The sequence below is a fragment of the Neisseria sp. P0007.S010 genome, assembly GCF_051962875.1.
GTDB classification, from domain to species: domain Bacteria; phylum Pseudomonadota; class Gammaproteobacteria; order Burkholderiales; family Neisseriaceae; genus Neisseria; species Neisseria subflava_A.
In genome coordinates this window covers 1-52,948 of record NZ_JBQCUX010000014.1, presented here as the reverse complement: position 1 = coordinate 52,948, position 52,948 = coordinate 1, and the positions used below count along the sequence as shown (strand labels likewise).

At 50.0% G+C, this 52,948-nt stretch carries 49 protein-coding genes and 1 other RNA gene; 16 read left to right on the top strand and 34 right to left on the bottom strand.

Annotated features, from left to right (window positions below):
* Window positions 1-241: 241 nt before the first annotated feature.
* Window positions 242-883: a ribosome biogenesis GTP-binding protein YihA/YsxC gene (gene yihA / locus ACTHR7_RS09840; RefSeq protein WP_440370738.1), complete on the bottom strand. Its 642-nt coding sequence runs from the start codon at window positions 881-883 to the stop codon at window positions 242-244.
* 215 nt (window positions 884-1,098) lie between these two features.
* Between yihA and ACTHR7_RS09835 the strand changes: the two genes are divergently transcribed.
* From ACTHR7_RS09835 to tsaD, 4 genes are all read left to right on the top strand, one after another.
* Window positions 1,099-1,722 carry a c-type cytochrome gene (locus ACTHR7_RS09835; protein WP_003684518.1) on the top strand — a complete coding sequence of 208 codons (624 nt, stop codon included), beginning with the start codon at window positions 1,099-1,101 and terminating at the stop codon, window positions 1,720-1,722.
* A gap of 265 nt (window positions 1,723-1,987) precedes the next feature.
* Window positions 1,988-3,940, top strand: coding sequence for a cytochrome c biogenesis protein ResB (locus ACTHR7_RS09830; protein WP_440370739.1), 1,953 nt, complete (start codon window positions 1,988-1,990; stop codon window positions 3,938-3,940).
* A complete protein-coding gene (gene ccsB / locus ACTHR7_RS09825) occupies window positions 3,933-5,120 on the top strand; it encodes a c-type cytochrome biogenesis protein CcsB (protein WP_107867846.1) in 1,188 nt (395 codons plus the stop codon). Before ACTHR7_RS09830 ends, ccsB begins: the two co-directional genes overlap by 8 nt.
* Window positions 5,121-5,219: 99 nt before the next feature.
* A complete protein-coding gene (gene tsaD, locus ACTHR7_RS09820; RefSeq protein ID WP_107867845.1) occupies window positions 5,220-6,290 on the top strand; it encodes a tRNA (adenosine(37)-N6)-threonylcarbamoyltransferase complex transferase subunit TsaD in 1,071 nt (356 codons plus the stop codon).
* Window positions 6,291-6,410: 120 nt separating this feature from the next.
* On the opposite strand, the gene ACTHR7_RS09815 is transcribed toward tsaD, so the two are convergent.
* Complete coding sequence (locus ACTHR7_RS09815) at window positions 6,411-6,875, bottom strand: Lrp/AsnC family transcriptional regulator (protein WP_107867844.1); 465 nt, start codon at window positions 6,873-6,875, stop codon at window positions 6,411-6,413.
* Between the two features lie 144 nt (window positions 6,876-7,019).
* Between ACTHR7_RS09815 and rarD the strand changes: the two genes are divergently transcribed.
* Entirely contained in the window at window positions 7,020-7,922 is a 903-nt protein-coding gene (gene rarD, locus ACTHR7_RS09810; protein WP_107867843.1) for an EamA family transporter RarD, read from the top strand.
* A gap of 93 nt (window positions 7,923-8,015) precedes the next feature.
* Here the strand turns inward: rarD and murU are convergent, their stop codons facing one another.
* The 27 genes from murU to ACTHR7_RS09675 form a co-directional block, all read right to left on the bottom strand.
* Window positions 8,016-8,711 (bottom strand): N-acetylmuramate alpha-1-phosphate uridylyltransferase MurU, encoded by a 696-nt coding sequence (murU, locus tag ACTHR7_RS09805; RefSeq protein WP_070645347.1) that lies wholly within the window; start codon window positions 8,709-8,711, stop codon window positions 8,016-8,018.
* An 82-nt stretch (window positions 8,712-8,793) separates the two neighbouring features.
* Entirely contained in the window at window positions 8,794-9,297 is a 504-nt protein-coding gene (gene hpaC, locus ACTHR7_RS09800) for a 4-hydroxyphenylacetate 3-monooxygenase, reductase component (protein ID WP_107867842.1), read from the bottom strand.
* Window positions 9,298-9,307: 10 nt separating this feature from the next.
* Window positions 9,308-9,745 carry a homoprotocatechuate degradation operon regulator HpaR gene (gene hpaR, locus ACTHR7_RS09795; RefSeq protein WP_003681518.1) on the bottom strand — a complete coding sequence of 146 codons (438 nt, stop codon included), beginning with the start codon at window positions 9,743-9,745 and terminating at the stop codon, window positions 9,308-9,310.
* A gap of 343 nt (window positions 9,746-10,088) precedes the next feature.
* Complete coding sequence (locus ACTHR7_RS09790; RefSeq protein ID WP_070460484.1) at window positions 10,089-10,595, bottom strand: protein disulfide oxidoreductase; 507 nt, start codon at window positions 10,593-10,595, stop codon at window positions 10,089-10,091.
* A gap of 87 nt (window positions 10,596-10,682) precedes the next feature.
* The gene (gene rpsI / locus ACTHR7_RS09785; protein WP_003681515.1) at window positions 10,683-11,075 is read right to left on the bottom strand and encodes a 30S ribosomal protein S9; all 393 of its coding nucleotides are present in this window, start codon (window positions 11,073-11,075) and stop codon (window positions 10,683-10,685) included.
* Window positions 11,076-11,087: 12 nt separating this feature from the next.
* Window positions 11,088-11,519 carry a 50S ribosomal protein L13 gene (rplM, locus tag ACTHR7_RS09780; RefSeq protein WP_003684605.1) on the bottom strand — a complete coding sequence of 144 codons (432 nt, stop codon included), beginning with the start codon at window positions 11,517-11,519 and terminating at the stop codon, window positions 11,088-11,090.
* A gap of 178 nt (window positions 11,520-11,697) precedes the next feature.
* Window positions 11,698-11,878, bottom strand: a non-coding RNA gene (ssrS, locus tag ACTHR7_RS09775) — 6S RNA.
* 14 nt (window positions 11,879-11,892) lie between these two features.
* On the bottom strand, window positions 11,893-12,189 hold the full coding sequence (locus ACTHR7_RS09770; protein WP_070460483.1) for a cell division protein ZapA: 297 nt from the start codon (window positions 12,187-12,189) through the stop codon (window positions 11,893-11,895).
* An 11-nt stretch (window positions 12,190-12,200) separates the two neighbouring features.
* Window positions 12,201-12,524, bottom strand: a complete 324-nt coding sequence (locus tag ACTHR7_RS09765; RefSeq protein WP_440370737.1) for a hypothetical protein — start codon at window positions 12,522-12,524, stop codon at window positions 12,201-12,203.
* A gap of 74 nt (window positions 12,525-12,598) precedes the next feature.
* The gene (locus ACTHR7_RS09760) at window positions 12,599-13,588 is read right to left on the bottom strand and encodes an NAD(P)H-dependent glycerol-3-phosphate dehydrogenase (RefSeq protein ID WP_440370736.1); all 990 of its coding nucleotides are present in this window, start codon (window positions 13,586-13,588) and stop codon (window positions 12,599-12,601) included.
* 135 nt (window positions 13,589-13,723) lie between these two features.
* The gene (locus ACTHR7_RS09755) at window positions 13,724-15,883 is read right to left on the bottom strand and encodes a polysaccharide biosynthesis tyrosine autokinase (protein WP_440370735.1); all 2,160 of its coding nucleotides are present in this window, start codon (window positions 15,881-15,883) and stop codon (window positions 13,724-13,726) included.
* Between the two features lie 26 nt (window positions 15,884-15,909).
* The gene (locus ACTHR7_RS09750) at window positions 15,910-16,359 is read right to left on the bottom strand and encodes a low molecular weight protein-tyrosine-phosphatase (RefSeq protein ID WP_296185020.1); all 450 of its coding nucleotides are present in this window, start codon (window positions 16,357-16,359) and stop codon (window positions 15,910-15,912) included.
* A gap of 171 nt (window positions 16,360-16,530) precedes the next feature.
* A complete protein-coding gene (locus ACTHR7_RS09745; protein ID WP_440370734.1) occupies window positions 16,531-17,658 on the bottom strand; it encodes a polysaccharide export protein in 1,128 nt (375 codons plus the stop codon).
* Window positions 17,659-17,701: 43 nt separating this feature from the next.
* Window positions 17,702-19,603, bottom strand: coding sequence for a polysaccharide biosynthesis protein (locus ACTHR7_RS09740; RefSeq protein ID WP_440370733.1), 1,902 nt, complete (start codon window positions 19,601-19,603; stop codon window positions 17,702-17,704).
* A gap of 108 nt (window positions 19,604-19,711) precedes the next feature.
* Window positions 19,712-20,887, bottom strand: coding sequence for a DegT/DnrJ/EryC1/StrS family aminotransferase (locus ACTHR7_RS09735; RefSeq protein WP_440370732.1), 1,176 nt, complete (start codon window positions 20,885-20,887; stop codon window positions 19,712-19,714).
* On the bottom strand, window positions 20,880-21,659 hold the full coding sequence (locus tag ACTHR7_RS09730; RefSeq protein ID WP_049322614.1) for a methionyl-tRNA formyltransferase: 780 nt from the start codon (window positions 21,657-21,659) through the stop codon (window positions 20,880-20,882). The genes ACTHR7_RS09735 and ACTHR7_RS09730 overlap by 8 nt, the downstream gene beginning before the upstream one ends.
* A gap of 13 nt (window positions 21,660-21,672) precedes the next feature.
* Complete coding sequence (locus ACTHR7_RS09725) at window positions 21,673-22,365, bottom strand: HAD family hydrolase (RefSeq protein WP_070645333.1); 693 nt, start codon at window positions 22,363-22,365, stop codon at window positions 21,673-21,675.
* Window positions 22,358-23,332, bottom strand: a complete 975-nt coding sequence (locus ACTHR7_RS09720; RefSeq protein ID WP_440370731.1) for an ATP-grasp domain-containing protein — start codon at window positions 23,330-23,332, stop codon at window positions 22,358-22,360. The genes ACTHR7_RS09725 and ACTHR7_RS09720 overlap by 8 nt, the downstream gene beginning before the upstream one ends.
* Window positions 23,319-23,936: a sugar transferase gene (locus tag ACTHR7_RS09715; RefSeq protein WP_049333552.1), complete on the bottom strand. Its 618-nt coding sequence runs from the start codon at window positions 23,934-23,936 to the stop codon at window positions 23,319-23,321. The genes ACTHR7_RS09720 and ACTHR7_RS09715 overlap by 14 nt, the downstream gene beginning before the upstream one ends.
* Window positions 23,929-25,101: a glycosyltransferase gene (locus ACTHR7_RS09710; RefSeq protein WP_440370730.1), complete on the bottom strand. Its 1,173-nt coding sequence runs from the start codon at window positions 25,099-25,101 to the stop codon at window positions 23,929-23,931. The genes ACTHR7_RS09715 and ACTHR7_RS09710 overlap by 8 nt, the downstream gene beginning before the upstream one ends.
* 13 nt (window positions 25,102-25,114) lie before the next feature.
* Window positions 25,115-26,185, bottom strand: a complete 1,071-nt coding sequence (locus tag ACTHR7_RS09705) for a glycosyltransferase family 4 protein (RefSeq protein ID WP_440370729.1) — start codon at window positions 26,183-26,185, stop codon at window positions 25,115-25,117.
* Window positions 26,182-27,492 (bottom strand): O-antigen ligase family protein, encoded by a 1,311-nt coding sequence (locus ACTHR7_RS09700; protein WP_440370728.1) that lies wholly within the window; start codon window positions 27,490-27,492, stop codon window positions 26,182-26,184. Before ACTHR7_RS09700 ends, ACTHR7_RS09705 begins: the two co-directional genes overlap by 4 nt.
* Window positions 27,493-27,534: 42 nt before the next feature.
* On the bottom strand, window positions 27,535-28,962 hold the full coding sequence (locus tag ACTHR7_RS09695) for an oligosaccharide flippase family protein (RefSeq protein WP_440370727.1): 1,428 nt from the start codon (window positions 28,960-28,962) through the stop codon (window positions 27,535-27,537).
* Between the two features lie 173 nt (window positions 28,963-29,135).
* On the bottom strand, window positions 29,136-30,443 hold the full coding sequence (locus ACTHR7_RS09690) for a nucleotide sugar dehydrogenase (protein WP_070460459.1): 1,308 nt from the start codon (window positions 30,441-30,443) through the stop codon (window positions 29,136-29,138).
* Between the two features lie 572 nt (window positions 30,444-31,015).
* Window positions 31,016-32,119: a bifunctional diaminohydroxyphosphoribosylaminopyrimidine deaminase/5-amino-6-(5-phosphoribosylamino)uracil reductase RibD gene (ribD, locus tag ACTHR7_RS09685; RefSeq protein WP_107792217.1), complete on the bottom strand. Its 1,104-nt coding sequence runs from the start codon at window positions 32,117-32,119 to the stop codon at window positions 31,016-31,018.
* 14 nt (window positions 32,120-32,133) lie between these two features.
* Window positions 32,134-32,586, bottom strand: a complete 453-nt coding sequence (nrdR, locus tag ACTHR7_RS09680) for a transcriptional regulator NrdR (RefSeq protein WP_070584707.1) — start codon at window positions 32,584-32,586, stop codon at window positions 32,134-32,136.
* A gap of 198 nt (window positions 32,587-32,784) precedes the next feature.
* The gene (locus ACTHR7_RS09675; RefSeq protein WP_070645319.1) at window positions 32,785-33,627 is read right to left on the bottom strand and encodes a class II glutamine amidotransferase; all 843 of its coding nucleotides are present in this window, start codon (window positions 33,625-33,627) and stop codon (window positions 32,785-32,787) included.
* 283 nt (window positions 33,628-33,910) lie between these two features.
* On the opposite strand from ACTHR7_RS09675, the gene ACTHR7_RS09670 reads away from it, so the two are divergent.
* On the top strand, window positions 33,911-34,651 hold the full coding sequence (locus ACTHR7_RS09670) for a Slam-dependent surface lipoprotein (RefSeq protein ID WP_070460456.1): 741 nt from the start codon (window positions 33,911-33,913) through the stop codon (window positions 34,649-34,651).
* Between the two features lie 106 nt (window positions 34,652-34,757).
* Complete coding sequence (locus ACTHR7_RS09665; RefSeq protein WP_070645316.1) at window positions 34,758-36,197, top strand: surface lipoprotein assembly modifier; 1,440 nt, start codon at window positions 34,758-34,760, stop codon at window positions 36,195-36,197.
* A 166-nt stretch (window positions 36,198-36,363) separates the two neighbouring features.
* Here the strand turns inward: ACTHR7_RS09665 and ACTHR7_RS09660 are convergent, their stop codons facing one another.
* Complete coding sequence (locus ACTHR7_RS09660) at window positions 36,364-37,200, bottom strand: PHP domain-containing protein (protein ID WP_070645314.1); 837 nt, start codon at window positions 37,198-37,200, stop codon at window positions 36,364-36,366.
* A gap of 60 nt (window positions 37,201-37,260) precedes the next feature.
* Window positions 37,261-39,648, bottom strand: coding sequence for a penicillin-binding protein 1A (locus tag ACTHR7_RS09655; protein ID WP_107867829.1), 2,388 nt, complete (start codon window positions 39,646-39,648; stop codon window positions 37,261-37,263).
* Window positions 39,649-39,801: 153 nt separating this feature from the next.
* On the opposite strand from ACTHR7_RS09655, the gene pilM reads away from it, so the two are divergent.
* From pilM to aroB, 7 genes are all read left to right on the top strand, one after another.
* Window positions 39,802-40,893 carry a type IV pilus assembly protein PilM gene (gene pilM / locus ACTHR7_RS09650; protein WP_039862505.1) on the top strand — a complete coding sequence of 364 codons (1,092 nt, stop codon included), beginning with the start codon at window positions 39,802-39,804 and terminating at the stop codon, window positions 40,891-40,893.
* Between the two features lie 4 nt (window positions 40,894-40,897).
* Window positions 40,898-41,521, top strand: coding sequence for a PilN domain-containing protein (locus ACTHR7_RS09645; protein ID WP_107867828.1), 624 nt, complete (start codon window positions 40,898-40,900; stop codon window positions 41,519-41,521).
* Window positions 41,521-42,192, top strand: coding sequence for a type 4a pilus biogenesis protein PilO (locus ACTHR7_RS09640; RefSeq protein WP_107867827.1), 672 nt, complete (start codon window positions 41,521-41,523; stop codon window positions 42,190-42,192). Before ACTHR7_RS09645 ends, ACTHR7_RS09640 begins: the two co-directional genes overlap by 1 nt.
* 15 nt (window positions 42,193-42,207) lie before the next feature.
* A complete protein-coding gene (locus tag ACTHR7_RS09635) occupies window positions 42,208-42,750 on the top strand; it encodes a pilus assembly protein PilP (RefSeq protein ID WP_107867826.1) in 543 nt (180 codons plus the stop codon).
* Window positions 42,751-42,770: 20 nt separating this feature from the next.
* Window positions 42,771-44,903: a type IV pilus secretin PilQ gene (pilQ, locus tag ACTHR7_RS09630; protein WP_440370726.1), complete on the top strand. Its 2,133-nt coding sequence runs from the start codon at window positions 42,771-42,773 to the stop codon at window positions 44,901-44,903.
* 132 nt (window positions 44,904-45,035) lie between these two features.
* Window positions 45,036-45,548, top strand: a complete 513-nt coding sequence (locus tag ACTHR7_RS09625) for a shikimate kinase (RefSeq protein ID WP_293203738.1) — start codon at window positions 45,036-45,038, stop codon at window positions 45,546-45,548.
* Between the two features lie 22 nt (window positions 45,549-45,570).
* Window positions 45,571-46,650, top strand: a complete 1,080-nt coding sequence (gene aroB / locus ACTHR7_RS09620) for a 3-dehydroquinate synthase (protein WP_440370725.1) — start codon at window positions 45,571-45,573, stop codon at window positions 46,648-46,650.
* Between the two features lie 152 nt (window positions 46,651-46,802).
* Here aroB and ACTHR7_RS09615 read toward each other — a convergent pair whose 3' ends face one another.
* From ACTHR7_RS09615 to ACTHR7_RS09605, 3 genes are all read right to left on the bottom strand, one after another.
* Window positions 46,803-48,116 (bottom strand): sensor histidine kinase, encoded by a 1,314-nt coding sequence (locus tag ACTHR7_RS09615; protein WP_440370724.1) that lies wholly within the window; start codon window positions 48,114-48,116, stop codon window positions 46,803-46,805.
* Window positions 48,117-48,145: 29 nt separating this feature from the next.
* A complete protein-coding gene (locus tag ACTHR7_RS09610) occupies window positions 48,146-48,823 on the bottom strand; it encodes a response regulator (RefSeq protein WP_070460434.1) in 678 nt (225 codons plus the stop codon).
* A 145-nt stretch (window positions 48,824-48,968) separates the two neighbouring features.
* Complete coding sequence (locus ACTHR7_RS09605; protein ID WP_039864340.1) at window positions 48,969-49,535, bottom strand: NADPH-dependent FMN reductase; 567 nt, start codon at window positions 49,533-49,535, stop codon at window positions 48,969-48,971.
* A gap of 136 nt (window positions 49,536-49,671) precedes the next feature.
* Here ACTHR7_RS09605 and ACTHR7_RS09600 point away from each other — a divergent pair, with 136 nt between their 5' ends.
* Entirely contained in the window at window positions 49,672-51,099 is a 1,428-nt protein-coding gene (locus tag ACTHR7_RS09600) for an MFS transporter (RefSeq protein WP_440370723.1), read from the top strand.
* 70 nt (window positions 51,100-51,169) lie between these two features.
* Entirely contained in the window at window positions 51,170-52,582 is a 1,413-nt protein-coding gene (dacB, locus tag ACTHR7_RS09595; RefSeq protein WP_293208762.1) for a D-alanyl-D-alanine carboxypeptidase/D-alanyl-D-alanine endopeptidase, read from the top strand.
* Window positions 52,583-52,948: the final 366 nt, after the last annotated feature.

The following is a 52,948-nucleotide window of genomic DNA, read 5'->3' as shown; positions in this document are numbered from 1 at the left end:
TATTGAAAGCCGCCAACAGGCTAAGTGTGCCTGTTGCCGCCTAAAAGGCGGCCCGGATGCCTGATTATCGGGTATCCGGGGAGGATTAAGGGGGGATTTGAGTAGAATCAGTGGATATTTGAAATAAAAACAGCCGAAATCCTGTTTTGGGCTTCGGCTGTTGAGGAAAGGGCTATTTTGCAAAGGTCTCGGAATAAGATTTGCGGTTGGTCAACTCATCTCATTCCACCTTGTTTTACAATCACTCAGGCAATGCTTCGCCTGCAAGATTCTCGATTTCTTCGCGATGCGCGTCAAACCATGAGCCGACCACTTGATTGACTTCGTCCATGCCTTGTTTTTTCAGGCTGGAGAACAGTTGAACGCTGATTTTTTGACGCTCGGTGTAGGGCTTGAGTGATTTTTTTACCGTCGCTAAAGTTTTAATCTGGTCGTTTTTAGACAGCTTGTCTGCTTTTGACAGCAGGATATGCACAGGGCGGCCGGTGATATGGAAAAAGTCCAGCATTTGAATGTCTAAAGCTTTGAGCGGATGGCGCGAGTCCATAATCAAAATCAGGCCGATCAGTTGGCGGCGTTGTTGCAGGTAGTCGCCCAAGAGTTTGACCCAGTGCGCACGGATGGCCTCCGGTACTTGCGCGTAGCCGTAGCCGGGCAAGTCGACCATGAAATTGCCGTTTTCCAGTTCAAAGAAATTGATGTGTTGGGTGCGGCCCGGTGTTTTGGAAACGTAGGCAAGGCGCACATGATTGGTTAAGGTATTGATGGCGCTGGATTTGCCGGCATTGCTTCGGCCGACAAAGGCAATCTCGGCCGGCGTGTCGGGCAGGTCTTTCAGATGGTTGACCGTTGTAAAGAATTTGGCATTTTGAAAAAGGTTCATCAGTATTTCCTTGCATGGAAACAAAACTGCAACATCATAATTTGTATCGGGCATTTATGTTGCAGCAGTTTGGTAATTTGAGTAGTAATTTAATGTAAACTTGGTATAGAATAGCACGTTTATAGAATTATCGGTTTTAATCGGGAAAATTCCCCGGTATTTGAGTATAAAAAAGGCATTGACGCGGTACGCAATGCTGTAATCAGGAGCACTCCATGAAACGATTGACTTTATTGGCCTTGGTATTGGCTGCCGGTGCGGTTTCCGCTGCCCCTAAAGCAGATGCTGAAAAAGGCAAACAGGTAGCGACTACTATCTGTGCGGCGTGTCACGCAGCCGATGGTAACAGCGGTATCGCAACTTATCCTAAACTGGCAGGTCAGGCTGCGGCCTACACCTACGGTCAAACCATGGCCATCAAAGACGGTACCCGTACCCACGGTGCTGCCGGCGTGATGAAACCGATGGTGATGAACTTGTCCGAACAAGACATCCGCGACGCTGCCGCCTACTACGCTAAACAACAAGGCAAACCGGGCGAAGCCAATCCTAAAGAAAACCCAGAGCTGGGCGCGAAAATCTATCGCGGCGGCCTGAGCGCTAAAAAACTGCCGGCATGTATGTCTTGCCACGGTCCTAGCGGCGCAGGTATCCCTGGCGGCGGTACTGAAATCCAAGCCTATCCTCGTCTGGGCGGCCAACACAAGGCTTACGTTGTCGAGCAAATGAAAGCTTACCAATCCGGCCAACGCAAAAACGCCATCATGGCCGATATTGCCAACCGCCTGAGCGAAGAAGAGTTGAACGCAGTAGCCAACTTCATCCAAGGTTTGCACTAATTTCGTTTTGAAACGAGCTTATTGATACAGGCCGTCTGAAAACCCTTCAGACGGCCTTAGCCAATATATGCTGATAAGCCTGATTGGTTTTTTCAAATAGCGACAGTAAGATTTTGACTACAATATGCAGTATTCTTCCTTTCGCATCATAACGTCCATCGCAGCCCGATTGATTGGGTTGTTCAAAGCCGACAGTTGAAACATGAGTAAATCTTCATCATCCGTCCCACTCATCCGCAGACCGTGGTTTGCCTTTTTCAGCTCCATGCGTTTTGCCGTCGCCCTGCTCAGCCTGTTGGGTGTAGCCTCGATTATCGGTACGGTTTTGCAGCAAAACCAGCCACAAGTCGATTATTTGGTGAAATTCGGCCCGTTTTGGTCGCAGATTTTCGGCTTTTTGGGCCTGTACGACGTGTACGCCTCGGCGTGGTTCGTTATCATCATGATGTTTTTGGTGATTTCCACCGGATTGTGCCTGATTCGCAATGTTCCGCCGTTTTTGCGCGAGATTCGTTCGTTCCGTGAAAACGCGAAGGAAAAATCGCTGGCGGCAATGCGCCATTCCATCGTTTTAGACGGACAGGTGACGCCTGAAGTTGCGCAACGTTATTTGGAAGTACAAGGCTACGGCTGCAAAACCGTTACGCGTGAAGACGGTTCGGTTTTGGTGGCGGCGAAAAAAGGCGCGATGAACAAATGGGGCTATATCTTTGCCCATGCCGCGCTGATTGTGATTTGTTTGGGCGGTTTGATAGACAGCAATATCCTGCTGAAAATCGGTATGCTCACCGGCCAAGTCGTGCCGGACAATACGGCGGTTTACGCCAAAGACTTTAAGCCCGAAAGCGTGTTGGGTACGTCTAATTTGTCGTTTAGGGGCAATGTCAATATTTCGGAAGGTCAGAGTGCGGACGTGGTATTTCTGAATGCGGATAACGGCATGCTCGTGCAAGACTTGCCGTTTTCGGTCAAATTGAAGAAATTCCATATTGATTTTTACGATACCGGTATGCCGCGCGATTTCGCCAGCGACTTGGAAGTCACGGACAAGGCAACCGGTAAAGTCAGCGAACACACCATCCGCGTCAACCATCCTTTGACGTTGCACGGTATCACGGTTTATCAGGCAAGTTTTGCCGACGGCGGCTCTGACTTGACTTTTAAAGCGTGGAATCTGGCTGATGCCGACCGTACGCCGGTCAAACTCAAAGCAACTTCTATGCGCGAGTTTCCGCTGGATTTGGGTAAGACCTCTTATAAACTGGAATTCGACCAGTTTACTTCGATGAACGTCGAAGACATGAGCGAGCCGTCTGAAAAAGAGCAAAACTTAAAATCCGCCATCAACGATGTTCGCTCCGTCCGTCAAGAAGGCAAAAAATACACCAATATCGGCCCGTCTATCGTTTACCGCATCCGCGACAAAGCAGGGCAGGCGGTCGAATATAAAAACTATATGTTGCCGCTGAAACAAGATGAAGACTATTTCTTCATTACCGGCACACGCAGCGGCTTGGCGCAGCAATACCGCTGGTTGCGCATTCCAATGGATAAAAACGGCCAAATCGATACCTTTATGGCTTTGCGCCAATATCTGAAAGACGATGCGGCACGCCGTAAAACCGTTGCCAACGCCGTTAAAGGCGCACCCGCCGAAATCCGCGAGCAATTCATGGCGGCAGCGGAAAACACTTTGTCGATTTTTGCCAAAGGCGGCTATTTGGCTTTGGACGAATTTGTTACCACCAATATTCCGAAAGAGCAGCAGGAAAAAATGCAGGGCTATTTCTACGAGATGCTCTATGGCGTGATGAATGCCGCTTTGGAAGACACGATCAGTACATACAACCTGCCGGCTTGGCCGCAAGACGAAAAGCGCAACCGCTTCCTGCTGCATGCAATGGACGCGTACACCGGTTTGACCGAGTATCCTGCGCCGATGCTGTTGCAACTGGAAAGTTTTGCCGAAGTGCGCTCTTCCGGCCTGCAGATGACCCGTTCGCCGGGTGCATTCCTGGTGTATTTGGGTTCGGTATTGCTGGTGTTGGGTACGGTGTTTATGTTCTATATTCGTGAAAAACGGGCTTGGCTGCTGTTTTCAGACGGCCGTATCCGTTTTGCCATGTCTTCCAGCCGCAACGAACGCGACTTGCAGAAAGAATTTCCGCAACACACACGGCAATTGCAGCAGCTTGCCAAGGATTTGAACCATGAATAACAAACATCAGGCCTTGCCCGAGCATGAGCTTCTGACACACAAATCATTTATCCGAAACCTCAACTTTTTCGACTGGGCATTCGCGCTGCTGATTGCAGTCGGTGCGTTTATTGCCCAAACCCAGGCTGGTCTGCATATGGACATCTACGAAATGGTAATTTTGTGGGTGAGTGCCGGTATTGCCGTTTTTCTGGGTTGGTTTTTCAAACCGATGCGCTGGTTTATCCCTTTGGGCGTGTGCTTGGCGTATTTGGCCGTTGATTTGTATGGCGGCGACATCAAACGCGCAGACGGTTTCCTGCTCAAATACCTGTTAAGCAGCCAGTCGGCGATTATGTGGCAATGCGCGTTTGTGTTCTTTGCCTTGTTTGCCTATATCGTCGGCGCGATAGCGGCGGTGCGCAAAAATGTGCCGTCCAATACGCTTTTGGGCATGGGTACCGTGTTTGCATGGGTTTCCGCGATGGCGGGCATTGTCGGTTTGCTGGTGCGCTGGCATGAAAGCTATCTGCTGCGTCCCGATGCCGGCCATATTCCGGTCTCCAACCTTTACGAAGTATTCATCTTGTTCTTGGTTATTACGGCGCTGATGTACCTCTATTACGAAGGTCGTTTTGCCGTACAAAAACTGGGCGGCTTCGTGTTCAGCTTTATGGCGATTGTGGTCGGATTTGTCTTGTGGTACAGCGTTTCACGCGAGGCGCATACCATCCAGCCGCTGATTCCTGCTTTGCAGTCTTGGTGGATGAAAATCCACGTTCCGGCCAACTTTATCGGCTACGGCGCATTCTGTATCGCCGCCATGTTGGGTATTGCCGAACTGCTGGCACTCAGAAAAGAAGATGCAGGCAAAAAATCATGGCTGCCGCACTCGCAAGTCATTGAAGAAGTGATGTACAAAGCGATTGCCGTCGGTTTCCTGTTCTTCACGATTGCCACCATTCTCGGCGCATTGTGGGCGGCTGACGCGTGGGGCCGCTATTGGAGCTGGGACCCGAAAGAAACTTGGGCATTCATCGTTTGGCTGAATTACGCGGTCTGGTTGCATTTGCGGCTGGTGGCAGGCTGGCGCGGCAAAGTGTTGGCTTGGTGGGCGGTCATCGGCCTGGTCATTACCGCCTTTGCCTTTATCGGCGTGAATATGTTCTTGAGCGGCCTGCACTCTTACGGCACTTTGTAAACCGCTTATTCCGCACTTTATTTCAGACGGCCTTTTTCCGTTTTCGGAGAAAACGCCGTCTGAATCGTTTTTAATCATTTTTTCAGACGGCCTCAAACCATGTTGGTATTAGGAATTGAATCATCTTGCGACGAAACCGGCGTTGCGCTCTACGATACCGAGCGCGGCCTGTTGGCGCATCATTTGCACACACAGATGGCGATGCACGCCGAATACGGCGGAGTTGTCCCCGAATTGGCCAGCCGCGACCATATCCGCCGTGTCGTGCCGTTGACGCAAGGTTGCTTGAAGGAGGCCGGCGTTGGTTATGCCGACATCGACGCGGTTGCCTTTACGCAAGGCCCGGGCTTGGGCGGCGCATTGCTGGCCGGTTCAGGTTTTGCCAACGCCTTAGCATTTGCCATCGGCAAGCCCGTTATCCCAGTTCACCATCTTGAAGGCCATTTGCTCTCACCTTTGTTGGCAGACAATAAACCTGAATTTCCATTTGTCGCTTTGCTGGTATCGGGCGGACATACGCAATTTATGGCCGTACGCGGTATCGGTGATTACACTTTGCTGGGCGAGAGTGTGGATGATGCGGCAGGTGAGGCGTTCGACAAAACGGCCAAGCTTTTAGGTTTGCCTTATCCCGGCGGTGCCAAATTATCCGAGCTGGCCAAACTCGGCACGCCTGATGCTTTCACATTCCCACGCCCCATGCTCCATTCGCACGATTTGCAGATGAGCTTTTCCGGTTTGAAAACCGCCGTTTTGACCGCTGTCGAAAAAGTCCGTGCCGAAACTGGCAGCGATGAAATTCCGGAACAAACACGCAACGACATTTGCCGCGCTTTCCAAGATGCGGTGGTTGACGTATTGGCGGCCAAAGCCAAAAAAGCGTTGTTGGATACCGGCTTCAGAACTTTGGTGGTTGCCGGCGGTGTGGGTGCAAACTGGAAACTGCGTGATGAATTTTCGCGCTTAACCGTCAAAATGCCGTCTGAAAAAGGCAAACCCAAACCGCAGGCAGAAAAAATCAACGTCTATTTCCCACCGATGGCATACTGTACCGACAACGGTGCAATGATTGCCTTTGCCGGCGCGATGCGTCTTGCCGAGCGTCAGGCTGTCGGCGCATTCAATGTCAAACCGCGCTGGCCGCTGTCGGATATTGTGAAGCAGGGTTGATGTATTAGACTGCTTCGATGCAATGAAAGGCCGTCTGAAAACCTGAAGATATGGTTTTCAGACGGCCTTTAACTAAATGGATTTATGTTGTGAAGTCTCTTTGTAAATAAAGAAGAGCAGTTATCCCGGAATTTCGATTTTAGTTTCCGTTTTGGCGAAATTCATTACAAATTGGCTTTTGAAATTGCGCACCCTGTTGACGGACGTAAGCACGCGGCGCGTGAAGGCGTGATAGGCAGGCATATCGGTGCAATGCACCAACAGCAAGAAATCATAATTGCCGGAAATTTCATAACATCCGACAACTTGCGGATCGCGCTGCATACTGCGTTCAAATGCCTCTTGCACATCGTGGTACTGGCGTTCGAGGTCAACTTGGACAAAGACGCTGATGTTCAAGCCGACTGCCTGTGGCGAGACGATGGCGGCTTGGCGGATGATGACGCCTTGTTCGGTCAGGTTTTTGATGCGCCGCTGGCAAGTGGCAATCGATGAATGCACTTGTGCGGCCAATTCTTTCAGCGGAATGTCCGCGCGTGTTTGGAGAATGTTGAGGATATTGCGGTCGAGTTTGTCCAGTTCCATTTCAGACGGCCTTTGAATGTAATATTTTTTGATTTTTTAATCATAATAGGAAAATTATCTTTGTTATATAAAAAAATATGAGAAATTTTTTCACACATTTTCTTTACAATATCAATATTGATTTATCTAGGAAGGCCGTCTGAAATGACGAATTTATCCAAAGGTTTGCTGGCGGCCATAACGTCCAATGTGTTGTTTGCCATGCTGTTTTTGTACGGCGTATGGATGCAGCCGATGAGCGGCACGGAAATTTTTGCGTGGCGTATGGTGGCGATGCTGTCGGCTTTATGCGTGCTGATGACGATGGTCAACGGTTGGCAGGCGGCGGCGCGGTTTGCGAACAATATCGGCCGCGATTGGAAGCGGTGGCTGTTGATTGTATTGCCGACGCCGATATTTGCCAGCCAGTTGTGGCTGTTTGTCTGGGGGCCGGTCAACGGCGAAGGGGTAAACATCGCCATGGGTTATTTCCTGTTTCCTTTGGCGATGATGCTGGGTGGACGGATTTGGTTTAAAGAGCGTTTAAACCGATTGCAGATGGTTGCCGTTGCGTTGGCATGTGCAGGCGTAGCATGTGAATTGGTACGGTCGGGTGCGTTTTCGTGGACGACTGTATGGGTGTTCGGTACTTATCCGTTTTATTATCTGCCGCGCCGAAAACTCGGCGTGCCTTCTTTAATCGGTCTGACTTTTGATTTGATGATGATTACGCCATTTGCGTTGGCGTATATTGTGCTGGCAACGGATACACCCGCGATGATTGCGGCCAAACCAGTTTTAATTTTCTTTATTGTGTTGCTAGGCTTCAATAGCGCAATATCTATGCACTTGAATTTGAAGGCGAGTCAGTTGTTGCAGGTTGCGGTGTTCGGTATGTTGAGCTATTTGGAACCTGTATTGCTTTTTATCGTGTCGATTGTGTGGTTGGGCGAGCCGGTAGAAAAAGGCGCATTGATCGGCTATGGCCTGATTTGGTCGGGATTGTGCGTGATGATTGTCAATGGCTTGTTGGGAATGAAGAAAGAAAAGAAATTGGCTAAAGCTTGATGATAGATTGAGGCCGTCTGAAAAATGGGTTGACCAATATTTTCAGACGGCCTTTGATATTGAAAGGGACGTATCGGATACGCCCCTTTTGTTTTACCAGCTTTGGGCGACACGGTCGGCTTCTTGCAGGCGTTCGACTGTGCCGACGTCCAACCAAAGGCCGTTGTGGTGTTCGCCGCTGATTTGGCTTTGGCTCATGGCTTGACGCAACAGAGGGGCAAGTTTGGCAGCCTGATGCGCCGGGGTATCTTTGAAAAGTGCGGGATGATAAACGCCCACGCCGCTGAAAGTCAGGGCTTGGCCGTCTGCAGATGAGGCGGATACCAGGCCGTCTGAAAGCAGGCCGAAGTCGCCTTCGGGATGGTGTGGTGGATTGTCCACCAGCCATAAATGGGCGAGAAGGTTGTGTTCCTGCATACGCTGGGCAGCCAGTCGTGCAGCTTGGAAATCAATGTCAGTCAACACATCGCCATTGACGACCAAAAACGGCTCGTCGCCCAAAAGAGGCAGGGCAGTGGCAATGCCACCGGCGGTTTCCAGGCCTCCGGCGAGTTCTGGAGAATAGGCAATGCGCACGCCGTAGTCCGAACCGTCTTTCAAGGTATCTTCGATTTGTTGGCCAAGCCAGGCATGGTTGATGACGATTTCAGTGAAACCGGCCTGTTGCAGGCGGCGCAAGTGCCAACCGATAAGCGGCGTGCCTGCTACTTCGAGTAAGGGTTTGGGTGTGTGGTCGGTCAAGGGGCGCATGCGTTCGCCGCGACCGGCGGCCAGTATCATTGCTTTCATGAGGGTGCCTATAATGTATGAGCCAGAAAAGGTCTCAGGCCGTCTGAAAAATGAAACCGATGTTTCAGACGGCCTGAGACCTTTATTTATCCAAATATTTGAATTGCCTACGAAAATACAGCAATGCCGGTGCTTGTGTGTCGGTATTGCGGATTTCGTTGATCTGAACGAAAAAGACGTAATGCGTGCCGATTTCGCGTTGATCGACAATGCTGCCGTGCAGGTGCGCCAGCGCGCCTTCTACCTCGAGCTGTCCGGTTTGTCCCCTGTGCCAAATATGGTATTCGAAGCGTTCTTCGGGCGATAGGTCGGTCAGTCCGGCAAAGTGTTCGGCGACATCCTGCTGGCTGTCGTTGAGTGTGTTGATGCACAAATCACGGTTGCCTTGCAGGATGGGAATGATGGCGGATTGGCGGTTGATGCACAGCATGACCGTCGGCGGCTCGTCGGTAACGGCAGTTACGGCAGTCATGGTAATGCCATAGCGTCCCGCTTCGCCGTCTGTCGTGATGACGTGTACGCCGGCGGCACAGGAGGCCATGGCATCTCGAAATGGTCTCTTGAGTGTGTGTGTTGAGTCTGTCATCCGGCTTTCTTTATTTTAATGCCTGTTCGATTTTAGCCAGCTCTGCCAAGAGTTCTTTGAGTTGTGCCATTTTTTCTTTGGATAGAACTTTTTCAATCGCATCGTAGCGTTCGTCAACCAATGCGCCGGTGGATTCATAGAGTTTCTCGCCTTCGGGCGTCAGTTTAAGGTAAACGCGGCGTTGGTCGTTGGAAGGCTTCAGGCGCACGGCCAAACCTGCTTTTTCCAAGCGGGTCAGAATGCCGGTCAGGCTGGGGCGAAGGATGCAGGCCTGATTGGCCAAATCTTGAAAGTCGAGTGTGCCGTTTTCCGCTAAGAGCCGGATGATACGCCATTGCTGGTCAGTAATATTGGCTTGGTTCAGAATAGGGCGGAATTGGGTCATCAATGCTTCCCGTGCCTGAATTAGACCGATATTGATAGATGCATGTTTAGATTGGTTGGGCATTACTAAGTCTCCGGTGTTATCAAAAATCAAACCGTTGAAGCGTGAGGTAGATTGATAAAGGCGAATATTGCTGTTTTTTTAATGCTGCCGTCGGCAGCCGGGTTTATGGGAACAAAAGCATCACTGCCACAATATTAGATGAGAATCTCTAACAGTTTGTTTTGATAATAATGTTTCCAATTGTTCTTATGGTTATATCTTAGTCTATTTTCTTTATAATCTCAACAAAATGATATGTTATTGGGAAAGCGATAGTTTATTTATTTATGAAATTGAATTGTTTGAATGTATTCAGGTGAAATTATTCTTTAGATTTCCTATTTTTAGTGGATTTTCAATGAATTTAGCTGAAGATATTTGCCAAGTAAATTCTGATTTTTAATCCGATATAACTGGAAAGTCCGGATGTGTGATGAATCATTTTGCCATCTTTTAATATGATAATGGTTGGTGTGACGGCTATGTTCCATTTTTGAGCCATCAGGCCGTCTGAATCGTTGAAGTTTGGAAAGGATAGATTGTTTTGTTGCATATGGTGGGCAATGTCCGCGTCACTTCCGGAGCGCAAGGCTACGCCCAATGTTGGGATATTGTCTTGGTGCAGTTTTTCTATGGTTGATGATGTGTATGAACAAATACGACACCAGCTGCCCCAAAAATAAACGACGGCAACCCGATTTTGGCTGAAGGATTGGAGGGAAGTGGTTTGACCATTGGTTAAAGTCAGTGTTTGTGCTGCCGACTGCAAAGGTTGGTCAGGCTTGCGCACCCAGTCGACAATCAGGGATAAGAAGATGAAGAGAATCACAGCCTGAAGCAATGATTTGGCGTAGTGGAGCAGGGTTTTCATCATATATTGCGGGGATATTGGATTATTGTTTGATAAATGAAAAAAGCCTTGCAAAGCAAGGCTTTTTGATTCGATTCTGAAAACGTATTAACGTTTGGAGAATTGTTTTGCGCGACGTGCTTTGCGCAAACCAGGTTTTTTACGTTCAACTTCACGAGCATCGCGAGTAACGAAGCCTGCTTGAGACAGGGCTGGTTTCAGAGCTGCATCGAAGTCGATCAGTGCACGGGTGATGCCGTGACGGATGGCGCCGGATTGACCAGTTTCGCCACCACCGGTTACGTTAACTTTGATGTCGAAAGATTCGGCATTTTCAGTCAAAACCAGAGGTTGACGTACAACCATGCGGCTGGTTTCACGTGCGAAAAATTCGTCAACGGGGCGGCCGTTTACGATGATTTGGCCGGTACCTTTAGTCAAGAATACACGAGCCACTGAACTTTTGCGGCGGCCTGTGCCGTAGTAGTATTTACCGTTCATGTCGTGTCCTTATTATTTCAGTTCCAAAACTTTAGGTTGTTGTGCAGCGTGGCCGTGTTCGGCGCCGGCGTACACTTTCAGTTTTTTGATCATGGCGTAGCCCAGAGGACCTTTAGGCAACATGCCTTTTACGGCTTGTTCCAAAGCGCGGCCAGGGAATTGCTCTTGCATTTCACGGAAAGTACGCTCGTAGATGCCGCCTGGGAAACCAGAGTGACGGAAGTATTTTTTGTCTTCGAATTTAGCACCGGTCACGCGCAGTTTGTCTGCGTTGATGACGATGATGTAGTCGCCGGTATCAACGTGAGGGGTGTATTCGGGTTTGTGTTTGCCGCGCAGACGGTGTGCGACTTCGGCTGCGACACGACCCAGAACTTTGTCTTCTGCGTCAATGACGAACCATTCGCGCTTCACCTCGTGGGGTTTTGCAGAGAAGGTTTTCATGGTTGGAATCCAGATATATATAGAAAGTTATGGATTTTAAAGAGGAGATTGGTTTTTGTCAATCTTAATCGAACGTGTTTGATGCATGAATATGCGGTTTTTTCAGACGGCCGGAAATCTTTACGAAAGTCTTTACTTGGAAAGGGAAAAGCCACACCTGTCGGTATGGCTTTTTTAGGGAATCCCCACGAGTGCCGTTTAGGCTGAATCCGCTTGAACCTTGCTGACAAGGCGGTCACCTCGGGTAGTTTCGGGTGCGTCCGATAAACGGACACTCGCGCCCACTACAGCTCCCGGCAACCTAAAGCGAACGTATTGGTTCAAAGGAATGTATGCCTTCGCGAACACCGCAGGGAAAAGGGGAAAATCAGTTTTACTCCAAGCGCGCCAGTGCTTTTTGGCACGCGTTGTTCATGTCGGTTATTCTACGCTCAAATTCACCGATTGCCAAATCGTCGTTGAGGGTGGCTTTCAAGAGGTCGTGTACAACGTTGAGGGCTGCCATGACGACGATTTTGTCCGTGCCGACGATGCGGCCACTTTCTTTAATCGCATCGCTTTTTTTGTTTAGCATTTCAACGGCTTGCAGGAGGGTGGCTTTTTCTTCACTCGGCGTGTTGATGGTGAAGTTGACATTCATGATGTCGAGATTGACTTGTTCGATACTCACGGGGCGTCCTTTTATTGTTGTGTTTCTTGGGGCAATCGGGCAATGAGGCTGCGGATTTGGTCTGCACTTTGGGCCAGCGCGTTGCGGTAGTTTTCTTTTTCGGCAGTCAGGTTGTCAATTTTGCTTTGCAGGTCTTCTTTGAGTTTGCCGACTTGAATCAGCAAGGCTTCGCTGAGTTCGTCAATGGCTGCGTCGTGTTGGCGTTTTTGTTGCTCTTGCTCGAGTTTGAGTCTGTCGATTTCTTCGTTGAGGCGGCGGTTTTCTGAAACCAGTGTTTCAAATTTTTGGACAAGTTGGTAAACGTTGATTTCCAGATTGTTCAGTGATTGGTTCATGTGTTTCCCTTCAGACGGCCTTATGGCCGTCATATTGTGCGTCAGGCCGTCTGAATGGCAGACGGCGCGACAGTTTATTCGAAGCGCGCGCTTCGTTCCATCAGGCGTTCAACGACTTGCAGCGGGGTCATTTCTTTGCGGATGAGTTGCAGCAGGGTTTGAGTGATGGGCATATCGATTTGGTATTTGGCGGCGGTGTTGAAGACTTCTTCAATGGTGCTGACGCCTTCGGAAACGTGGCCGATTTCGACAAGCACTTGATGCAACTCTTTGCCTTCTGCGAGGCCGAGGCCGACGCGGCGGTTGCGCGAGAGTGCGCCGGTACAGGTCAGGATAAGGTCGCCGATGCCTGCCAAGCCCATCATGGTTTTGGGTTGCGCGCCCATGGCGATGGCAAGGCGGGTGATTTCGGCAAGACCGCGTGTTACTAAGGCTGCGCGTGCATTGAGGCCGTATTCGAGGCCGTCTGAAAGGCCGGTGGCAATTGCCATGACGTTTTTAACGGCACCGCCCACAGCGACGCCGATGACGTCGGTGCTGCCGTACAGGCGCATTACGTTGGTGTTCAGTTGGGCAGTGGTTTCTTCCACCCAGTCTTTGTTTTCGGAAGCAAGCACGATGGCGCAAGGCAGTTGGGCTGCAAGTTCTTGGGCAAAGCTCGGACCTGAGAGAACACCGATTTTTTTATTGTTAGGCAGGACTTCTTTCAGTACTTGGAAAGTCAGAAGGCCGGTATCTTGTTCAAAACCTTTGCAGGCGGCGAGAACGGGAATATCGGCGGCGTTATGCTGTTTGAGCAGCTCGGCGCTGCTTCTGAGGCCGGCTACGGAGGTAACGATCAGGGCAAGTTGGCTGTCTTTCAGCGCTTCGCTCAAATCGGCGTGAACAGTCAGGGACTCAGGGAAAGGGAAGCCGGGCAGGCCGCGTTTGTTTTCGCGATCTGCTTGCAGGATGCGGATTTGGTCGGGATTGCGTGTCCAAAGGGCAACTTCATTGTTGTGGTGCGCAAAGTGCAACGCGAGAGCTGTACCCCACGAACCTGCGCCGATGACGGTAATTTTCATGTTTCTCTTCCATATGGGAACGGGGCTTACTTTAAAACAAACGGCTTTGGGGTGCAAGGGCGGCGTTTGTGAAAAATATTTTGTGCCGTTTAAAAAGCCTTAGGCCGTCTGAAAGTTCAGACGGCCTGCTTCGGTTTATGATTTATTGTTACCGGAATGGTAGGCATCGTAGGCGTAGTAGTCGTAGCTGTTGTTGGCTTCGCGCTTCATACCGTTGAGGACGACACCTTTGATGTTGATGTGGTTTTGTTTGAGGCGTTCAACGCTGGCCTCAAGCTCTCGTGCACGCGTGTGTGCATAACGGCTGATCATCAGGACGGTGCCTGCATGTTGGCCGATGATGACGGCGTCGGTCACGGCCAATACGGGCGGCGTGTCCAAGATGACGTAATCGTAGCGTTGGCGCGCGTGGGTGAGCAACTCGTTGAAACGTTTGTCCATCAAAAGCTCGGACGGATTGCTAGGATAGCTGCCGCTGCTGATGAGGTGGAGGTTTTCAATGCCGGTCTCTTGTACGGCTTTGGCCGGAGCGGCTTTGCCGTCGAGGATGTCAGACAAGCCGAACTCGGGGGTAAGGCCGAAGAGTCGGTCGAGGTAGCCTTTGCGCATATCGGTATCGATAAGCAGAACGCGTTTGCCGGATTGTGCCATTACGGTGGCGAGGTTGGCCGAGATAAAGGATTTACCTGCTTCAGGCGCGGCACCGGTAATCATGAGGACGTTGTTAGGTGCGTCCAGCATGGAGAAGTAGATGTTGGTGCGCAGGGCGCGGATGGCTTCGACGGCAGTATCGGCGCGGTCTTCACTGGCCAGCAGATAGTTGGAACGGCCGCCGGTTTTCTTGAATTTGCTTTTGAAGAAGTCGCGTTTTTGCTGGGTTTTGGAGTGCGGAACAAGAGCGACGACTTCCAAATTGAGGTTTTCGATTTCTGCAGATGAAGTAATGCCGTTTTTCATGCGGTTGCGAATCATCAGCCACAAAGCGGTCAATGAGCCTGCGGCAAGTGCGCTCAGGAACGTGATGACGGCTTTGCGCGGTGCAACGGGGTTTTCAGGGACATAGGCATAATCGACGATGCGGACATTACCTTGCGCACTGGCTTTCATGATGTTGAGTTCTTGTTGTTTACTCAACAGTTGGACGTAGGTAGCCTGGTTGGTTTCTACGTCTCGGGTCAGGCGGATAACTTCTTGTTGGGTATTCGGTAACTCGGCAATTTGTTGATTAATTTTGTTTTTAGCACGCTCGAGGACGGCAAGTTTGTCCAATACGGCTTTATAGGAAGGGTGTTCCGGCGTGTACAGCTCGGCCAAACCTGCTTCTTCGGTTTTGAGCAGGGTAATTTGGGTTTCGATGCCGGTCAGGCTTTCCAATGCACCTTTGGACTCGAGCGGAATGTCGAGAGAGCCTGATTGTTGGCGGTAGGCATTGAGTTTGTTTTCAGCGTCTTGCAAGGTTTCTTTCAAGCGTGGCAATTCTTCGCTGATGAAGGCCAAACCGCTGGATGCAACTTGGACGTCGCGTTCACGGTTTTGCGCAACGTAGTTGTCGGTAATGCTGTTGAGGATGACGCTGGTACGTTTAGGGTTGGTGCCGGTAAAGGCAAGGTTGATGATGGGGCTGGTTTTACCTTTGCTGATGACCGCCAGTTTGTTTTGGATGTTTTCGATCGCACTGATGCGGGAGAACTTGGTCAACGCAAATTCTTGACCCGGATTGGCCAGGATTTGATCGATTTTGAGGGTGGTGTGATTGTTGATTTTCAGAGGCACGCCGACCTTGCCTTCGACGACGCGTTTGTCAGGCAGGGTAAGGGTATAGGCCTTGTTGCTTTTGGCGGTCAGCGTGAAGGTTTTGTTGAACCATTCGTCTTGTACGGTAAAGCTGCCGACGGTCAATTTAGGATCGGGGTCGCCGCTGATGTTGTGCATCAGGCTGCCGATAACGGGTGTGTATTTGGCTTTGACTTCTTGGTCAAGTTGAAGGTCGTCAACGGTTTTACCCAGCACTAAGCGTGATTGAACCAGCTCGACTTCTGCTTCAGACGGCGTGGTTTGATTGTTGAAGATGCTGTTGATTTCGGTCAGGATTTGGTTTTGTCGCGTTTCAATTTCCAGCATGGCGTCGGCACGGTATTGCGGAGTGGATGCCAAGCTAAAGGCTGCGCCAAGAATGCCGCCTGCAAGCAGGGCAGCGAGGATTTTGTATTTATTTGTCCAAATGACGCGCAGCTGTTGGCCGAAGTCGATTTCGTCGTTGTCTGCGCTGTAAGGTATGTAGGTCGTTTTTTTCATTGCTTGCTTTCTTGTTCATGCCGGTTTTATACCGGTTGAGTTTTTCCGTTTAGTTTGGTTTTCCAAGTGTCTGCGGCAGCATTGAGCTGTTCAAAAACGGCTTCAAACATTTCGCTGCTTTGTTTGTATGGGTCAGGTACGGTTTTTTTAGGCAACCATTGGGCAAACAGCATGGTTTTGCTGCGTGCCGGCGAATGGATGTCGGCCACCATATCGATTTGACTGGGCTCCATCACAAGAATCAAATCGGCCTGTTCGCACATTTGGGCGGTCAGCTGGCGTGCCGTATGGCCTGCAACGATAACGCCGTGTTTGAGTGCGGTTTTAATGGATTGGAAATCGGCATCCTTCCCTGTCAGTGCTTTTATGCCGGCGCTGCTGATTTGATGGCCGGGTAGTTTTTTCTGCATGATCCGCTCTGCTGTAGGGGAGCGGCAGATGTTGCCTAGGCAGACGATGAGTATGTTGTGGTACATGATATTGTTTTCGGTTTATGGTCTGAAAAAAGCGTGAGTCAGACTATAAGATACTGCTTTTCCGTTTATGTGGTGTGTACGGCTTTTGTATGCCGTTTATGTAATTGGTTTGGATTGTGCGTAATTTTGTATCCTGCTGTCAAACAAGGGTCTGACAGCAGGAACCACTGTTTATTTAAATGTATTGTCGAGGGTGTTGACGTTGCTGATGGAGTTGGTAATTTGTGACATTACGCGGTTCCAACGGGTAACCGGGGCAGCGGTAACGTAAACGGTATCTTCCGAACGCAGTTTGAATTCGCTGCCCAACGCGTAAGAAGTCGCATCTTTCAGGTTGAGCTGGTAGATGTGGATAGGTTTGGCCGCATCTTCTGGTGCGCGGCGGATCACGAATACGCCGGTTGCATCAGCATAGTTTTGGTTCATGCCGCCGACTTCGCCGAGCGCTTGGGTCAGGTTGAGGCCGTGATTGCCGATCGGCAGGGTGGCTTGTTTGCCGACTTCACCCATGATGTAGATTTTGTTGTTGCTGCTGTTAGGAACGTAAACGATGTCGCCATGGCTGAGGAGGTGGTTTTGTGACATATCGCCGTATTGCAGCATGTCTTGCAGGGAGAGGGTGCGGTCGACGCCGTTGTGCGTCCATTTGATGTGTTGGGTGTCGGCACTTTGGGTGACGCCGCCTGCTTGGTTGATGGCATCCAAAATGGTCATCGGGATATTGGTAATCGGCAGCTGACCTGCTTGGTTGATGGCACCGGATACTGAAATACGTTGCGAACGGAATTCGGTAACGTTGATCGCTACTTGAGGATTTTTAATGTAGCGTTTCAGAAGGCTGGTTAGGGTGTTTTGCAATTCGTCCAAAGTTTTGCCTTTAGCTTGAATTTTGCCTGCCAATGGATAAGTAATATAACCGCCCTCATCTACCCAGGCACCGCGGCTGACTTGGTTGGTTTGCGGGTTGCTTTGCTGGATAGGGGAGTTGAGGTCGGAGTGCGCCCAAACCATGATATTGAGGACGTCGCCGCTGCCGATGCGATAGCGGTAAGCACTTTTTCTTTGCTCCAAACCTTGGTTGTTTTGGGAAAGTACAGGCGGCTTACGCATTTTTTCAATCAGGTTGGGTGTGATGGGGTAAACGGCAACGCGGCTGTCGAGGTTGGTATCGGCTGCGGTGTCGGTATCGGTGTAAACAATGGTTTTGGTTCTGGTTTTGATGGTTGAACCAGGAATAATTGTCGTGCTGTTACAGGCAGTCAGTGCTAATAGAGCAAGTAGGGAGAGCGTTTTTTTCATGTAGTAGTCCTTGCGGGATGGTGTCCGGGCCGTCTGAAAATGTTCAGACGGCATTATTGTTTTGTTGCCAAACCAAATCGCAGATACCGTCTTTAGGTACGAAGCCTGTCGGTGCACGCAGCAGAAGCTGGCGCAGGCTGTCTTGGTCGCTTTTTAGGCAGGCAGTATGGAGTTCCGACAGTATGTCAGATAATTGCGTCCATGGAAGCATTACTTCACTGGCGGTCATAATACGGGGATGAGTGGTTTTTTGCACCTCATCGCCGATGAGCAGTTCTTCATAAAGTTTCTCGCCTGGGCGCAGGCCGGTAATCTTGATTTCGATGTCGCCGTGTGGGTGTTGCTCATCTTTGACTTTGAGGCCGCTGAGGACAATCATTTGACGGGCAAGGTCGATGATTTTGACGGATTGGCCCATGTCGAGGACGAATACGTCGCCGCCTTTACCCATTGCACCGGCTTGGATAACCAGTTGCGCCGCTTCGGGAATGGTCATGAAGTAGCGGGTAATGTCTTGGTGGGTCAGGGTAATCGGGCCGCCTTCGGCAATTTGTTTTTCAAATACAGGGACAACGGAGCCGGACGAACCCAATACATTGCCGAAACGCACCATGCAGAAGCGTGTTTTTTGTTCTGGCTCGGCGGCAAGCGCTTGTAGGCAGAGTTCGGCCATGCGTTTGCTGGCGCCCATGGTGTTGGTCGGACGGACGGCTTTGTCGGTGGAAATCAAAACAAAGGTGGAAACGCCTGCATCTACGGCAGCCTGCGCGCAGCAGAGTGTGCCGAATACGTTGTTTTGAATGCCTTCGATGGTGTTGAATTCGACCATAGGGACGTGTTTGTAGGCTGCGGCATGATAAACGGTGTCGACATGATAGGCCTTCATGATGCTGCTAAGGCGTTCTTTGTTTTGAACCGAGCCTAAAAGCGGTACGACTTCGACTTGACTGCCTTGCGCGGCTTGGGTTTCGCGCAATTCTTTGTCTATGCTGTATAGGGCAAATTCGGACAATTCAAACAACAGCAGTTTGGTCGGACGGCAGTTGAGAATCTGACGGCAAAGTTCGGAGCCGATAGAGCCGCCTGCGCCGGTCACCATCACGACTTTGTCGCTGATGTCGGCACTCATTAATTCAGGGCGCGGTGCCACAGGGGTGCGGCCGAGCAAATCGACCACAGAGATTTTTTTCAATGAGCTGACGTTGATTTTGCCGTCCACCAAATCCTTCATGCCCGGAATGGTCAGGACTTCGCATTTGTATGCTTCGAGGCGGCGAATGATGTCTTTGCGTTCTTCAGGCGTAGAACTTGGAATCGCCAGCAGAATTTTGCGTACGCCGTAGCGGCTGATCAGCATCGGGATTTCGTTGGGATTGTAGACGGCAAGGTCATAGATGACGGTACGTTGGATTTTCGGGTTGTCATCGACAAAGGCGATGGCCGAGTATTCGTTAACCTGTTTGATGGCTTCCAGTAATTGGCGGCCGGATTGGCCTGCGCCGTAGATGATGACAGGGGTCATCTGTTTGCGGTGATGGTCGGTCAGAATCGCACGCAGGATCATGCGCGAGCTGGTTACGCCGACCACCAAAACTAAGAAATAGACGATGGGCAGGGCAAGGTGTAGTTTTTGTTCAAAAATCAGGGTGGTCAGGCAGAACAAGACCGCTGAAATAATACTGCCGAATGCGGCGGCAGTCAGGACGCGGATGCTGACGAAGCGCGTGACGGCGCGATAGAGGCCGATACGGATGAAAAGGATGATGGTCAGCACAGCGGTGCTACCAAAAGCCAGCCAGTTGGCGATACTCAACCATTCGTCGGAATATTGCACTTTGAGGCTTTGGGCAAACCAAAACGCCACGAATATCATCAAGATATCGTGGATGACGAAGAAGGCTTTTTTAAGGTTGCGCGGCAGAGCCAGCAGGGTTTCCAAGTTCATTTTATATTTCTTGTGTCTGAGTGTTGTAATGTGGCTTGGTACGGATTGTTTGAAGCAGGCTGTTTTATTTTTTCAGACGGCCTAAAGTTGCAGGCCGTCTGAAAATGATTATGCCGTGGCTTCAGTCAATACGGCTTCGATGTTTTCTTTGCAGAACGCAATTTCTTCATCGGTCAGGGTTGGGTGTACCAAGAACATCAGGCTGGTGTCGCCCAACTCGACAGCGTTTTTCAAACGCTCTTTCGGACGCCAAGGCGTGTCGTCGAAGGCTTTTTCCAAATACACTTCGGAGCAGCTGCCTTGATAGCATGGCACTTTGCGCGCGTTCAGTTCGTTCACGATGCGGTCGCGTGTCCAGCCGTCTTTCAGGTGTTCGGGTTTGACGAAAACGTAGAACTTGTATTGCGCGTGTTCGATGTAGTCGGCCACTTTAACCAAACGGATGCTGGCAAATTTGCCCAAGCTTTCAGCCAGTTTGGCGGCGTGCGCTTGACGGCGAGCAGTCCATTCGGACATACGTTTGAGCTGGATGCGGCCGATGACCGCCTGCATTTCCAACATGCGCCAGTTGGTGCCGAAGCTTTCGTGCAGCCAGCGGAAACCGGGTGCGTGTTCGCGGTGGTACACGGCATCGTAGCTTTTGCCGTGGTCTTTGTACGACCACATTTTGCTCCACAGCTCTTTGTCGTTGGTGGTAACCATGCCGCCTTCGCCGCCGGTGGTCATGATTTTGTCTTGGCAGAACGACCAAGCGCCGACGTGGCCGATAGAGCCGACGGATTTGCCTTTGTATTTCGCACCGTGAGCTTGGGCGCAGTCTTCGATAACCCACAAGTTATGTTCTTTTGCCAAAGCCATGATGTCGTCCATTTCGGCAGGCATGCCGGCAAGGTGAACCACGATGATGGCTTTGGTGTTTGGCGTCAAAGCGGCTTTGATGGTTTCGGCGCTGATGTTTTGGCTGTTCAAATCGACATCGGCGAAAACCGGATTTGCGCCGGCGGTCACGATGCAGGATGCAGAAGCCAAGAAGGTGCGAGAAGTGACAATCACATCATCGCCTTGGCCGATGCCCATTGCTTTGAGGGCTACGTCCAAAGCCAACGTACCGTTGGAAAGGGCGACGGCGTATTGAGTGCCGACAAAAGCAGCAAATTCTTTTTCAAATTCGCGACATTCCGTACCTGTCCAGTAGTTGACTTTGTTGGACAGCAGGACTTTGGAAACGGCATCGGCTTCTTCTTGAGTAAAGCTTGGCCATGGGGAGAGTGATGTATTAAGCATTTGTTTTTCCTGCGAAAAGACTGGTTGAGCCTTTGGGGGCGATTTCTTCCAGCAGTTGGCGGTTGATCAGAGTGTATTTCTGACCGTTGATTTCGACGTATGCGCCGTCGTAAGGCGGGAACCAGAAGGCGCGGATTTTCTTCTCGATATTGTCGCCGTCGAGGATTTGCTTCATGGCTTCCATTTCGTCGCGGCTGACGTAGCGGCCGCCGATGTTGGGCGTGGTCGGCAATTTGGTTTTCGACTCGATGGCGCGGGCGATGATGCGTTGTGCGAACGGCTCCAGCGCCTGCATGGTTTTGCGTTCGAGCGATTGTGCGGTTTCTGTTTCGGCGTCGATGGGGAAGCGGTCCACCTCGATGATTTCGCCGGTATCGATGGAAGCATCGACGTAGTGGGCGGTATTGCCCCATTCGTTCAGCTCATCCATGATGGCCAGGTTGTAGCCGCCTGTGCCTTTGTATTCGGGCAACAGCGCAGGGTGGAAGTTGATCGTGCCTAAAGTCGGAATGCTCAGGAATTCATCACGCAGCTTGCGCCAGTAAAGGACGGACAAGCCCAAATCGTATTTCAGACGGCCTTCTCGCATTGCTTCCAAAGCCGTATCGAAGGTGTACAGGGGCAAGCCCAATTCCTGCGCGGCAGCCGTGGTCGGCGAGCCTTGAAGATGGCTGTCGGTCAAGACACCGACGATTTCGATATGGTCTTGTTTGGTCAAAAAACGAAGCAGGTTGGCGGAAACCTGTTTACGACCCATAAATAAGATTTTCATGGAGAAATGTCCCTTATGCATTTGCTTTTTCGGTGGCGGAAGTTGTCAGTGTAGCCAATTCTTCCAGGGTGTTTATCCAAAGGGTGGGCTGGTATTCACGACCGTATTGCTCGGGATCGGCTTGATGAATATTGTGCGGCTTAGGCATGATGCCTATGGAGAGCCAACCCAGTTTGTTGGGTGCGACAAAATCTTTTTTGATGTTGTCGCCGATGTAGATGAAACGTTTTGCAGCCGGATATTTGTTTTGCAGGAAGACAAAACGCTTATCGTCGGGTTTTTCCGATTGCATGGCTTCCGAAATCAAAATGTCGTCAAACAAATCGGTCAAACCCAAGGCCTGTATTTTCAAACGCTGTGTCAGACTGCGGCCGTCTGTAATCAGGGCACGTGCGGCAAAAGGGCGCATCAGCTTCCGTAAAAAAGACGGTTCGACATAGGGTCGGATAACAGGCCGGTGTAGTCGATATTGCCACAAAAGTGATTGTTTCTCTAGTTCGTTTAATTTGCAATGATGACACAAATTTTCGAGCCAGTCTTTACTTTTATTGTCTGCAATTTCATTTAGTACGTCGGCATCGTATTGTGGGTAAAGCGACGTAATTGTCCCTACAACTGCCTGTATTCCGGAGCATTTGTAGTCGTACTCAGAGTAAAGCGTATCGTCAAGATCGAAGACGATGACGGATTCTTCCGGTTTAATCATGTTCTCTTACCAAAATCTTAGCATCATAACGAAGCATGATTAAATTGTTTTCCCAGTCGTCGGAGAAAGGGATGTCTTGGCCGCCGATGTATTCTTGAATCAGCCGGCCTGGATAGTTGCCGCCTGCGGCGTAAGTCAGGGGGAAACCGCCGCCGAAACGCGGGTTGATTTCCACGCCGTAGGTTGTGCTGTCGGTTTTGCTGACGAAGAATTGCGCGGTAATGCAGCCGCGTGCGCCTTCCAATACGGCCATTTTTTCAACCAGCTCTTCATACAGGGCATTGCGTCGGGTTGCGCCTTTGCTGACTTCGCCGGTGCGCACTTCCAAACGTTCGCGAGGAATGGCGCATTTCAGACGGCCTTGACGGTCGTAATACATATCGACGGTAAATTCGGAGAAAGTATTCTCGATATCGATGTATTGGGTGAACATCATTTTCGGGTCTTCGGTAATGTCGACAGTCAAATCAGCCGGTGTGTTGATTTTTTTCGCACCGATGGCGCGACTGCCGTCATAAGGCTTGGTAAAACATGGGAAAACCAGGCGGTCCCGTTCGTAAATTTCAGGCGAACGGATGCTGTATTGTGCAAACAGGCCTGAGGTCAGGCGCTTGTCGCGGCACAGGGTAATCAGTTTTGCATCGGAAATGACAATATGTATTCCTTCAGCTTCAAAACGGTCACGTGCTTCGGCCAGTTTGAGCAGCTCGGTATCGATGGTTGGCACAATCAGACCGATGTCGTGTTGTTGGGCCAGCTCGAAAATGCTGTCAATGTATTCGGCTGCATCGATGCGCGGCACGCTGAAAGTGCGGTCGGCAACATGGCAGGCAGAAGACATGTGGGGGTTGAGGTCAGTGGCAAAAACGCCGATACCGTCTGAAAAACGTGCGGCTTCGGTTTGAAAGTCCTGCACCAATTCGACACGGCGACCTGCCGACAGAATCAGTATATTATTTTTTTTCATCAGTTTTGTTACCCGTGAAATAAGGCATTGTGGCTTCCCCTTCGGCTGAGATGCCTTCTTTGACGAAGACTTTTTTAACTGTCAGGAACAAAATTTTTATATCCAGCCAAAAGCTAAAGTTGTCGATGTACCAAACATCGTGGGCGAATTTTTCATCCCATGAAATGGCGTTGCGGCCATTGACTTGAGCCCAACCGGTCACGCCCGGTTTCATTTCGTGGCGGCGGTTTTGAAAGTCGTTGTACAACGGCAGATAGTGCATCAGCAGCGGACGAGGGCCAACTAGACTCATCTCACCTTTTAAGACATTCCATAATTCAGGAAGTTCGTCCAAACTGGTGGCACGTAATTTTTTGCCGAAATCGGTCAGGCGTTCGCTGTCCGGCAGTGGGTTGCCGTCTTTGTCGATTGCATCGCGCATGGAGCGGAATTTAATCATTTTAAAAGGCTTGCCATCTTTGCCCGGCCGCTCTTGGATGAAGAACACGGGCGAGCCTAGGTTTTTACGGATGAGGTACACCAGAATCAAAAACACAGGCGACAGGATAATCAGTCCTGAAGCGGAGGCGACAATGTCAAACAGGCGTTTGAAAAATTTATTCATGAGCTAATCTTTCAATCAGGTTGACGATTTTTTGATAGGCAACGTCGCGTTTGAAGCGGCCGACGATTTCTTCGGACTGAACAGGATCGCTTTTGCGCTTCAAAATATCTTTGGCGGCTTGAACGAAACCGTCCACATCGCCGGAATGGTAGTTCGCATGCGGCAGCAGGGTAAGGACTTCGGCAACTTCGTCGTTGACTTGGCTGTTCAGAATCGGTTTTTGCAAAGCCATATAGTCGGAGAGTTTGTTGGTAATCGATGCCATTGAATAGGACTGGATGGCGTTGATGGCAATGTCGCAGCCCTTGGCAACCGACATCATTTCGGCATAGGGAATGTAGCCGTAAAACTTGATGTCGTCGCAGGCGTATTGTTTGAGCCTGTCCAAATCAGGGCCGCCGCCCATGATGTGCAACTCGACGTTTTCGCCGGCGTCCAACAGCTTGAGAACGCCTTTGCACACGGTTTCCACGTCATAGCTGTAACTGAGCGTGCCCAAGTAGAAAAAGCGGGTTTTGTCGTCGCCAAAATCTTTGGCAGGCGCGGCATCGAGTTTCGGAAAGTCGGCACCGATATAGACGACTTCGCCGGGTACGTTCGGATTGGCTTCTTTGGCGCGGTCGAGATAAGTCTGCGATACGGCAACCAGCGCGTCGGCGTAGCGGTAGGCTTGGTTGGCGCGTGAAGCAAAGGGCAGCAGGTTGTGCGGTACTTTTTTCAAAAACGGTACGACTGAGGAGAAAGACTCCGGCCATACGTCCTGCACATCGACAATCAGTTTGTAGCCCAAACGCGCTTTGTGTTTGCCCAACAGCAGGTTGGTGGCAATCAGCGGATAGGCAGAAAAGACGACGTCTTGTTCGCCCGGACGGCAGTTTTCCAACCATTGTTCAAAATGTTTGACGAAGTGGTGATGGCTGGCCAAGCGTCCTAAAGACACGTTTTTGCTGTATCCACTTTCTTCCAACAGCATGACTTTCAGACGGCCTTGTGAGGCGGCCTCGGCATCTTCGGGCCGTCTGAAAGATTTGTTATAGTGCTTGAAGTTGCTGGTAATCAGTAACACGTCATGCGACTGCGACAACAGCTCGGCAAGATACCAGAAGCGGTTGAAATGCGGCTCGGAAGGCAGTGAGCAATAAGGGGCGACGATGGTAATGTTCATGTTTCAGACGGCCTTACATTTCGTACGCAGCCATGGTGGTGCGGTAGATTTCGTCGTCGGAGCATAAGGTTTCGACGTGTTTGTGCAGGGCTTTACCCATTTGACTGCGCAACTCTGGATGCTTGATGAGTGTATCGACGGCTTCGATAAATGCTTCGTCGTCGCCGAAAGGAATGCAGTAGCCGGTTTGGCCGGTAATGACCATTTCCGAAATGCCCGCCATGTTGTAGGTCACGACAGGCGTGTCGTAAAGACCGGCTTCCAAAATATTGTTGCCGACACCTGCGCCGTGGTCGCCCACGCAATGCGGTGTGTTCACCAAAATATCGACTTCTTTGAAGTAGCCGGTCAAGTCGCGGACGCCGCCGAGGAAGGTGACTTTGTCTTCAATGCCTAAACGTTTGGCTTGGGCTTTGAGGTTGTCCATTTCTTCGCCGATACCTGCAACGTTGAGGCGTACAGGCATACTGCGGTCAACCATTTTCTTCAAAATATCCAACATCAGATGCACGGCGCGGACGGTGTCCAAACGGGAAAGCGTGCCCAGTTGGACATAGTCTTTGACTGTTTTTTCAGGAATGAAATCTGCTTTGTGCAGGGCATTGTAGGTGTAGGTGATGCGGTTGGCAGGGAAACCGTAGCGGATGAGTTTTTCACGTTCGTGTTTGCAGTTGCCGATGATGTACACGCCCAGCTTGTCGAAAAGCTTGGCAATTTTCGGATAAGTTTCCGGATCAAGGCCGCGCGCGTGGTAGAACACTTTGGTTTTCGGCGAGGCAAACTTGGCCGCAATGGCGCAGGCCGGAACGATACGCGCCATTTGGCAGTGAATCACATCGGGCTTCTCTTTTTTCAGCAGTTTCATATAGGCAAACATGCCTTTGACGTAACCCCAAAGACCGCCTTGGTAAAAATCAATCGGCTGCCAACGGATGCCCAATGCTTGCGCTTCCTGAATCAAAGGGCCGTCTGAAGAGGCCAATACGATATCGTGTCCGCGTTGTTTGAGCAGGCGACCGAGGCGGAAAGTGGCGTTTTCAGTGCCACCGAGGCCAGACATGGAGGTAGTCAGGGTGATTTTCATGATATTCCCTTTGTTTTAGATGGGGTATAGCTATATGTGTAAGCGGCCTGATTTTGTAATTTGGATGCGACAAATGTGCTGTAAATGTAAATCAGCAGGCAGGGTAGCCAGATGAAGGGCATACGCAAAATGGTGGACGGAATAAAACCTGCCAACAAGAAAATGCCCAAGGCAACCCAAGCCAGTACGCGTGATTTGTTGGTTAGTGCACGGCTTGAGGCAGTGTAGAGGAAATAAAACGCTACAAATGCAATAAAGCCGAGCAGGGAAATTATGCCGAAACCCAAATACAGTTCGATGATGAAACTGTGCGGATTTTCAAAACCCAGGCTGTTACTCAAGTGGCCGCCAAAATAGTCGCGAAAATTTTTTGGTCCGTAGCCGGTTAGCAACAGGGGCGGATTATTCCAAAAATAGTTGTAAATCTCCTGACGGTAGGACACAGAGTTGTCGCTGTCTAAATCGAATAGAAAAAGGTACACGCGGCTGGAAAACCGTTCAAGAAAAGGGTTGCCGTTAAGTGACAGCAAAAATTCCGCGATGACACGGGATGGAATCATCGATAATGTTAACGCGAGCAGTCCTGTGGCAATAACGGTAATAAAACCATTTTTACGATAAGCTATATAAATGAGTGAAATCAAAAGGTAGCAGGCAATAGCTGTTCTTGATACGCAAACAAAAATGGCCATACCTAGTAGTAAATATAATCCCCAGCCCAGTAGTTTCTCTTTGTGTTTGCGTCCTTGCAGTTGAAAGAAAAACAGGATGGCGGGTGCGAGGCAAACGGCAGTGGCAGCAAGGTTGTTGGGATTGAAAAACAGCCCTTTGAGCGAACCTTCTTTAATGGCCAGTTCATCACTGGCACTGACAAACTGAATGCCGGTAATCAATTCCACAAATGGTGGAACGGCAACATAAAGGGCAAAGACCAATAAAAACTTCTGAATAACGCCCAATGGATCTTCAGCGCGCATAAGCACTTGGTAAAACAAGTAGAAAAAAACCGGCACCGCCATAAAAAACAAGATGTCCATGTATTGAGTCGGTATCAGCGATGTAATGCCCATGTGGATGGCCGGCCAAATACACATGGCGGCCAGGGCGCAGAGCATGACAAAAATTTTGCGCGGAATATGCTTGCCCTCCAAAAAGAATACGGCAAGGCCAATCAATACGAACAACAACGATAAAGGATTATCGATGCGCGGTACGCCGATTTTAAAAGACAGCGCCGGCCCCAGCATATAAGCTGTAAACATGATGTATAGGATGTAAGTGTATAAATTTAGACGTTTTATTTTCATAGTCGTTCTGTTGTTATCGTAGAGACATGAATCTCAGGTTGGCTATTTTGCCGAACGGTTTAATTTGGCTTTGATTTTTTCGGTCGCGGCAAATAGTGCGTGTTTGTATTTTAGGAACAGGAAACCCAGTCCGACTGCCCATGCCAGCGCAAACCAGATGTAGTTGTCGCGCGTACCCAGCCAAGTATAGGCAAGGCAGATCATCAGGCAGAGCGTTGAGTTGGTATAAATCTTCAGGCGCGGCAAAGGCTGCCACAGGCGTGAAGAGAATTCGGTTTTAAAGATGAAAAACAGCCAAAAAGCCGTTGCGCTGGCCATAGCCGCACCTTTTGCACCGAATTTCGGTACCAGCAGATAGAGCAGGGCGGTATTGGCGATAAAGGCAACGATGTTGATGACGGTAATCAGCCAAGTCGAGCGGACAACGTTCAAACCGATGCCGCTGACTTCGGTCAGCGTGTAAAACAGGGGGAAGAGCATACACGAGAGCAGGATAAATTGAACCTGCGTGTATTTTTCCGGCAGTATCCAAGTCACCATCGGCGAGAAAATCCCAATGAGGCAAATCATTGCGCTGATGAGGACGGTCATGGAAAGCGTGATATCGCCGATTTTGTCCAGATTGGTTTTTTCTTCTACCCATTTGAACACCAAAGGCGCCCAAATGGTGGAAAACACACTTTGGAAAATCAGGGCGACGGCACCAAAGCTGACTGCCATCGAATAAATGCCCAATTCGTCCAAACCCGAGATGTCTTTGAGGACAAAGCGGTCAATCGAAGTCAGGCCCCAATAGGCCAAGTTACCGAATGCCAGCGGCAGGCCGTAGCGCAGTCCGTCCCGATGCAGCTCGGACGACCATTTCGCATGGGAAACGGCTTGCAGGTCTTGGCGCAGCTGATATATCAACAGTACAACGGTCAGCACTTGGGCTGCGGTGTAGGTAAAAACCAGCGAAGTAGTATTGGTAGGCAAGCCGGAAGCAATCACGGCAAAAACCAACACCAAAATCAAGAATTTCGGCGCAAGCTGACTGACGGAAAAAGCCAATGCTTGCTCTTTCATCCGCAAAATCAAGGCTAAAAAACGGGTAATCAGCGTAGTGGCCAAGAAAATCAGAAAGAGAATCCCCAAATTTGCACTGGGGATGTCAAAAATGATTTCAGACGGCCATGATGCGTTTATCAGTAACACTAAAACCACAACCGCCACAGTCAGAATCAATGGCGATAAAAAAACGGATTTGAACAGCGCGGCCTTGTCTTTAACGGCGTAATAGTCGCGAATATAGGATTGGTCCAGCCCCAAGCCCAGCAACAGGATGCTCAGTCCGGCAATGGTCTGCAAGAGTACGATACGGCCGATGTCTTCCGCAGGGAAGTACCATGAGATGAGCGGCAGGGAAAGCAGGCCGAAAGCGGCGCTTCCTAGCGGGCCCAATGCGTAGCCGAGGATTTTTTTCGCGTTCATATTATTTATTTGTTTTCAGACGGCCAGAAGTTCGAGCTGAGCGTTTTTCGTAAGGTATGTGTTGTTACCGTTGCCGGTTTGCCAAGGCCGTCTGAAAAAACAAATGGCCTTGGGAAACCGGCCGCCGTCCCGGTCGGGGAAACCGGAGGCAGCCGGATGCGTCTGAAGCAAGATTATGCTTTGATGACTTTAGGATTTTTCACTGGGAATTTGCCGCGTGTATCGACAATCAGCTTGGCATGTTCGGTGATCATGTCATAGTCGAATTTGTCGTGATCGGTGGTCAGAACCACGCAATCGTATTGAGCAACAGTTTCAGGAGTCAGCGCTTCGCTCTTCAGATCGAAGTAGTGGTGGCCGGGGATGTGTGGGAACTCTGGAACGTGCGGGTCAGAGTAGGAAACCACTGCGCCCAGTTTGTGCAGGCGGTCCATAACTTCCACAGATGGGCTTTCACGCATATCGTCCACGTTTTTCTTGTAGGCGATACCCAATACCAAGATTTTGCTGTCTTTGATAGAACGGTTGTGGTCATTCAAAGCCAGGCCGACTTTTTCGATAACGTAGTCGGGCATATGGGAGTTTACTTCACCGGCCAGCTCGATGAAGCGGGTGTTTACGCCGTATTCGCGTGCTTTCCAAGTCAGGTAGAACGGGTCGATAGGGATACAGTGGCCGCCCAAACCAGGACCCGGGTAATAAGCAACGAAGCCGAACGGTTTGGTCGCAGCGGCATTGATGACTTCGTGAATGTCGATGCCCATTTTGTCGGCAACGATTTTCATCTCGTTCACCAAGCCAATGTTTACGGCGCGGTGGATGTTTTCCAGGAGTTTGGTCAGCTCGGCAGCTTTGGTGGAGCTTACTGGAACAACTTTATCGATGGCAGGTTGGTACAGCGCAAGGCCGACTTCCAAACAGGCAGGGGTATGGCCGCCGATGACTTTTGGAATGGTACGGGTTTCAAAGTTAGGGTTACCCGGGTCTTCACGCTCAGGAGAGTAAACTAAGAACACGTCTTGACCGACTTTCAAGCCGCCTTCTTCCATACGTGGCAGCAATTCTTCTTCGGTAGTACCGGGGTAGGTGGTGGATTCTAAAGACAGCACTTGACCGGCGCGCAGGTAAGGTTTTACCGCATCGGTAGTGTCAATCACAAAGCTCATGTCCGGCTCACGGTATTTGTTCAGCGGAGTCGGTACGCACAAAATGACGGCTTCTACTTCGCCGATGCGGGAGAAGTCGGTCGTTGCTTCAAACAGGCTGTTGGAAGCAGCGGCAATTTTGTCGGAAGGGATATGCTCAATGTAGCTTTCGCCTTTGTTGAGCTTGTCGACTTTGTTGGTGTCAATGTCGAAACCCAAAACTTGGTAACCGATATCCACATAGCGCAACATCAGTGGTAAACCGACGTAGCCTAAGCCAACGATGCCGATTTTTGCGGTCTTATCGGCAAATTTTTGTATCGTAACGTTTTTCATGATGTCTTTCGTTTAATGAATGAGTAAATCGGGAGTGTTTTCCCGATGCCTGAGTTGTTTGCTGCAACCGCATAGCCATAGCCGGCTGCCGTATCGTGTGAAGCCTTAAAACCATACTTATAATTACATTAGACGGAATCATAAGCACTTATCTGATTCGTCTCAATCAAAAAAGTTTAACGGTCGTTCAGACGGCCTGTAAGGTATGAAAAAGGTATTTTTGAATATTGAATTTTTAGAAATTACACTCAACCAAATGTTTTAATTTTAAATATCTCTTTGTCAAATGCATGGTTCATGAAATTAAACTACCGTTTATGCCGTTTAAAACCCTTCTAGAATAAAAACTTTTAACAAATTTTCATGGTTTAACTTATCTTAATAATTCATTCTTTTGTGATGAAAAAAAGGAAAATTTGTCGACAATCAGCTCGAGGATAGTTAGTGCAAGTCAAAGTTTTAAATTGGAATACGTTATAGTCATTATAATATTTCGGCGAAAAACACATTTATTGCCATGCAAATGATAGATAGATTCTATTGAAAATGGTTTAATTATCAAGCTGAGGCAATTAGGTGGATTTTTTCCGGAGAACCCATTTAATGTCCTGCCCGATGATTTCTACTGATTGACTTTGCCAAGGGCCGTCTGAAAGCAGGACGGCCGGATTTTCAGGAATGGAGAAAAGAGGTTTGCCTGCGCCTAACAGTTTCGGCGCTTGGTAGAGGACGATTTCATCCACCAAGTCATCCTTCAGGAAGGCTGAAGCAAGTGTTGAGCCGGCTTCTACCAGAACTTCGCCAAAGCCAAGCTCTGCCAGTTGCGGCATGAGTGAAAGAAGATTGATGCGACCGTTGATGTGTTCAGACGGCCTGATGATGCGGATATGTTCAAATGCACTCAGAGCCTGCAAACGTTGTTCGTCTGAGGAAAGGGTAACGATAACGGTCGGGCTTTCGGTATCGGTCACGAGGTGGCAGTCCAAAGGGATTTGCAGTCGGCTGTCCAAGACGATACGCGCAGGTTGACGTAGGGTGGGGAAGCTGCGAACGTTGAGTTTCGGGTTGTCGGCAAGTACGGTACCGATACCGGTCAAAACGGCGCAACTTTCGGCACGGAGAATTTGTACGTCTTCGCGTGCCGCTTCGCCGGTAATCCAAAAGCTGCGGCCGTCTGAAAGAGCGGTTTTGCCGTCCAAACTGGCAGCGCATTTGAGGCGGACAAACGGTCTGCCGCGTTCGATACGCGACAGGAAACCGCGGTTGAGTTCGCGCGCCTGAGCTTCCAGCAAACCGCTTTCTGTACGGATTCCGGCGGCTTCCAGCATGGATAAGCCTTTGCCTGCGACCAACGGGTTAGGGTCGGTCATGGCGGCGACTACGCGCGTTACGCCGGAATGAACCAGCGCTTCGGCGCACGGTGGTGTACGGCCGTAATGGCTGCAAGGTTCCAGCGTGACATAGGCTGTTGCGCCTTTTGCCGCCGCTCCGGCCTGCCTTAACGCGTGAACTTCAGCGTGCGGCTCGCCTGCTTTGACGTGGAAACCTTGTCCGATGATTTGGGCGCCGTGTGCAATCACGCAACCGACGCGGGGATTGGGGGAAGTAGAAAACCGCCCAAGCTTGGCCAGCTCGAGGGCGGTTTGCATCATTTGGGTATCAAGTGCGGAAAACATGGTTTCAGACGGCCTTATTTGGCTTTGCATTCGGCGATGACTTGGGTGAATTCGGAAACGTCTTTAAAGCTTTTATAGACGGACGCGAAGCGGACATAGGCAACTTGGTCGATTTTTGCCAGCTCTTCCATCGCCATTTCGCCGACGATGCGCGAAGCGACTTCTTTTTTGCCCAAACGGTAGAGGCGCTGCTCGATAAGGGCAACGGTTTCATCGATTTGTTCTTGTGTGACAGGGCGTTTGTGCAGCGCGCGCTCAAGGCTGGTTTGCAGTTTGTGCGGATTGAAGGGAACCCGTGTGCCGTTGGATTTGATGACTTGCGGCATCCGCATTTCAACGGTTTCAAAGGTGCTGAAGCGTTGTCCGCATTCCAAGCATTTGCGACGGCGACGGATGCTGTTGGTGTCTTCCAGCCATCGCGAGTCGGCTACTTGTGTATTGGGGTGTTGGCAAAACGGGCACTTCATCGGGTTTCCTTGTCATACGCTCGGCAAGGTCGCTAAGCAATTGAATTCATTGTTTGTGACCTATTATTGTAGCGGATTGCGCTATTTTCGTATAGTAAACGCTTTGACTATGGATTAAGTATAAAAAGGCCGTCTGAAAGGGCAACTTTGGCAAAGTTGCCCTTTCAGACGGCCTTGAGTTTTTCAGTCAATCAACCGTTAAACCGATACACCGACGGCGCGGGCGATTTCCAAACCCTCTTCCGCACTCATGTAAACCGGATTGTTGGGGCGGTCGCTGAGGACAATGTCGCCGTCTTGAAACATCACCAATTCATTGACTGCCAATTGCGACCAGGTTTCATCTCGTGTCAGGGGCAGGGTGGCGATGACGGAAACTTTATCGTTCGGGGTGGTCACTTCTGAAAAATCGACCATGACATCATCGTCCAGTAAACGCGCTTTGCCAAACGGGGCTTTGCGCACGATGTAGTGCAGCAAGGTGCTGGCGTGGGCAAACAGGCAGTCACCGTTGGACATCACAAAGTTGAACAAGCCGTAGCGGCGGATTTCATGGGTTAGGCCGGCAATGGCATCAAACAAAACTTCAGGTTCGGGCTTGGTGGCAAAGCGGCTGCGCAGGCGGTTGAGGATAAAGCAGAACGCGCGTTCGGAATCGGTCGTGCCGACGGCATGGTAGTACTCGCCCTGCTCGGGGTAAAAATCAATCAAATGGCCGTTGTGGGCAAACAGCCAATATTCGCCCCACATCTCGCGCATGAAGGGATGAGTGTTCGCCAATGAGGTCTGACCTTGTGAGGCCTTGCGGATATGGGCGATAACGTTTTCGGATTTGATTTGGTAGGCGCGCACCAAGTCGGCAACGGGCGAGTTGGCACTGGGTTTGTCGTCGTGAAACAAGCGCACGCCTTTGCCTTCAAAGAAACCGATGCCGAAACCATCGGCATGGTGGTCGGTAATGCCGCCTCGACGGCGGAAGCCTTCAAAAGAAAACATGATGTCTGTGGGAGTGTTGCAATTCATGCCGAGCAGTTGGCACATGGCGTTAACCTTTTTTCCGAGTATTTATAGGGTCATTATGGTGTATCGGGCAGGCAGTTTCAATATATTCTTTGCCGTTTTAGGGTAGGTGATACAGGCTGTATCGAATTAAAAATAAAGAATTTCGCTTTGTAGGGGATTGTTAGGATATTTACTAATTCTGTGCTAACACTTCCCCTATAAAATGCTTTGCAGAACAAAAAGACCTCCTCACATAACGATATGTTCTACTCACAACGAAACATAATTTTCCCCACCATCGTTTTACCTCAAGGAGTGTTCAATGAAACTGAATCTGCAAAAAACCACCGCTGCTGTTTTGGCTGTTGTGTTCAGCGTAGGCGCATTTGCAGCTAATAATGCCTATAACCCATTCGAGTATGGCTACAAAAATCACAAATACGGCAAAAAATGGGGCAAGCCTGCATCTGAAGCCGAAGGCGAAAAAGTGATGAAACACGCTGCCTACCGTTCAGGCGTGTACTACACCAACGTAAACCGTATGCCTGGCAATGCAGACCGCAATGGCGTGAAAACCGTACAGGTTAACGACGCATATACCCGTCAAAACCTCGGCCGCTATGCGTTCAACACCATCAAGAGCGGTGACTCTGAAGTATACTACGGTGAGTGGGTCGGTAAAGAATACGCTAAAGGCTCTAACCGCGGCGTTTTCTACTCCGGCGACAAACGCGCTACCTCTATGCCTGTATCCGGTGTAGCCAACTACGCAGTTAAAGGTATCAATAACTACACCGGCAACAACCCGATGGTTGGTACTTTGCGCGCAGACTTCGGTCAACGCGTCTTGACCGGTTCTATGAAAAATAACGCTGTACAGATGGACATCCATTCCCGCATCAAGCCATCCAGCGCATCATTTGAAGGCTACGCTCGCGCCAACGGCCACTTCGGTAAAACCGAAGGCCACTTCTTCGGCAACGGTGCAAGCGCGTTGGCCGGTGTTGCCAAATTTAAGACCGACCGCAATCTGGATACGGCATACGGCGGCGTAAAACGCTAAAATCTGTCTTTAAGTAAAATAAAGCCTGCCATCCGCAGGCTTTTTTAAACACTTGCTTCCAAATTTCTCAAGGTCGTCTGAAACTTGCGACCGGAAAGCCGATCCCATGTACAAACCGTCTGCCTGCCTGATTCTGCTTCTTTCTGCTCCCGTCCTTGCCGCGCCGCGTTCTGATTTTTCAGACGACCGCACCGCGCAACGCCTGTGGCAGGATACCCGCCAAACCATGCAGGAGCAGGAACAAAAAGTGCGCGAATATCATCTCGATATTTCTGCTCCGCATACCGGGAAGACAGCCGAGAGCGACTCCGAAGCCGACCAAGGCGAGGCACTGTTTAATGCTGTCAACCGCAGCGATTGGCAAACCGTTCGCCCTCTGCTGGAGCGTTATACCCAGCAAACCGAATACGATCCCGATATCGCTTCGTTTGCCCGTGCTTCTCTTGCACGAGGCGAAGGTAAGTGGAAAGCCGCCAAACAAGAATACGAAACCCTGTTGCAACGTCATCCCGATTTTACACGCGGACGGCTTGATTACGCACGCCTGCTTTTTGAAGGCCGTCTGAACCGCGAAGCATCTTCTGAATTTGTACACCTTCAAAACGAAGACTTGCCTGAAGCCGTCAAAGAAAACATCGCCCATTTCCAAGATGCCTTGAACCAGCGTCAAAGCTGGAAAGGCAGCCTCTCCGTCGGCGCCGTCCACAATAGCAACATCAACGAAGCCAGCGGCAAAGTGTGGTGTAAAACCGAAATCGACGGCGAATGTTGGGAAGAATTTTCAGGCGACAAACCCATTTCCGCCAACGGCATCAAATACGAAGCCGCCGCCGTCCGCCGCTGGCAGGTTAAAGGACACCACGGCATTGCCGCTCGCGCGCTCGGCTATGGCCGCTTCTACCGCGACCATAAAGATTTCAACGAACACACGCTCAACCTCAGTGCAGGCTATCAGTTTGAAAACCAGCGCCACACTTTCGCCTTCGCACCACTTGTCGAATGGAATGGCAGCGGCAGCAAAACCCTCAACCGCGCCTACGGCGTGCGCAGCGAGTGGAATCTCGACAAAGGCAGCTGGACGTGGAACACCGAAGCCGAGTGGAAACACCTTTCTTATGCAGACAAAACCCGTTTGCTCGACGGCAGCCTCCTCTCCGTTTACAACACCTTGTCTTATTTCCCGCGCAACGACCTCATGCTCTACGGCGGCATAGACTGGCAACAACGCAAAACGAAAGACCCTGTGGACAGCTATCGCCAAATTTCCGCACGGCTGGGTGCGGCAAAAATGTTTGAAGCCGGTTTCGATGCCTCGATTTCTGCGACTTTCGGTATCCGCAGCCATAGGGAAGAGAATGCCATCCTCGAACAACGCCGCCGCGACAAAGAACAAACCTACCGCCTCAGCATAGGCGCGGACCGCTGGAAATTCGCCGACCTTAAGCCCGTCCTCAGCTATAAACACCGCCGTGTCAACGGTAACACCGACTGGCTATACAGCTACAAACAAAACGAAGTCGGTTTGTCACTGGTGAGGTCGTTTTAATTTGCGGTAAAGAGAAATAAAAATGAAAAGGCCGTCTGAAAGTATTTTTCAGACGGCCTGATTGATGATGGAAACGCTGATTTTAAGAATATTGAACTTTGATTCAATGGAAACAGGTTGCTTAAAAACTAGGAGCTGTATTTTCGTTTTGGAAATTTAGAAAAATTCAGACGGCCTTAAAGTGTTTCCAGACAGGGCGGCATTGTTCGGGTAGGTCGGGACAGGCGCCGAGTATGCCGCCGCTGAAGTCGTTGGGGCGGTGGAAGTCGCTGCCTGCGCTGGCGAGAAAGTCGAAACGGTCGGCAAGCAGGGCATAGTTGAGGCGGTCGTTTTTGCAGCAGTTGCCGCTGTGCACTTCAATTCCTGCGCCGCCGAGATTTTTAAATTCTTGAAAGAGGTTTCGTTTGGCGGTGGCGGATAATTCATAGCGCATCGGGTGGGCGATAATGGCCATGCCGCCCGCGCCTGTAATCGCGACTACGCAGTCTTCCAGTGTGGCCCATTCATGTCTGACGGAACAGGATTTGCCGTCGCCCAGATATTTGGTAAATGCCTGCTGTTTGTTTTTAACATGGCCTTCGCGAATGAGGAATTCGGCAATGTGGGTACGGCTGGCCATTTCTTTGTTGGCGGCCAATGCCAGCGCGCCTTCATACGAGCCTGTTATGCCTTTTTTCTCCAGTTTGGCCGCGATGGCTTCCAATCGTTTTAGACGGCCTTTGCGGACTTCGGCAAGCAGGTTTTGCAGGGCTTCGTTGTGTTCGTCAAAGTCCAAACCGACAATGTGGATGGTGCGGCCGCGCCAAGTGACGGATATTTCCACGCCGTTGACGAAGGGGAGGCCGAGGGTATCGGCTTCGGCACGTGCTTCGGCAAGTCCGCCGGTATGGTCGTGGTCGGTCAGGGCGAGCAGGGTGCAACCGTTTTGAAGGGCGAGTCGGACGACTTCGGTTGGGGAAAGCATGCCGTCTGAAACGGTTGAATGGCAGTGTAAATCAATCATGGTTTTGCTTTGAATTTTCTCAAAAAAGGCCGTCTGAACGTTTCAGACGGCCTTGATTTGTTAGAACAGAGAGTCCAGTTGTTGTCTGTTATTGTTGCCGGTATTGCTTGGCAGAACTGGGGTTTCGTCTAATTCTTCACGGGCTGGCGCATTGCCGCTCTCGGTACGGCGGCGGTTTTCATTCGGAACGGCACGATGGGCAGGACGCGGAGCAACGCCGCTGTTGTCCAAGGCCAGGTCGGAGCTGGTGGTCATGCGTTCGCGCATATACACTTCGCCGCCGTTTGTAACCACGCCTTCAGGTGCTTTCATCGGTTTGACGCTGGTGCCTTTCAGGGCGAAGCGCATGTATTCTACCCAAACCGGTACGGCGATTGTACCACCGTAACCTGCACGACCCATGCTGCGCGGTTTGTCAAAGCCGATATAGACGGCAGTCACAACGCTAGGGTTGAAGCCGACAAACCATGCGTCTTTGTTGTCGTTGGTGGTACCGGTTTTACCGGCGATGTCGGCGCGGCCGAGTGCGGCTGCACCGCGTGCGGTACCGACACGGACAACGTCTTGCATGATTTTGTACATGATGTAGGCGTTGCGCGGGTCAATGGCTTGAGGTGCGTTTTCACCGGCTACCAAAGGTTGCATTTGCGCTCTCAGACGGCCTTGGCTGTCATAGATTTTGTCGATGACGTGGGCAGATACTTTGTAACCGCCGTTGGCAAAGACACTGTAACCTTCTGCAATACGCAACGGCGTGGTTTCGCCTGTACCCAAAGCCATAGACAGGCTGGCAGGGATTTCAGACGGCTTGAAGCCGAAGCGTTGGATGTATTGTTGCGCGTAGCCAATGCCGATAGACATCAGGATGCGGATAGACACCATGTTTTTTGAAGCGGTCAAAGCCTGGCGCAGCGTGATGTAACCGGAATAGCGGCCGTCTGAATTTTTCGGGTTCCACACTTTGCCGTTTGCACCTTTGCCCGGCAGGGAAATCGGCGCATCGTTAATCATGGTGGAAGCAGTCATGCCTTTTGCCAAAGCGGCGGAATAAACGAACGGTTTGAACGTAGAGCCGGGTTGGCGCATGGCTTGAGTTGCGCGGTTGAAGGTTTTGCTGTGGTAGTCGTAGCCGCCGACCAATGCGCGGACTGCACCGGTTTTCGCATCTAAAGACACCAATGCGCCTTGCAACAAAGGCTCTTGAACAACGGTAAAGGTATCGCCGCTGCCTTTAACGCGAATGACGGAGCCGCGACGGATGCGGTCATCCCCCATTTTTTCGTTGTTGACGGCACGGGCGGCAAAGCCTAAAGCGTGGCTGTTCAGCGTCACTTTACGGCCGCTTGGCAACTGAATCTGTACACCTTTACGGGAGGCTTCCAATACAACTGCCGGAATCATTTTATCGACGGTGTAAAGCGTAGAAAGGTATTGGCTGACAGTTTCTTCTACGTTGTCGCTTTTGCTCAGGTCGATGTAGTTTTCTGCACCGCGGTAGCTGCTGCCGCGGTCAAAGTTGCGCAGAACTTTGCGCAGGGCTTCGGTAGCCACGCGCTGGTGTGCAGTGTCGACAGTGGTATATACCTTAAAGCCTTGAGTGTAGGCATCTTCGCCGTATTTCTCAAACAGCTCTTGACGTACCATTTCGGCAACGTACAGGGCGCTTTGATCGATGTTTTGTACAAAACGCTCGTAATGCAACTCTTCTTTCAAAGCCTGATCGCGTTGCTGCAGGGTGATCATGCCTTCTTCCAGCATATTGTTCAGAATATAAGTCTGACGCAGTTTGGCACGCTCAGGGTTCACAATCGGGTTGTAGGCAGAAGGGGCTTTGGGCAAGCCGGCCAGCATGGCGGCTTCGGCCAATGTTAATTCATTAACATTTTTATTGAAATAAATTTGGGCGGCGGAGGCGAAACCATAAGCACGTTGACCCAAATAGATTTGGTTGAAGTACAGCTCCAAAATCTTGTCTTTGCTCAAAGACTGTTCGATTTTGTAGGCCAGCAGGGCTTCGTTGAACTTACGGGTGAACGAACGCTCGCTGCTCAGGTAGAAGTTTTTGGCAACCTGTTGCGTAATCGTACTGGCACCGGATTGAACGCCGCCGGCCATGACGTTGCCGATTGCAGCGCGTGCCACACCCCAAACGTCCACGCCCCAGTGGTCGTAGAAGCGTTTGTCTTCGGCGGCAATCACGGCGTCTTTCAAAATTTTCGGGAAGTCGCCGATTTTGGTAAATTCACGCCGTTGTTCGCCGTAAACGCCAATGACTTGGCCGTCTGAAGAATAAATCGTCAGCGGCATTTTTGGTTTGTAGTGTTGTAAAGAGTCCAAAGACGGCAGTTTTGGATAGGTTACCAAAATTGCAATTGCAATCAGACCTACACCAAAAAGAGCCAGTCCTAATAAGAGACCCATGCAGGTCGTTATAATCTTTTTAATCATGACTAGGTAATAATTTTGCCATTAATGGCGATAAATAAAGTAAAATGGGAAACGATTTCTATCAGCCACAGTCAATACTGTGTAAAGAATAAGAAGTCCTTTACGGATAACGAAACAGTTACTCACTCCTAAATGATACAGGGAAGTCAAATCATGCGCTTATTTAAAAGCACGAAAGATACCAAAACAGGCAAGGCTTCTAGCGGATTGAACAACCGCTCTGCCATCGGCGTCGACATCAGTCAACATGCCATTAAGATGGTACAACTGACAGGCCGTAGTTTAAACCAAATTCAGCTGGAAAAATACGTTATTACCAAATTGCCTAAAAATATTGTCAAAGGCAACAAAATTCAAGACTACGATCAGCTTGCTACTTACATCCAGCATACTTACACACAATTACGCAGTTCTTGCAAAAATATTGTTGCTGCCGTGCCACAAAATTTGGCAACAGTCGAGCAAATTATTTACAACCCGCGTGATACCGATTTGGACTTGGAAGAGTTTATCGAGGCGGAAGTCGGCCAATTTGCGCCTATTGAAGAAATGAACTACGACTTTCAAGCTGAAGAAGTCGGTTCGGGTCAGCATGTTTTAGCTGTTGCCGCCAAAAAAGACGATGTCGAGCCACGCATTGAAATGTTTGAAAATGCGGGCTTGCCTTTGTCTGCTTTGGACTTGGACTTGCTGGCGCAACGCAATGCCTTCGTCTATTGGATGAATACGCATGCTCCCGAAATGGCAGAGGAAAAAGTTGCCGTGTTCGGCATTCATGCGACTCAAATGTATGCCCTGATTCTGCAAAACGGCCGTATTCTCTACAAGCAGGAAACGCCGGTCAGTACAGAGCAGCTCAATCAGCTGATTCAGCGTACTTATCAGGTAACGGAAGAAAAAGCCGCTCAAATGATGGCTTCCCAAAACAAGCCTTCCGACTACCAGTCTCAGATCGCCGACCGTTTTAATGTGCAGGTTGCACAAGAAGTTCAGCGTGTTCTGCAATTTTACTATACCACACAAGCTACTGATTCTTTTCACAATATCAAACACATACTGCTGACCGGCTTTACCGCGCAGCAGGCAGGTTTGGCAGAAAGTATTTTCTCGCAAACCAATACGCCAACAGAATATCTGCATCCGATTTCATATGTGGAACGCAGTGCAAAAGTAGAATTGCCGCAGTTTCAAATTGATGCGCCGTCACTGACTTTGGCGTTCGGATTGGCATTAAGGGGACTTTGAGAACATGATCGAATTAACCAGAATCAACCTTCTTCCATATCGGGAAGAGATTAAACAGCGCAAGCAGCAGCAATTCAAAATATTGATGCTTGGTGCTTTTGCAGTAGGTTTGGGCTTGGCGGCCGCTACCTATCTCGGTATTGACAGCGCCATCAGTAATCAAGAAGGCCGCAACAACTTCCTGCAAACCGAAATCGACAGACTCGATAGAGAATTGGGCGAAATCGATAAACTTCAGCAAGAAAAAGAAGCCTTCTTGGCTAAAAAGCTGAAAGTGGAAGAATTGCAGGAAAAACGCTATCAAGCGGCCTATATCCTTGATTCTTTGAATGCGCTTACGCCCGATAATACTTATTTGACCGCGTTGGAAGCAGAAAGCCCGACCAGCTATAAAATCAGCGGTCATGCCATCAGCGACAATAAAATCGCTGTTATGATGCGCTCCCTGCCAAGTACAGGTATTTTCTTGCAGCCTGAATTGTTGAGCATTAAAAAAGTAGATAACTACCAAGAATTTACTTTGAAATCTTCAATCAACCAAGTGAATACGCCGGCTCCTGCACCAACTGCCCAAAGTAGCGGTGAAATGGCCGAACCTGTGGCAGAACCTGCTCCGGAGGCTCAATAATGGCATCTAAAAACCTGAAACAATTGGACGTACAAAACCTGTACCTGCTCAATATGCCTTCAAAACTTTTGCTGGCAGGTTTATTGATTGTCGGTATGTTGGCTTTGGGCTATGTCGGCGTATTTAAAGATCAGATTGAAACCTTGAATACGCAGGAAGCTAAAGAGGAAGAGCTGAAGGAAACCTTTACGCGTAAAAGCATTCAGGCGGCAAGCTTGAACAATCTAAAGGCTGAATTGGCTTCAATCCGTTCTGCATTTGATGTTTTGTTGAAACAACTGCCGACCGACGCGGAAATTCCGAACCTGATTCAAGAGCTGCATCAGGCAGGTTCAACCAACGGATTACGTTTGGACAGCGTTGCACCGCTCCAACCTGAAAACGATGGTCCGATTCAAAAACTGCCGTATCAGATTTCCATTACAGGCAAATACTCACAGATCAGCCAATTTACCCGTGATGTAGGCGATTTATCGCGCATTATTACTTTAGATTCTTTGAAACTCGTGAACGCAGGCGAGGATAAAGAAGGCAAAGGTACTAAAGGCGAGTTGACATTGAGCGCGATTGCGACGACTTACAAAGCGCGTCCGGCCGAAGAGATTGCTGCTGAATTGGCTGCGCAACAGGCACAAGAAGAAGGCAAACCTGCCGAGAATGAGCAAAAATAAAAGAATAGGGAAATCATGAAAAAAATCATCTTACTCTTAAGTCTTCTTCCCTTGGCAGCCTGTACGCAAAGCTATGAAGATTTGACTCAATGGATGACGCAAACCCGTCAGGAAGCAAAATCTAAGATTATTCCGTTTGAAGAGCCGACGGTTATATTGCCTAAGCCGTATAGCCCTCCGAATTTTAAAGGCTTAAATGCGTTTGATTCACGCCGTTTGGACACTGCCCCTAAAGGCGGCAATGCGCCGGATGTGAACCGTCCGAAAGAAACATTGGAAGCCTTCAGTTTGGAAAACATGGCCTTTGTCGGAACGCTGCAAAGCGGCGGCAAGGTTTCCGGATTTATCAAGGTCAAGGACCATGTTTATACCGTTTATCCCGGAAACTACATCGGTCAGAATTACGGCAGAATCCAAAGTATTACCGAAGACAAAATTATCTTGACCGAGCAAGTTGAAGACAGCTACGGCAACTGGGTGTACCGGAAGGCCGAATTGCCATTGAGCAGTAAAGAGGCAGATTCTTCCAATAGCTCAGATAGTTCGAATTCAAATTAATTTAGGGGTCTCACTCGATTATGAAAACCAAGCACATGACAAAATTATTTGCCGGCTTCAGCGTTGCCCTCGCTGTTCAGACGGCCTTTGCAGGCAATATTACCGATATCAACGTTTCCACTTTGCCTGACAACCAAAAAATCATCAAAATCCGTTTCGACAAAGACGTCACCACACCTCATGGTTTTGTAACATCTACTCCGGCGCGTATCGCATTGGATTTTGCCAATACCAATATCCGTTTACCTCAGCCTGTTTTGGAATATGCGGACCCATTGCTGCATCAAATTACTGCGGCGCAAAACAATGACCGCGCACGCGTGGTTTTGGGTTTGAACAAAATCAGCCAATACAATACTGAGATTCGTGGCAACGAAGTTTGGGTGTTTGTAAACGAATCTACTGACCAAACCAATGCAGCCGTTGCAAATGAACGTGTGGCTACGCCGTCTACCGCGCGCTCTGCTCAGACTTATCAAGCCGTTTCAGCAGCCAATATCGATTTCCGCAAAGGCGCACGCAATTCCGGCATTATTGAATTGTCCGCCCCAGGTTTCAGCGGGCAGCCGGATATTAAACAGCAGCGCGACCGCGTGGTTGTTACCTTGAAAAACCATACTTTGCCGACACAAGCGCAACGCAGTTTGGATGTGGCTGACTTCAATACGCCTGTACAAAACGTTACGCTCAAGCGTATCGGCAATTCTACCCAGCTCATTATCCGCAACAATAATGCGAATTGGGACATCAATACCAAAGCTTCTTCAGGCCGTTTTGTATTTGAAGTATCGCCTAAAGCCGCCAATACCGAATCCGGCGGCTTGAACCAAAATGCGAACAAATCGTTCAAAGGCCGTAAAATTTCTTTGGACTTCCAAGATGTAGAAGTTCGTACCATCTTGCAGATTTTGGCGAAAGAATCTGGCGTGAATATTGTTGCCAGCGATACCGTCAAAGGCACCATGACCCTGTCCCTGAAAGATGTACCTTGGGATCAGGCTTTGGACTTGGTTATGCAGGCGCGCAATTTGGATATGCGCCGTCAAGGCAACATCATCAATATCGCACCTCGCGATGAATTGTTGGCAAAAGACAAAGCCTTCTTGCAGGCTGAAAAAGAGATTGCCGAATTGGGTCCGCTGTATTCTCAAACCTTCCAGTTGAAATACAAAAACGTGGAAGAATTCCGCAAAATTCTGCGTCTGGAAGAATACGACAGCAATAATTCCAATACCCGCAATACTCTGTTGAGCAACCGAGGCAGCGCCTTAATCGATCCGGCCACCAATACACTGATCATAACCGACAACCGCGGCGTGATTGAAAAATTCCGCAAACTGATTGATGAATTGGACGTTCCAACCCGTCAAGTGATGGTGGAAGCGCGTATTGTGGAAGCAGAAGATACCTTCTTCCGCAACTTGGGCGTTAAATTCGGTTCCGGTGGTGCAAGTGGCCGTAACGCATGGGGCAGCAACTGGAGCAATGCACAAACCAACTACAATACCAATGCCTCGTTTAACCGTGGTGATGTCCGCTATCCTACTTGGTCTTTGGATCCGAACGTCAGCCTGCCGACCGCAGCCGCAGTCAACAGCATTGCGCTGGTGCGTGCGTTCTCGTCCGGTGCATTGGGTTTGGAAATCAGCGCGTCTGAAGAACAAGGTAAGAGCAAAACTATTTCCAATCCGCGCGTGCTGACACAAGACCGCAAAGAAGCCAAAATTGAATCCGGTACGGAAATTCCTTACCAAGAAGCTTCTTCCAGCGGTGCGACTTCGATTACCTTCAAGAAAGCCGTTTTGGGCTTGACCGTAACGCCGAATATTACGCCTGACGGTCAAATCATCATGACTGTGAAGATTAATCGCGATACCCCGATCGACTGTACCGTAGATTCTCTGACAACCAAGTGTATCAACACCAAACACTTGAATACCCAAGCCATGGTTGAAGATGGCGGCACGCTGATTGTCGGCGGTATTTACGAAGAAGAAAGCACCAATGCAGTGAACAAAGTCCCTGTTTTGGGCGATATTCCTGTTGTCGGCAATCTGTTCAAATCACGCGGCAAACGTGAAAACCGCCGCGAGCTGTTGATCTTCATCACGCCGCGCATTATGGATAATGTGGGTAACAATCTGCGTTACTGATTTTCAAAATGACAAACAGGCATATCTGCAAAGGTATGCCTGTTTTGGTTTTCAGACGGCCTGAGATGAAAAGGCCGTCTGAAAAACGACGAACTTTTCCACGAAACCACCATATCGTATAAAATGACCCTCATGGAAAAAATCAACGGCAATTTAATTTTAATCGGGCTGATGGGCGCGGGCAAAACCACTTTGGGCAAGCAGCTTGCCCAAATGTTTGAATGCCCGTTTTACGACAGCGACTACGAAATCTGCACTTCTTCGGGCGTATCCATTCCAACCATTTTTGAGATGGAAGGGGAGAAAGGCTTCCGCAACCGCGAAACCAATATGCTGAAGAAGCTCGCTTCCCGGCGCAACATCGTTTTATCGACCGGTGGCGGCTCCGTATTACGCAGTGAAAACAGACAGATTCTGCGCCAAAACGGCACGGTTGTTTATCTGCATGCCAGCCCCGAAACCTTGCTGGAGCGTACCCGTTACGACAGCAACCGGCCGCTGTTGCAAGTTGCCGACCCTTTGGCCAAACTGCAAGAGCTGTATGACCAACGCGATACGCTGTACCGTCAAACCGCCCATCTCGTCATCGAATCCGACAGCTGCCACAAAACGCTCAAACGCCTGATACAGGCTTTAGACGAATAAATACGCTTTGCAAAGGAACACCATGCGCACACTGACTGTCCAAACCCCGTCCCATCAATACCCCATCTTTATCGGGCATAAACTGATTGAGCAGGCCGATACGCTGCTTCAGCCCTATTTAGGCAAAAAAGCAGCCATCATTACCAACGAAACCGTTGCGCCGCTTTATCTCAAACAGCTTCAGACGGCCTTAGACAGACTGGGCGTGCCGCATTTCAGCATTATCCTTCCCGATGGCGAAGAGTATAAAAACTGGCAGACGCTTAACCTGATTTACGATGGCCTGATGCACAACCGTGCCGAGCGCAAAACCACTTTAATCGCTTTGGGCGGCGGTGTGATAGGCGATATGGTCGGCTTTGCCGCGGCGACTTATCAGCGTGGTGCACCTTTTATCCAAGTGCCGACCACACTGCTCAGTCAGGTCGATTCCTCGGTCGGCGGTAAAACCGCCATCAACCATCCGCTCGGTAAAAACATGATTGGCGCGTTCTACCAGCCGCAAGCCGTTCTGGCCGATTTGACTGCCTTGCAAACGCTGCCGCAATGCGAACTTTCCGCAGGTATGGCCGAAGTTATCAAATACGGCGCATTGGGCGATGCCGAATTTTTTGCTTGGTTGGAAGAAAATATGGCCGACCTGATGGCGCAACACCAAGAAAAAATGGCAGAAGCCGTTTACCATTGCTGCAAAATGAAGGCCGATATTGTTGCCCAAGACGAAACCGAGCAGGGAATCCGCGCATGGCTTAATCTCGGCCACACTTTCGGTCATGCCATCGAAGCCGAAATGGGCTACGGCGTATGGCTGCACGGCGAAGCCGTTGCCGCCGGTTGTGTCCTCGCTTCCCGTTTGTCGCAAATCTTGGGCAAAACCCAACAAGCCGATACTGACCGCATTGCCGCTTTAATGGAAGCTGCCTCCCTCCCGTCTGCGCCTCCTGTTTTCTCATTTGAAAAATGGATTGAACACATGAGCCACGACAAAAAAGTCAGCAGCGGCGTCATGCGTTTTGTCGGTTTGGAATACTTGGGCAAAGCCAATATCACCGAAATTACCGATATGGAAATCCTCCGCCAAACCTTGCAGCCGTATTTGTGAGGAATGAATGAGGTTTGCTTTAAAATATAAAAAGGCCGTCTGAAAGTCATTTTCAGACGGCCTTTTTATATTTTAAAGCGTTTTAAAGCGTTTTAAAGCGTTTTGATTCATCGGCTTAAAGCTAGATAGACCCATTTGGGCGGGTCGATTATTTAAAGTGTCTTTTTATCCAACTCGGCAATAATCAGCAAGCCGCTGTCAAAGCGTCGGCTGTCGGCCAGTTTCAGACGGCCTTGATGGTGTTTGACAATGGTGTTTGCGATGGACAGACCAAGTCCGGTGCCTTGTTGTTCGGTGCCGAGAATGCGGTAGAAGGGGTCGATAACGCGTTGGCGTTCGCTTGAGGGAATGCCGGGACCGTCGTCTTCCACCCAGATGTTGAGGTATTCGGTGGTTTCATCAAAGCCCAAATCGATGCGGCCGCCTTTGGGGGTGTAGCGGATGGCGTTATCGGTAAAGGTTTTGATGAGGGTGTAGATTTCAGTGTCGTCGGCATAGATTTGGCATTCGTTTTCAACGGCGACGCCGATGTCTTGACCTTTGGCCAGCGCCAGCGGCATGAGTTCCTGCAAGACGCGGCGGAACTGGTTTTGCAGGCTGATCAGGGTTTTGGGGCGTTGGGTTTCGGGCGCTTGGGCGCGTGCGAGGGAAAGGAGTTGCTCGAGCAGGTGGCGGTTGCGCTGTATGCTTTGTTGCAACAGGGCGGACTGCTCGCGCGCTTCGGCGGACAGCTGCATATTGTTGAGCCGCTCTGCCTGAAGGGAAAGGGCGGTCATGGGGCTGCGCAATTCGTGTGCGGCATCGGCGATAAAGCGTTGCTGTTGGCGGACGTTTTCGTCGGTACGCTGCAACAGGTTGTTGATGGCGACGACAAAGCCTTGGATTTCGCTGGGAATGTCTTGCGTGTCCATCGTCGAGAGGTCGTTGATTTGGCGCTGTTCTAAATCGTTGGACAGGGTTTTGACGGAACGCATGGCGCGGTGGGTAATCCAGACGGTGAGCAGGATAATCAGGGGTAGGGCGAGGAGCATGGGGAGGATACTCTGCACGGCGGCCATTTCGGCCAGCTCTTCGCGGTAGTCGCTTTCCTGCATGACGGCGATGCGGCCTTGCTTGGTGTTGCGGGTATAAACGCGGTAGTAATCGTCGTCGTCATCGGCCTGAATGGTGTGCAGGCCGTCTGAAATCTTCTCAGGCAGGCTGACAATGGGGTTGGGCGTATTGGGAAATTGAACGGAAATCTTGTTGTCGTTGTCGAGCGAGTGATTCTCGTCATCGGCATCGCTCGGGTCGAGATAGTTCGCGACTTGGCGCAACAGATCGTCTTGAACCTCTTGGGTCTCGTGATAAGTATCGTAATATGAAAATATGCCTGCAAGGATGGAGAGGGGCAGGAGCATGCAGATCAGGGCGAGGCTGATTTTGACTTGCAGGGATTGTTTGATGGTGTGGATAAGGCGTTGCATGGTTTGTGTGTTGATATTGTTGTGGTTTTTCAGACGGCCTGGTTGTTTTGTGCAACCAGCCAGCCGACCCCGCGGACGTTTTGAATCGCTTCTTTGCCGAGTTTTTTGCGTAAGGCGTGAATCAGGAAGTCAACGGCATTGCTTTCGACTTCTTCCCCCCAGCCGTAGATTTTGTCTTCCAAATCGCTGCGCGACAGAATCATGCCCGGACGCAGCAGCAGGGCTTGGAGGACGGCAAATTCTTTGTTGCTGAGCATGATGGCCTGTTCCTGCCCGACTACTTCCGCCTGATGGGTGGAAGGGTTGAGCGTGATGATGCCGTTGCTCAGCAGCGTTTGCGCCTGTCCGCCGTGTCGGCGCAATACGGCACGCATACGGGCTTGCAGTTCCGCCATGTCGAAGGGTTTGACGATGTAGTCGTCTGCGCCGCCGTCTAGGCCGTTGAGCCGGCTGTGCAAATCGTCACGCGCGGTCACGATTAAGACGGGAACGGTACAGCCGCCGTTGCGGATTTGCGCCAATACGTCCAAACCGTCTTTGCCGGGCAAACCCAAATCCAAGAGTAGCAAATCGTATGCCTGCGCCGCCACTGCTGCGGCAACTTCCGAACCGCGGCTGACCCAATCGACAGCGTAGCCGGTGTCTTTCAGGTTGGCACTGACGGCTTGGGCAATCATGGCATCGTCTTCAACCAATAATACGCGCATGGAAATTCTCCAGAGAATGGGCGGACAGTGATTATAACCGCACTCAATTAGTAAAAATTTAGGAAGGGTTGAAAAACTGATTTTTTGCAAAAGATGAGGCCGTCTGAAATTCGTTTTTCAGACGGCCTGTATGCTTCAATCCCGATTATTTAGGGTTTTTCTCAATCAAGGCAACCAATTGGTCGATATAGCCTTGAACAAAGCCGCGTGCGGATTCGATGAGCTGGCCGTTGTCGTCAAACAGGGTAGGCGAGTTGCCGAGGAACACTTCCGGCTGGCCGGTCAGTGGCATATCGAAATACGAAAGGGCAAGGCGCAGATTTTTTTGCGCGCTATAACCGCCCATTTTGCCGACAGAATGACTGATGATGCCGGCAGGTGTTTTTTTCCAGGCAACATCGGCATTGGGTTTGGAGCCGATGTCGATGGCGTTTTTCAGGCAGGCCGGTACGGTACGGTTGTTTTCGGAAGTCACGAACAATACGCCGGCAGAGGCTTTGATGGTTTCACGGAACTCGGTATAGCTGGACGGAGTAGGGAAGTCGGTAACGGCAGGATCGTCGTAGTCGAAGTTGTATAAAGGCAAATGCCCGATTTCGACGATTTGCGCTTCGTAGCCTTCGGGGAACATGGAAACGACGTTTTGTGCGACTTTTCGTGCGAACGAGCCTTTACGCAGGCTGCCGACCAAGATGCTGACTTTCTTTGACATGTTTTTCTCCTGTTTAATAATAAAAATGAAAACAATTCTAAATTTTAGTGTTATCTGGGGAAGCGGTCAAGGTTTCAGACGGCCTGTCAAAACGGTTTATGCTAAAATAACGGTTTCGCTGATATTTCAAATTATTATGCACGCTTCTGATTCGCAAGAGGGCGAAACGGTACACGAATACTACGCCGACAACCCCGACTTTCCTGCTAAAACCATTGTGGCGACGCTGTTTATCGGCGCATTTTTCGGCTATCTCAACGACACGCTGCTGAATGTCGCGCTTACGCCGATTATGAAGGATTTCGGTGTCGATAAGACCACGGTTCAATGGCTGACGACGGGTTTTCTGCTGGTCATGGGTGCATTTACGCCGATTACGGCAGGCGTGATTCAATGGTTTGAAACGCGAAAAATGGTGCTGTTTACGCAGGCAACGTTTTTAGCAGGCTCGTTGATTTGCGCGTTTGCACCGACTTTCGGAATTTTGGTTGTGGGGCGTATGGTGCAGGCAGTGTCTGCCGCGTTTTTTGTCCCGCTTCTGTTTAACGGCGTATTGTCAATTTTCCCGCCCAATAAGCGCGGAACGGCGATGGGCGTGATTACCATGATGTTTACCGCCGCGCCTGCAATGGGGCCGACGCTGTCGGGCATCATCATCGACCATACGCATTGGCGCGTACTGTTCGGCTTTACCTCGCCGTTTATGTTGGCGGCGATGGTGCTGGTGGGTAGATATTTGACGGTTAATTTAAGCAACATCAGCCGTCCGAAAATCGATATGTTGTCAGCTGTGCTGTCGATTGCGGGCTTCGGCGGGCTGGTTTATGCGAGCAGTAATTTTGCCCATATGCCGCTGCTGGAATTTATCCTGCTCTTTGCCGCTTCCGTTGTACTGGTGGGTTGGTTTGCGCACCGTCAGTTCCGTTTGGCTACGCCGTTGTTGAACCTTCGTGCTTTTGAATACAAACAGTTCAGATATTGCGTTGTGATTTTGGCCGGTGCGGTATTCCTGTTCTTGGGCTTGGAACTGATGGTGCCGATGTACACGCAGCAAGTGTTGATGCTGACCGGTACGGCAACCGGTCTGATTCTGATGCCTGCCAGTATTGCCCAAGCGGTTGCCGCACCTTTGTTCGGCAAATTGTTGGACAAAAAGGGCGGACGCTTTGTCGTTTTGCCGGCAACAGTGATGCTGGTGGTGTCGTTGGCGGTATTGTGGCTGTTTTTGCGGATTGATACGCAAGTGGTGATGTTGACGGCGATGTTTACGCTGTTGGCGCTTTCCGTGTCTGCTTGTGTAACCGGCGAAACTCATGGTCTGAACGCGTTGCCGAAAACGCTCAATCCGCACGGTGCGGCGATTCTGACCACCATCAACCCGATTGCCGGTGCCATCGGCGCGGCGTTTTTTGTCGGTGCAACCAATATCGGCGAGAAACTTTCCAGTGCAGATATGCCGCAACAGGCAATGTTGGATGGTATCCATTTGGCGATGGGTTGCGCTTTGGTTGTCGGTGTCGTGGTCGTCATGTTTGCTTTGCGTTTGAAAGCGCATCAGAAATAAATAAAAAGGCCGTCTGAAACGTTCAGACGGCCTAAGTACCTCGTAAGAATTTATAAGATTTTGTAACACAATGAAGTTAAAAAGTATTTTATCAATCAGCCTGATGATGGCGGTTTGTCCGTCATGGGCTTTGGATTTCGGGCGTATTCCTGAAAATGAAATTTCCGTTTATGTGCAGGAATTGGACAGCGGTAAAGTGATTGCCGAACACCGTGCCGATGAATTGCGCAATCCTGCTTCGACGATGAAGCTGGTAACGGCGTTTACCGCGTTTCGTATGTTGGGCGGCGATTATCGTTGGAAAACCGAGTTTAAAACCAACGGCCTAATCAAAGGCGATACGCTGAAAGGCAACGTGTATTGGGTGGGGAGCGGCGATCCTGTGTTTGACCAGCATGATTTGGTGCAAATGCAGCAACAGATGCGTGATAAGGGCATACGCCATATTGACGGACATCTGATACTCGACCGCAGCCTGTGGGGCGATGTGAAGAATCCGGATGATTTTGCTTCCGATTCTGCCGAAAGCTTTATGACACCGCCCGATCCTAATATGTTGGCGTATAAAACCGTTGGACTGCGTGCTGAAAAAGAAGAAGACGGAAGCTTGGTCATTCGTACCAATCCGCCGCTGCCGAATCTGAACATTCAAAACAAATTGACGCTTGAAGATAAGGAAGGGAAGTGCAGTGTTTTAAAAAACCACATGAAGACTGCCTATAAAAACAATACGCTGACCGTATCGGGCAAGCTGCCGGAAAGCTGCTTGGGCAAAGAGCTGTATCTGAATATGTACAGCATGAAAGAATTTGTCGGCAAAAGTTTTGTCAATCAATGGCGCCAACAAGACGGTACTGTTTCAGACGGCCTGACGACAGGTGTCGCGCCTCATGACGCGCATATTTTGGCAAGTCATCAATCCAAACCGCTTGCCGATATCCTCACCGATATGAACAAGCATTCCAATAATCTGATTGCCCGTTCGGTTTTCCTTAAATTTGCCGGAAACATGTCTGATTACAAACTGGCGCAGACTAAGGCCGTCTCTATCGTAAAAAGTGAGCTGGCGGTTGCTGGTATCAATACGGAAGGGCTGGTGTTGGAAAATGGCTCAGGCCTGTCCCGCGTCGAACGGCTCAATGCGCGCATGATGGCGCAAATGTTGGAAAAAGCCTACTTCAGTCCGTTTAAAAACGAGTTTATCAGTACGCTGCCGATTGCCGGTAAAGACGGCACGCTTAAAACACGCTTGAAACAGCCCGGTGAAAACCTGCGCCTTAAAACCGGTACGCTTAAAGATGTCCGCGCACTGGCTGGGTATTGGTTGGGCGAAAAGCCGTTGCTGGTTGTCGTCATTATTAATAGCCAAAAATCGACCGATTATTTACGCGACTTGGATAAGCTGGTGTCTAAAATTGTTCAGCCCGGTGGCGAACATTGGATTGATGCTAAGGCTTCCTGCATGATTAGGTATCAGGCTTGATAAGCTAAAAAAGGCCGTCTGAAAATGTATTGACGTTTTCAGACGGCCTTTGTGTAAGAAGGGGAAGCAAGTATCTATGTCTATTTTGGAAGATGATTTAGGGATTGGATGAATAAACGTTTGGTGTGAATCCGCTTGAGATAGATGGTCTTTCAGGGTTTAAACCATATGTCTGCTTTATTGTGTTGCCCTGTTTATACTATTTAAATAGCTGGATTTTTTATAAAAAGACATAGGATATAGACGAAAAAAATACCGGTAAAAACCGGTATTTCTTATTTTTAACTTGATGGCGCGGCGGACGGGGCTCGAACCCGCGACCCCCGGCGTGACAGGCCGGTACTCTAACCAACTGAGCTACCACCG

What these genes read in the sequence shown, in the direction of transcription:
- yihA (WP_440370738.1), bottom strand. Translation starts at nt 883, where the DNA reads ATGAACCTTTTTCAAAATGCCAAATTCTTTACAACGGTCAACCATCTG.
- ACTHR7_RS09835 (WP_003684518.1), top strand. Translation starts at nt 1,099, where the DNA reads ATGAAACGATTGACTTTATTGGCCTTGGTATTGGCTGCCGGTGCGGTT.
- ACTHR7_RS09830 (WP_440370739.1), top strand. Translation starts at nt 1,988, where the DNA reads ATGCGTTTTGCCGTCGCCCTGCTCAGCCTGTTGGGTGTAGCCTCGATT.
- ccsB (WP_107867846.1), top strand. Translation starts at nt 3,933, where the DNA reads ATGAATAACAAACATCAGGCCTTGCCCGAGCATGAGCTTCTGACACAC.
- tsaD (WP_107867845.1), top strand. Translation starts at nt 5,220, where the DNA reads ATGTTGGTATTAGGAATTGAATCATCTTGCGACGAAACCGGCGTTGCG.
- ACTHR7_RS09815 (WP_107867844.1), bottom strand. Translation starts at nt 6,875, where the DNA reads ATGGAACTGGACAAACTCGACCGCAATATCCTCAACATTCTCCAAACA.
- rarD (WP_107867843.1), top strand. Translation starts at nt 7,020, where the DNA reads ATGACGAATTTATCCAAAGGTTTGCTGGCGGCCATAACGTCCAATGTG.
- murU (WP_070645347.1), bottom strand. Translation starts at nt 8,711, where the DNA reads ATGAAAGCAATGATACTGGCCGCCGGTCGCGGCGAACGCATGCGCCCC.
- hpaC (WP_107867842.1), bottom strand. Translation starts at nt 9,297, where the DNA reads ATGACAGACTCAACACACACACTCAAGAGACCATTTCGAGATGCCATG.
- hpaR (WP_003681518.1), bottom strand. Translation starts at nt 9,745, where the DNA reads ATGCCCAACCAATCTAAACATGCATCTATCAATATCGGTCTAATTCAG.
- ACTHR7_RS09790 (WP_070460484.1), bottom strand. Translation starts at nt 10,595, where the DNA reads ATGAAAACCCTGCTCCACTACGCCAAATCATTGCTTCAGGCTGTGATT.
- rpsI (WP_003681515.1), bottom strand. Translation starts at nt 11,075, where the DNA reads ATGAACGGTAAATACTACTACGGCACAGGCCGCCGCAAAAGTTCAGTG.
- rplM (WP_003684605.1), bottom strand. Translation starts at nt 11,519, where the DNA reads ATGAAAACCTTCTCTGCAAAACCCCACGAGGTGAAGCGCGAATGGTTC.
- ACTHR7_RS09765 (WP_440370737.1), bottom strand. Translation starts at nt 12,524, where the DNA reads ATGAACCAATCACTGAACAATCTGGAAATCAACGTTTACCAACTTGTC.
- ACTHR7_RS09760 (WP_440370736.1), bottom strand. Translation starts at nt 13,588, where the DNA reads ATGAAAATTACCGTCATCGGCGCAGGTTCGTGGGGTACAGCTCTCGCG.
- ACTHR7_RS09755 (WP_440370735.1), bottom strand. Translation starts at nt 15,883, where the DNA reads ATGAAAAAAACGACCTACATACCTTACAGCGCAGACAACGACGAAATC.
- ACTHR7_RS09750 (WP_296185020.1), bottom strand. Translation starts at nt 16,359, where the DNA reads ATGTACCACAACATACTCATCGTCTGCCTAGGCAACATCTGCCGCTCC.
- ACTHR7_RS09745 (WP_440370734.1), bottom strand. Translation starts at nt 17,658, where the DNA reads ATGAAAAAAACGCTCTCCCTACTTGCTCTATTAGCACTGACTGCCTGT.
- ACTHR7_RS09740 (WP_440370733.1), bottom strand. Translation starts at nt 19,603, where the DNA reads ATGAACTTGGAAACCCTGCTGGCTCTGCCGCGCAACCTTAAAAAAGCC.
- ACTHR7_RS09735 (WP_440370732.1), bottom strand. Translation starts at nt 20,887, where the DNA reads ATGCTTAATACATCACTCTCCCCATGGCCAAGCTTTACTCAAGAAGAA.
- ACTHR7_RS09730 (WP_049322614.1), bottom strand. Translation starts at nt 21,659, where the DNA reads ATGAAAATCTTATTTATGGGTCGTAAACAGGTTTCCGCCAACCTGCTT.
- ACTHR7_RS09725 (WP_070645333.1), bottom strand. Translation starts at nt 22,365, where the DNA reads ATGATTAAACCGGAAGAATCCGTCATCGTCTTCGATCTTGACGATACG.
- ACTHR7_RS09720 (WP_440370731.1), bottom strand. Translation starts at nt 23,332, where the DNA reads ATGAAAAAAAATAATATACTGATTCTGTCGGCAGGTCGCCGTGTCGAA.
- ACTHR7_RS09715 (WP_049333552.1), bottom strand. Translation starts at nt 23,936, where the DNA reads ATGAATAAATTTTTCAAACGCCTGTTTGACATTGTCGCCTCCGCTTCA.
- ACTHR7_RS09710 (WP_440370730.1), bottom strand. Translation starts at nt 25,101, where the DNA reads ATGAACATTACCATCGTCGCCCCTTATTGCTCACTGCCTTCCGAGCCG.
- ACTHR7_RS09705 (WP_440370729.1), bottom strand. Translation starts at nt 26,185, where the DNA reads ATGAAAATCACCCTGACTACCTCCATGTCTGGCCTCGGTGGCACTGAA.
- ACTHR7_RS09700 (WP_440370728.1), bottom strand. Translation starts at nt 27,492, where the DNA reads ATGAAAATAAAACGTCTAAATTTATACACTTACATCCTATACATCATG.
- ACTHR7_RS09695 (WP_440370727.1), bottom strand. Translation starts at nt 28,962, where the DNA reads ATGAACGCGAAAAAAATCCTCGGCTACGCATTGGGCCCGCTAGGAAGC.
- ACTHR7_RS09690 (WP_070460459.1), bottom strand. Translation starts at nt 30,443, where the DNA reads ATGAAAAACGTTACGATACAAAAATTTGCCGATAAGACCGCAAAAATC.
- ribD (WP_107792217.1), bottom strand. Translation starts at nt 32,119, where the DNA reads ATGTTTTCCGCACTTGATACCCAAATGATGCAAACCGCCCTCGAGCTG.
- nrdR (WP_070584707.1), bottom strand. Translation starts at nt 32,586, where the DNA reads ATGAAGTGCCCGTTTTGCCAACACCCCAATACACAAGTAGCCGACTCG.
- ACTHR7_RS09675 (WP_070645319.1), bottom strand. Translation starts at nt 33,627, where the DNA reads ATGTGCCAACTGCTCGGCATGAATTGCAACACTCCCACAGACATCATG.
- ACTHR7_RS09670 (WP_070460456.1), top strand. Translation starts at nt 33,911, where the DNA reads ATGAAACTGAATCTGCAAAAAACCACCGCTGCTGTTTTGGCTGTTGTG.
- ACTHR7_RS09665 (WP_070645316.1), top strand. Translation starts at nt 34,758, where the DNA reads ATGTACAAACCGTCTGCCTGCCTGATTCTGCTTCTTTCTGCTCCCGTC.
- ACTHR7_RS09660 (WP_070645314.1), bottom strand. Translation starts at nt 37,200, where the DNA reads ATGATTGATTTACACTGCCATTCAACCGTTTCAGACGGCATGCTTTCC.
- ACTHR7_RS09655 (WP_107867829.1), bottom strand. Translation starts at nt 39,648, where the DNA reads ATGATTAAAAAGATTATAACGACCTGCATGGGTCTCTTATTAGGACTG.
- pilM (WP_039862505.1), top strand. Translation starts at nt 39,802, where the DNA reads ATGCGCTTATTTAAAAGCACGAAAGATACCAAAACAGGCAAGGCTTCT.
- ACTHR7_RS09645 (WP_107867828.1), top strand. Translation starts at nt 40,898, where the DNA reads ATGATCGAATTAACCAGAATCAACCTTCTTCCATATCGGGAAGAGATT.
- ACTHR7_RS09640 (WP_107867827.1), top strand. Translation starts at nt 41,521, where the DNA reads ATGGCATCTAAAAACCTGAAACAATTGGACGTACAAAACCTGTACCTG.
- ACTHR7_RS09635 (WP_107867826.1), top strand. Translation starts at nt 42,208, where the DNA reads ATGAAAAAAATCATCTTACTCTTAAGTCTTCTTCCCTTGGCAGCCTGT.
- pilQ (WP_440370726.1), top strand. Translation starts at nt 42,771, where the DNA reads ATGAAAACCAAGCACATGACAAAATTATTTGCCGGCTTCAGCGTTGCC.
- ACTHR7_RS09625 (WP_293203738.1), top strand. Translation starts at nt 45,036, where the DNA reads ATGGAAAAAATCAACGGCAATTTAATTTTAATCGGGCTGATGGGCGCG.
- aroB (WP_440370725.1), top strand. Translation starts at nt 45,571, where the DNA reads ATGCGCACACTGACTGTCCAAACCCCGTCCCATCAATACCCCATCTTT.
- ACTHR7_RS09615 (WP_440370724.1), bottom strand. Translation starts at nt 48,116, where the DNA reads ATGCAACGCCTTATCCACACCATCAAACAATCCCTGCAAGTCAAAATC.
- ACTHR7_RS09610 (WP_070460434.1), bottom strand. Translation starts at nt 48,823, where the DNA reads ATGCGCGTATTATTGGTTGAAGACGATGCCATGATTGCCCAAGCCGTC.
- ACTHR7_RS09605 (WP_039864340.1), bottom strand. Translation starts at nt 49,535, where the DNA reads ATGTCAAAGAAAGTCAGCATCTTGGTCGGCAGCCTGCGTAAAGGCTCG.
- ACTHR7_RS09600 (WP_440370723.1), top strand. Translation starts at nt 49,672, where the DNA reads ATGCACGCTTCTGATTCGCAAGAGGGCGAAACGGTACACGAATACTAC.
- dacB (WP_293208762.1), top strand. Translation starts at nt 51,170, where the DNA reads ATGAAGTTAAAAAGTATTTTATCAATCAGCCTGATGATGGCGGTTTGT.